This window comes from Sphingopyxis sp. J-6 (assembly GCF_046603995.1).
GTDB lineage: Bacteria > Pseudomonadota > Alphaproteobacteria > Sphingomonadales > Sphingomonadaceae > Sphingopyxis.
In genome coordinates, this window is the sequence record NZ_CP145810.1 from 1,521,921 (window position 1) to 1,579,591 (window position 57,671).

A 57,671-nucleotide genomic window follows, 5' to 3' on the forward strand; every position below is an offset into this window, starting at 1 on the left:
TCGTGCGCGGCCGGACCACGGCCGTGCCGAGCGCGCCATTGGCGTTGCGCGGCAGTCCCGCGACGCCGAGCAGCGCCTGCGTCGAGGTGATCCCGCCGCTGTTCGTCAGGTTATTGGCATAGGCGCTGATCATATAGCGGCCGAAATCGAGCCCGGCGCGCAGGTCGATCACCTCATAGGCATTGATGCGCGGGAAGTGGCCGTAGGTCGCGAGATAGGCGGGGTCGAAGCCGCCGCTCTGGCGCGAGAGCGAGCGGAGCGAGCCGCCGAACGAGGCGGTGACGCCGGAGGCGAGCTCCCACTGATAGTCGGCGTTGAGGTTGACGGCATATTTGGGCGTGAAGGGCAGGCGGTCGCCCTTGACCGCGCCGACCGCGAGCGGATCGGTATCGCCGCTGAGCCTTGCATCGGTGAAGGTGAAGCCGATCGAGGTGGTCAAGCCCCGCGTCGGCCGCAGCGTCGCGGCAATTTCGGCGCCGTCGACCTTGGCGCCCGCGCCGTTCACATTCACCCCGAAGCCGTTGACGACGGCGGCGAGCTGGATGTCGCTCCAGTCGATATGATAGAGCGCCGCTTCGATCGAGGCGCTGCGGTCTGCGGTATCGCCCTTGAAACCGATTTCATAGCTGGTGACGGTGTCGGGCTCGAACGTCGTCGGGGTGCCGGGGGGCGAACCGAGCGGGATGACGTTGGGACCGCCGGGGCGATAGCCCTTGGCGACGCGGGCATAGAGCGACGCCTGGGTGCCGAACTTGATCTTCGGCGCGACCGACCAGGTGAAGACATTGTCGGACGAGCGCACGTCTTCGATGACCCCGGCGCCGAGCAGCACCCCGTCGGTGACCTGATCGGCGCTCTGGCGGTTGTGGCTGTAACGGCCACCGAGGTCGATATCGAACCACGGCGCGAGGTGCAGCGTCGCATTGGCGAAGCCCGCGACCTCCTCATAGCGCGAATCGAGCTGGAACACCGCGAGTTCGAAGGGCAGGTCGATCGGCGTCAGTACGCCCGGGGTGCCGGGGACGGCAGTCTTCAGATTCTGGAAGATCCGCGCCTTTTCGTGGGTGTAATAGCCGCCGACCAGCCATTCGATAAAATCGCCGCCATTCGATGCGAGCCGCAGCTCCTGCGTCCATTTGCGGCTTTCGGTGCGCTGGTCGAAATAGACATAGGCGCCGAGAACCGCGCTGAGATTGGCGGTATAGTCGGCGCGGAACGACTGAAGCTGTTCGCCATAGCTGGTCGCCGAGGTCAGCGTCGCACCGCCGAAATCATATTCGATCGTGCCGTTGTAGAGGCGGTATTTGACGTTGCTGAAGGTCGGCAGATATTCAGATTGGCTGAGCGCGCCATAGAGCGGCTTCAGCGTCGCCGGATCTGCCTCGACGATACCCGGCGCGTCGACATAGAGATTCTGGAACAGCGCGCTCAGCCGGACGGTGAGGTTCGTGTCGGGAGTCCAGAGCAGCGAAGCGCGGCCGCCATAATTTTCGAAATCGTTGATGTTGGCGCGGACGTTCGAGCCGGCGGTGCCGATCGAATCGATATAGCCGCCCTGCTTGCGGTACGAACCCGAGGCGCGAAACGCCAATGTCTCGCCGAGCGGCACGTTGATCATCGCCGCGCCGCGGTATGACGCGTCGCCGCCGTCGGTGAACTCGACCCCGGCGAGCGCCTTGCCCTCGAACCCGGCGGTCGACGGTTCGTTGGTGACGAATTTCAGGAGGCCGCCGAGCGAGCTGGCGCCGTAAAGCGTGCCTTGCGGGCCGCGCAGCACCTCGATCCGCGCGATGTCGAACGAGTCGAAATCGCCCGCGAGTTCCGACGCGTTGGCGAGCGCGGTGCTCGAGCCGAAGGGCGTTTCGTCGACATAGACGGCGACGGTCGAGGCGACGCCGCCGGTGTTGATGCCGCGCAGCACCAGACGTCCCTGACCGGGCGTGCCCTGCACGAGTTGCAGGCTGGGGACATTTTTCAGATAGTCGGCGAAGCCCGTCGCTCCCTGCTGTTCGAGCGTCGCGGCCGAAACGACCGACACCGATTGCGGCACGTCGATCAGCGTCTGCGTCCGCTTCTGCGCCGTCACGACGATCTCGTCGCCGAAGGCTGCGTCGCCGTCCTGCGCCGACGCGATGGCGGGCGCGGCGAGAGCGAGCGCCAGCGCGGTGCCGTTCAGAACCTTGGTGAAATGTCGCATATCTTATCCCCTCGTCAGATTTATGTTCGTTTCAGCGGTCGCGGCCGAGCGCGAAGCGCATGCCGTGCAAAATGGCGGCGGGTGCGGCCGAGACATGATCGTCCTCGGCGAACGCCACATGGCGGAGGTTGGTGACGCCGGCGTCGCTTAGCGCCACGGCGAATTCGCGCGCTGCGTCGACCATCCGCGCCGCGCGAATCTGCGCCTGCGCCTCGTCCAGCGTCACGCCGATGCCGTCGGGCACGCTCGTCGGCAGTTCCTGCTCGCGCGCGCCGACGTCGACGAACACGCGCGGCTGACGGGGCAAGGCGGCAAGCCGTTCTCCGAAGGCAGGCAGCTCGTCGAGGATCGCAAAGTCGCTCCACCACAGCGACGGGCTGCTGGCGATGAACGCCGAGAAGCTGTCGGGGCGGATCAGCAGCGCCCGCGCAGCGAACAGGCCGCCGAGCGAATGGCCGAACAGGATTTGCGGGCCGTCCGTCGTTTGCGGATAGCGTGCCGCGATTTCGGCGCGCAGTGCGCCGGTCAGGAAGGCAAGGAAGGCGTCGGCGCCGCCGCCCTGTGCGCCGCCGATTGCTGTGCCGAGACCGCCGAGACTTGCGAGCGCGTCGGCGCTGATCGGCGGCGCGAGGTCCGCCGTGCGCAATTTCAGGACGTCGGCATAGGCAGCGTCATAGCCGATGCCGACGACATAATGGGCCGGGAACGCCGCGACGCTCGACACGGCGCGGCCGATCTCGGCCGCCATGCCGAAGAGCAGGTCGCCGTCGAGGACATAGAGGACGGGAAGCCCGGCCTCGGGCAGTGGTCCGGCGGGCGCCGCGACGCTGATCGTCAGCCGGCCTTCGCCCGACGGGTGCGGGAGCGTGAATTGCTCGAGGGACGCGCGAACCGAAAATTGCATCGATCATCTCCGACGGGAAGCGGCCGCTTGCACGACTCCCGCTGTCGGCATGGTGCATCTACCCCATTTACAATAAAGTCAACTTGTTTTAATGTGAGCGAACTGAAGCCGCGAACCGGCCGGCGATGGAGAGTGGTTATGGTCAGCGGTGCAAACGGGGCCGGAAGGGTGGGCGAGGCGGTCGCCACGGTGGAAGGCGATATTCCGTCGGGCGGTCTTCATTGGGCGTGGTACGGTCTCGGCGTCCTGCTGATGACGACGCTCTTCGCGTTCGTCGTCCGCCAGATGCTCAGCCTGATCGCGCCGTCGCTGCAGACGTCGCTGGGTTTTACCGACCTGCAACTCGGCATGCTGCAGGGGCTCGGCATGGCGGTCTTCGCCAGCGTCGCCAGCTATCCGATGGGCTGGCTCGCCGACCGCTTCGGGCGCCGCCTCATTCTCGCGCTCGGGGTCGCCTGCTGGTCCCTCGCGACTGCGCTCTTTGCCTTGCAAAGCGGCTTCTGGGGCCTGTTCGCCGCGACGATCGGCATCGCGGTCGGCGAAGCCGGACTCGCGCCGATTGTTTTCGCGCTGATCCCCGACCTTTTTCCCGAGCGGCGGCGCAATACGGCGAATTTCATCTTCTATGGCGGCTCGCTGCTCGGCGCCGGGCTCGGCATGGCGCTTGGCGGCGCGATGTTGCAGTGGATCGGCGGCGCGCAGGCTGGCTTTCCCGACTGGCTGGCAGGCATCGATGCCTGGCGCCTCGCGATGCTGGCGATTGCCATCCCGGGTCCGGTCTTCTTCCTGCTCGTCCTGACCATGCCGCTCGGCAAAAAGGTCGCCGCCGCTGCGGTACCGGCTGTCGGCGAGGAAGCGGACACCCATGATTTCGTGCCCTATGCGCGGACCCATTGGCGCACATTGACGTGCATCTTCGGTTCGATTTTCGCGATGGCGGTCGCGATGCAGTCGGGCGTGATGTGGTTCCCGCTCGCTTTGCCGCGCGCGTTCGGGATCGACCCGACGACGGTCGGCGTCGGGCTGGGCACCGCGATCACGGTGGCGACGCTGGCCGGTGTGGTCCTCGCGCCGCTGATGCTCCGGTTGCGGCGCGCGAATAGCGACATCGATCCCGTCAGGGTCGCGGCTGTCTTCGTTGCGCTGACCCCGCTTCCGGCCGCCTTGCTCCCGTTCACAAGTTCGCCATTTCAGGCCTATTGCATCGCGGGCGTGCAAGGCGCGCTGGGCATTGCTGCCTCGTCGCTGATGCCCGGCGTGTTGCAGAATCTGGCGCTGCCGCACCTGCGCTCGCGCGTGCTGGCGCTGCTCGGCATCGTCAATGCATTGGCGCTCGCGGTGTCGCCGCTGGCGATCGGCGCGATCTCCGGCCTGATCGAGGGACCGCGCGGCATGTTGCAGGCGATCACCATCGTCAGCCTGCCGTCGCTCGTCGCCTCGGCGATACTGATGGCATTCGCACCCGGGCCTTATGCCGCTACGCTGCGCGCGGTCCGGCCCCAGCCCACAAAGGAGTTACCATGAGGACGACGCTTTCAGCCGGTTCCGCCGTCCCCGACATGATGGACATGCGCGACGCGCTCGCGTCGGGGCAGACCACGCCCTCGGCGCTTGTCGATCAAGCGATCGCGCGCGCCGAAGCGGTCAATCCGCGGCTAAACTTCATCGCTTGGCCGACCTTCGAGCGGGCGCGGGAGCAGGCCGCTGGAGCGCGTTCGGGGCCGCTCGCCGGTATCCCGACGCTGATCAAGGACATGCTGCCCGAAAAGGGCGTCCCGGCCAGCTTCGGCTCGGCGGCGCTGCGCGATTTCATTCCGCCCGACGACGCACCCTATGCGCGCGCGATTACTGCGGCTGGGCCTATCTCGATCGCGCGCTCGGCGATGCCCGAGCTCGGACTCAACGCCGTCACCGAATCGCCGCTGCTCGGACCGACGCGCAATCCGTGGAACCTCGACCATACGCCGGGCGGCTCGTCGGGCGGCGGCGCGGCCGCGGTTGCGGCGGGGGTAGTCCCGGTGGCGCATGCGAGCGACGGGCTCGGGTCGATCCGCCACGGCGCGGCGCCATGCGGGCTCGTCGGGCTGAAGCCGTCGCGTGGCCGCAATGCCGGCGAGGAGGCGTTTCGTTCGATCGCCGATCTGACTGTGAACGGCTGTGTCAGCCGCACCGTGCGCGATACCGCCGCGTGGCTCGAAGCGACGCAGACGCGCGACCCGGCCTGCCTGCCGCCGATCCCGCTGGTAACTGCGCCGGTCGATCATCGCCTGCGTATCCACGCCTATAGCCGCGTGATGCGGACCGGCGAACTGCCCGACGCGAGCGTGCAGCGAGTTTTCGGGGAGGCCGTCGCCTTGCTCGGCCGGCTCGGTCACCGGGTCACCGACGCCGCTCTTCCCTTTGCCGGCGGTGCGGCGATGGACCTGCTCGGCACGATCACCGAGGGGATGTTCTGCCGCCGTCTCGGCATGCTGTCGCAAGCGATCGGGATCGAGGTCAAGGTCGACGAACTCGAACACCGTTCGGTGACCCTGATCGCGGCCGGCGAGGCGGTGAGCGACGAGCGGTTCGCGGCGGCGTGGACGGCGATGGAAGGTGTCGTTGCCGCCTATCTCGATCGGTTGGAAGAGATCGATATCTGGATGACCCCGACACTCAGCACCGAAATCCCGCGAATCGGTGTCTTCGGCCCCGACATTGCATGGGGCGACCAGAAGGACCCGCTGATCGATTATGCGGGCTATTGCTGGATCGACAATTTTGCCGGGACGCCTTCGATCAGCCTGCCGATGGGCTTCAGCGACAACGGCCTTCCGGTGGGCATCCAGTTCGCGACGCGTCCGGGCGGCGAGGCGTTGCTGCTCGCGCTCGCCTATCAACTCGAAGCCGCGATCGAATGGCAGCGGCATGTCCCGCCGGTCTGGGTGGGAGACCTGTGATGGCGCCGAGTTTGGGGAGCCTCCTCAAGGCGAAAGCGGCGGGCGCGGCAGGCGATGGCGAAGCGATCCGCTATCCGGAGGGGGCCATAAGCTGGCGCGAGCTTGAGGCGCGGACGGCCGCGCTGGCGCGGCGGCTGATCGACCTTGGCGTGAAGCCGGACGATCTCGTTGCGGTCGCACTTCCCAACGGCCTCGACCATCATATCGCCAGCTATGCGATCTGGCGGGCGGGGGCGACGCCCTGCATCCTTCCCGCCAAGCTGCCGGGGCGCGAATTTGCGCAACTGGTCGAACTGGCGCGGCCGACCGTGCTGATCGGACGCGTCAGTGATGCGCCGGACGGCGTGACGCAGATTGCGCCCGAGACCGGACATGCGGTGGCGGAACCGCCCGACGACCTCGCTGCGGCGCACTGGAAGGCGGTGACCAGCGGCGGGTCGACGGGCCGGCCCAAGCTGATCGTCGATCATGCCGAGGCGCGCTTCGGCGAACGGCTGGCGGGGATTTGCGAACTGGTCGGCATGCCGCGGGACGGGGTGATGCTCAATCCCGGCCCGCTTTATCATAACGCGCCGTTCCTGTTCACCTCGCTGGCGCTGCTTTCGGGCACGAAGGTCGTCGGCATGAGCCGCTTCGATCCGGAAGAAGCGCTGCGGCTGATCGAACGCGAGAGAGTCGAATGGGTGTGCATGGTGCCGACGATGATGCACCGCATCTGGAGCCTGCCGGTCGAGGTCAGGGAAAGATACGACCTGTCGTCGCTGCGGCGGGTGCTCCATCTGGCGGCGCCGTGTCCGGCCTGGCTGAAGCAGGCGTGGATCGACTGGCTGGGCGCCGACCGGATTTTTGAAATCTATGCCGGGACCGAGGGGCCTTCGACGATGATTTCGGGCGAGGAGTGGCTTCGCAAACCGGGATCGGTGGGGAAGGTGCCATCCGATATGATTTCGATCGTCGACGAGGCGGGTCGCGACTGTGCGCCCGGCGAGGTCGGCGAGATTTATTTTGCCGCGGAGGCTACCGACCGGTTCCATTATATCGGCGCCGAACCGCGCACCGACGATGGCGGGCGCATGTCGCTCGGCGACCTCGGCTTTCTCGACGAGGATGGCTATCTCTTCCTCGCTGACCGGCGGACCGACCTTATCATTCGCGGCGGCGCCAATGTCTATCCCGCCGAAGTGGAGGCGGCGCTGATCGAACATCCCGCGGTGCGCGATGCCGTCGTCCTTGGACTGCCGTGCGACGAACTCGGTGCCCGCATTCATGCCATCGTCCGGCTCGCCGAAGCGGTACCGGTCGAGGCGGTCGACGCGCATGTCCGCGCCCGGCTTGCGGGCTATAAATGCCCGAAGAGCTATGAGGTCGTCGAAAGCGATCTCCGCGACGAAGCAGGCAAGGTGCGTCGCTCTGCATTGCGTGCCGAGCGGCTGGCATGGTTGGCGGAGGGCCGGCCGTTCGATGGGCTTTCCGGCACCGGTCCGCCGGCCGAAACGACCGGAAATATACCATAATAAGACAATGTTGCGGGTCTTTGCCGGGGCCCGGTCGGCTGCGCCCAAATGGGCGCGCGCCGGGGTGGGATGAGCTTGACAGCCCTGCGGGAGGGGTTCAGCTTTTGCCTCGGCCATGGGACTTTGCGAGTCGGTAACATCCGGCTGGGCCTAAGAAAACAAGTCGCACTTCAACCACTTTCGAACCGGGCTGCCTTGGCGGCGGCTTTCGGGGTGTCGGTTCGTGCGCCTTGCGTCCGCGAAGCATCGATGCCCCCTTTTGGGAGGACAGGCCGATGCTGCAGTACAAACATCCGGGCGTCTACACACAGGAATTGCCGAGCGGGGTCCGCACGATCACCGGCGCCGCGACGTCGGTCGCGCTGTTCGTCGGACCGACGCGGACGGGCATCGACAACCGCGCGATCCGCATCCAGAATTTCGGCGATTTCGAGCGGCAGTTCGGCGGGCTCGTCCAGACGAGCAGCCTGTCCTATTCGGTGCTGCATTTCTTTGCCAACGGCGGTTCGGAGGCTTTCGTCTGGCGTGTGCCGCCGGCGGGCGCGGCGCCGGCGGCGAGCGCGCTGAAGCGCGACGCGTCGGGGAGCGCCGCGTCGCTGACCTTCACCGCCTTGTCGGCGGGCGCCGCGAGCGGCGAAATCTATGTCGAGATCGACAGCTTCGGGATCGATGCCGATCCCTTCACCAGCGACGCCGCCAGGAAGCGCGGTTTCAATTTGGTCGTCACCGACCGGGTGACCGGGCGCGTCGAGCGATTTACGCGCCTCTCGACCGCATCCTCGAACGCCCGCTTCGCGCCGAATGTCGTCAACGATCCGGGCACGGGATCGAAGCTCGTCAAGCTGGCGGTGAATGGTGTCGACGCCGAGCGGCCGGTCGCGAACGGCACCGCCTATCGGCTTGCGGCGCTGCCAGCGGCGGGCAATTTCAGCGCGAACATCAACGCCAATGTCGTGATTGCGGTGCGCGACACGGCAGGCGCCGTCGACAATGCACAGTCGGTGACGCTGACCGACGTCACGGTGTTCGCGAACGGCGCAACGAAGCCGGTCAGCCTGCTGGAAGTGGCGACCAAGCTGGAAGCCGCGATCAACCTGAAAATCCGCGAGACCGCAGCGGCGAATACCGCGATGCAGGGGGTCAGCGTGTCGGTATCGCTCGCCGAAAATGGCCAGTATCTGTGGCTGAAGACCAGCGCGCCGGTCGCGGGACAGTTCGCGGCGCGGCTGTTCGATGCCACGGTGACCCTCGCCGCGCCGGGCAGCGGTACCTCGTTCCTCAGCCAGTTCGTCACCGGCAGCGCGGCGATCGCCAATGTCTCGCGCTACCGGCTGGGTGCGTCCTACACGCCGGCATCGAGCGAGCAGGTGGTGGGATCGAGCCTGGTCGTCGGGATCGACGGCAATCCGGCGGGACAGCCCGACACCGCGGTGTTCAAGGCGGCGGTGCTGGGGCTCGAGGGGCCCGACGCCTTTTTCAACCTGCTGTGCCTGCCCGATCTGGTGCGGCCGGCGGCGGGCGATCCGCTGGCGCTGCATCACACGAGCGCGATGTCGATCTATGCCGAGGCGGCGCGGATCTGCGCCGAGAAGCACGCCTTCCTGCTGATCGACCCACCACCCAATGTCGTCGATGTCGGGTCGGCCGAGGCCTATAAGACGACCGGCATCCCCTTCGCATCGAGCCATTCGGCCGCTTATTTTCCGAATATCCGCGTCGACGATCCGTTGGAGGCCGGATCGATCCGCAGCCATCCGCCCTCGGGCGCGATGGCGGGGCTGTTTGCGCGCACCGACGGCCAGTTCGGTGTGTGGCAGGCGCCGGCGGGGACCGAGGCGGTGCTGTCGGGCGCCTATGGCCCGTCGGTCGACCTCTCCGACGCCGACCATGGCGTGCTCAATCCGATCGGGCTCAACTGCATCCGCAAATTCCCCGTCTATGGCACGGTGAGCTTCGGATCGCGGACGGTCGACGGCGCGAACGCACTCGGCAGCGAATGGAAATATGTGCCGGTCCGCCGCACCGCATCCTACATCCTGCGCAGCCTGTCCGAAGGCCTGCGCTGGGCGGTGCACAAACCGAACGGCGAACAGCTCTGGTCGCAGCTCCGGCTCAACAGCACGGCCTTCATGCACGGGCTGTTCCGGCAGGGCGCGTTCAAGGGCGTGTCGGCGAAGGAAGCCTATTTTGTCGCCTGCGATGCGTCGACGACGAGCGGCGACGACATCAATCAAGGCGTGGTCAACATCGTGGTCGGCTTTGCGCCGCTGAGGCCGGCGGAATTCGTCGTCATCAGCCTGCGTCAAATCGTCCAGCCGCTGGTTTGAGGGAGGGAGCAGTTCGATGGGACAGTTTTCGGTCAATGCGCAGCGGTTCGACCCCTACAAGAACTTCAAGTTCCGGGTGAAATGGGACGGCCGTTATGTCGCGGGCATTTCCAAGGTCTCGATGCTCAAGCGAACCACGGAGATGATCAAGCACCGCTCGGGCGGCGATCCGTCGTCGAGCTTCAAGTCGCCGGGGCGCACCGAATATGACGCGGTGACGCTCGAACGCGGGGTGACGCACGACGTCGATTTCGAACAATGGGCCAACAAGGTCTGGAATTTCGGGTCGATCGCAGGGGGCGAAGTGTCGCTCGCCGACTTCCGCAAGGACATCATCATCGAACTGCTCAACGAAGCGGGCCAGACGGTGATCGCCTATAATCTCTACCGGTGCTGGGTATCGGAATATCAGGCGCTGCCCGATCTCGATTCCAACGCCAATGCGGTCGCCATCGCCAAACTGAAGCTCGAGATCGAGGGTTGGGAGCGCGACTATGCCGTGGTCGAGCCCAAGGAACCGAGCTTCGTAGAGCCCTGAGCCGGCGATGACGACCGCCAGCCTCTCGATGCTGTTCGACCATTGGCCGATCGGTCCCGGCGCCGCGCACGGCCGCCTGACCGCGCTGCTGCGCGCGTTGGGCGCCGGTGACGCGGCGCTGGCCGCCGACACGCTGGGCGCGCGCAACCGGCGGCTGATCGCGCTGCACGACGATTGGGTCGGCGGAGCGATCGAGGCGCAGGTCGCGTGCACAGCCTGCGCGACGATGAACAGCTTCGCGGTGCCGAAGGATGCGATGCGGGCGCTGCTGCCCGCGCAGGATGCGCTGGTCACGGTGGCGTATGGTAGACGCGAACTGGCGTATTGCGTGCCGACGATGGCCGATATCGAAGCGGTGGGCGATGCGGCCGACGTGCGGCTGGCGATGCTCGATCGTTGCGCGGCGGGGCCGGTGCGCGTCGCGGCGGCCGACCTCGACGCGGCGGCGCTCGATGCGATCGAAGTGGCCTTCGACCGCGCCGATCCGCTCGCCAGCATCGTCGTCGAAAGCGCCTGTTCGGAATGCGGGGTGGCGCTGGCCGCGAGTGTCGATCTCGCGGCGTTCGTCGCGACCGATCTCGACCGGCTCCACGCTGCGCTGCTGCGCGATGTCGATATGATCGCGTCGGCCTATGGCTGGGGCGAAAGCGCGATACTGGCGCTGCCGGCCGACCGGCGCGGGCGCTATATCGCGATGATCGCCGATCGCCGCGCGGCTCCGGCGGCGCGCCAGCGGGTGCGGCCGCTATGAGCGGCTATTGGTCCGCGATCGCGGCGGCAGCGCGCGGCCGGGTCGGCGGGCAGGGCGATGCGGCGCCGGTGCCCTCGGTCCCTATATTTGCGCCCGACACGAGCGCGGGCGAGGAGGATTGGGGGGCACTCGATATCGAGGCGGCCGCGCCGGCAGCGACCGACGCGCGCAAGGATGCGCCTCCCGAAAAGGCGGCGACTGCGGATTTGGCGGTAGAGAAGCCCGGCGCCGCGCCGGCACTCGCTGCTCCTGCCGGACCACCGGCGCCGACGGCACTTCCTCCGGCTGCCGAGGGGTCGGCTGCCCGCAATGACCGCCTGGATGCCGGTGCGCTGCCGACGGCTGATGAACGCATCGGGCCGGTTGCGACGACCACCGCAGAGACGGCGACGGTCGTTCAGCAGGTCATTGTGCCTCCGTCTGCGGACACTCCGCTTTCGATGGCGCCCACCGTGGCCGAGCCGGCCCGACCGGAAGCCGCGCTCCCGGTCGCGAGGGCAGAGAGCGAAACTGGTGAAGGCGAAGCGATCCCGAAGGCGCCTGCCGCCGAGGCGTTACCGGTCCCGGTCATTGTCGAAGCCTTACCCGCCACCATGGCCGTCGGCGCACACATCGCAGCCGCCGATGACGGCCTCGGCGATCCGGCGGCGGACCTACCACCGTCCATTCACATTCATATCGACCGCATCGACATCCGCCTGACCGGGGACGATGCCGTAGCGCCGCGCACCGCACCGCGCCGTGTGGCACCCGTCGTCGCGCTCGACGAATTTCTGCGCCGCCCGTCGGAGCGCAACGGATGAGCGCGCGTTTCGCCATTCCCGCGACGAGCTTCGTGTTGAAGGCGATGATCGATGCCGATCTGGCCGCTGCCTATCAGGGGTTCGCGGCGCCGAAGCTGTCGGTCGCACCGCCGCCGCGTCCCAATGCGACGCCCGCACCCGCCGCGACGGGGGCAAATGCGCCGCCAGAAGCGGCACAGCTTTACCTCTTCCTGCATCATGTCGCGCCGAACGCCGCCTATCGCTCGATGGCGCTCGCCTATATCGAGAGCAGCGGCGAGGCATCGACCAAGATGCCGCTGGTGCTCGATCTCCACTATATGCTCGCCGCGACGGGAGCGGATCTGGAACGCGAGACGCTGCTCGGCATCGGCATGGCGGCGCTGCATCGGCAAGCGATCGTCGAGCGTTCGGCGGTCGCGGCGATCCTCGGCGCGGTATCGATCCCGGCCAATCCGACGAAGCTGATGGAGCGGCTGACGAGCGAACCGCTCGCCAATCCCGCCCATCATCCCGAGCAGATCAAGATCAGCCAGCACCCGCTCGACATCGACATGTCGACAAAGCTCTGGTCGGCGCTGCAATCGCCGATCCGGCCAAGCGCCTATTATCTCGTCACCACCACCTTCCTCGAAACCGACGACAGCGTGCCCGACGGCCCGCGGGTCGACGAACTGGTGATCGCGACGCGGCCGAAGGCGGACCGCAACGGCGATCCGGCGAGCGATACGGTGACGATCGTCGACGAACCGCTGGACGATGGGCCATGAGCGCCAACGATCCCTTGCTGCTCCTGACCGAGCGCGCGACGCTCGCGGCGTTCGCTGGCGAGCCGGGCGATTTCGATGCGCTGTTGACGATGCTGTCGCAAGCGGCGCCGGGGCATCCGCTGCTGCGCCTTGCCGAAGGTTTCGGGCTCGACGCCGGCGAGGCGGGGCTCGTTGCGTTGCTCTATGCCGCCGCGATGTCCGAAACGGTCGCTGCCGCCGTCCAGGACGCAGCGCGAAACGATCGCCGCGGGATGCCGCTGTGGCTGGCGCAACGGTTGCTACCGTTGCTCGACGTCGGCCATGTCGCGGCGGGTGCGGTGCTGATGCGCTTCGGCTTCGTCGCGCGCGAGGCCGACACGCCGCTTATCGATGCGCGCATGTGGCTCGACCCGGCGGTGATCGACCGGCTGGCCGGCGTGGTGCCGCGCGATCCGGCGATCGCATCGCGTTTCCTGCCCATCGCGGCGGGGGCGGATCATGCGCCCGCCGGCTGGATGGCCGCGATCCGCGAGGCGCTGGTGGCGCGGGGCCCCGACGGTCTGTCGCCGTTGCTGCTCGGCGCGCACGATATCGAGGCGATGGCCGGCGGCTTTGCGGCGCTGGGACTTCAGGCCTATCAGCTTCAGGCCTGCGATATTCCGGCCGACCCCGAGGCGCGCGACCGGCTGGCACAGGGGTGGAGCCGCGAGGCCGCACTCGACGGCGCGGCGCTGATCATTTTGGCCGACGAACTGCATGCGGCGAATGCCGCCGCCTTTGCCGGGTTGGTGGCGGGGCATGTCGCGATTGCGGGCACGGTGCCGCTGCCGCCGATGCGGCGCGCGCAGCGCGTGCTGCCGGCAGCATCGTCGCCGCGCGATGCGGCGCTGGCGCGCTGGCAGCGGGCGCTCGGCGAAGCGCGGTCGGCACGGCTGGGCGCCGGGGTCGTGCGGGTCGCGGCGCAGTTCCGCCTGTCGGCGGCCGAGGTCGACGCCGTTGTTGCTGCCTGCCTCGGCCTGATCGATGCTGCGCCCGATGGCGAGGCCGCGTTGCGTATCCTGTGGCATCATGCCGGCCGCGCCGGGTCGGCGACGCCGGTACCCGGGGTAACGATCGTCGAGCCGGTCTATGACTGGGGCGACATCATCCTGCCGGCGCCGACCGAGGCGGCGCTGCGCCGGATCGAGGGGCATGTGCGCCATGCGGCGCTGGTGCTCGACCAATGGGGCTTCGGCCGCGCGATGGGTGCGCGCGGGCGCGGCGTCGTCGCGCTCTTCTCGGGCCCGAGCGGTACCGGCAAGACGATGGCGGCGGAGGTGCTGGCAAGCTCGCTAGACCTCCGGATGATGCTGATCGATCTCAGCCAGATCATCAGCAAATATGTCGGTGAGACGTCGAAGAATATCGCCGCCGCTTTTGACGCCGCCGAACGGTCGGGCGCGGTGATGGTGTGGAACGAGGGCGACGCGATCTGGGGCGCGCGCGGCAGCGTCGGTCACGCGACCGACCGCCACGTGAACGCCGAGGTCGGCGACCTCCTCCAGCGGATCGAGGCGTTCGACGGCTTCACCATCGTCACCACCAACATGCGCCACGCGATCGATACCGCCTTCCTGCGGCGGTTTCGCTTCACGATCGACTTTCCGATGCCCGCCGCCGCCGAGCGCGTACGGTTGTGGCAGCGGGCCTTTCCGGGCGAAGCGCCGGTCGAGGAGATCGACTGGCGCGCGCTTGCCGACCTGCCGCTATCGGGCGGCAGCATCCGCAACATTGCGCTGGGCGCGGCCTTTCTCGCGGCCGAGCGCGGCACGGCGATCGATGCGTCGCTGATCGAGGCCGAACTGGCCGAGGAAATGCGCAAGCAGGACCAGCCGATGCCGACGATCGACTGGATGCCGGCGGGGACGGTGCAGTGAACGGCGATGCACCTCCGATGCCCGAACGGCTGACCGTCGGGCGGCTGACGATCAGCGGCGCGTCGCGGATCGAGGCGCGGCGGATTGCCGACGCGCTGCCCGCCGCGCTGGCGCGCGTCGCGACGTCGGGACGCGCCGGGCCGGTGCCCGTCGATCCGCGGGCGAGCGCCGCCGACCGCGTCGCGGCCGAAATCTGGCGCCAGGTCGCGCCGCGGGTGGAGCAGGGCCGGTGAGGGCGCTCGATCGCCAGACGATGCTCCAGCGCCCGGCCGCGGGTTCGGGCGGCGAAGCGATGCCGCTTGCGGTGCTGGCGCAGGCGAAATCGTCGCTGGGATCCGGGCCGGGCGTGTTGTCCGCGCCGCCGATCGCCGACGCAGGCCGCCCGCTCGACAGCGCGACGCGGGGCAGCATGGAAAGCGGATTCGGACGCGATTTCTCGTCGATCCGCGTTCACGACGATGCGCGCGCGCACGACAATGCCCGCTCGCTCGGCGCGCGCGCCTATGCCGCGGGCGACCATATCGTCTTCGGCGAGGGCCAATACCGGCCCGAAAGCAGTAGCGGGCAGGCGCTGATCGCGCACGAGCTGGCGCACAGCGTCCAGCAGGGCGGGGTGCAGATGAAGGCCGACGGGCCGATGCCCGCCGCCGCCGATGCGGAGCTGGAGGCGCAGGCGGACCGTGCAGCGGCTGCGGTGACGGCGGGACGGGCGGCGCCCACGCTGTCGCGGATCGGCGCCCCGGCGGTGTTTCGCGCCAAGACCGACGACCCCGCACCGTCGGGATCGGCGGCGAGCAGCAAGGGCGGTCCGACGCCGGGCCTGCCGGCGAATTGGACGGTCGTCGAACCCAAGCCGGTCGATCCCGGCACCGACCGCCTCGTCGTCGCCGTGTCGGGGTTCGAACTGCCGCAGGTGAAGGGACGCGGGGCTTGGGTGCAGGAGGTTTACGACCTCCACAAACCCGACCGGCTGATCTTCACGCCGATCTTCAAGGGCAAGGGCGCAACGGTCGATACCTATGACAATGTCGCCGCCTACAAGGAGGGGAGCGAGAAATACAAGACGATCTGGCTCAACAAATATGGTTTCACGACGCTGAAGGCGATGGGCACCGCGTTCAAGACCGCGGCAGCGAGCAACGCCGATCTCAAGACAAAGATCGAGACCAAGGAAGTGGCGACGATCCTGAAGGGCTTTGCGAAGGAGCGGCTGACCGACGCCAAATGCGACATCGACCATATCGTCGAAAAGCAGCTTCAGGGCACCAGTTCGCCGGCCAATCTTCAACTGCTCGGTTCGTCGAAGAACCAGGCGTCGGGACGCGACACCTATCAGGAGCTGGTCGGGCTGGTGAACCAGCTCAAGGGCACCGACTACGGCCATGTCCGCGAGCTGCAGTTCCGCTTCACGACCGGCATTTCGGTCAAGCCCGACACCGATACCAAGGACGGCAGCCAGATCATCGAGGAGGCGCTGCGCAACAAGGTGGTGACCGGATCGGCCGATGTCGCCAACGCCGAGGGTGATCCGGTGACGATGACCGCGGGCGGAGCGCCCGAGACGATGAAGGTGCGCAAGTCCGGTGCCACGCCGATCGATTTCAATTTCAAGCGGATCGTGCCGGGCATGCGGCTCACCAGCTATGGCCGCACGACGAAAAAGGGCGCCGCGGACGATATCGACGGCGTGCTCGACGGCAAGCTGGTCAAGACGACGGGCAGGGCCGACGAATTCGTCAAGCTCGACGCCACGCTCCAGAAGGACCCCGCGCCGACGGCGGCGGAGGCACCGGCGGACGGGGCGGAGGAACCGCAGAAGCCGAGCGAGCGCCGCATGCTGAAGCTGCGCAAGTCGAAGCAGAACGACAAGATCGCCTTCCATTATCCCTATCTCAGCCCCGGCTGGATCAAGCCCGAGATCGACGATGCGGGGAATTTGCGCGGCAGCGGCGCGATCAAGTCGACGATCCCGATGCTGGGCGAGATCGGGATCAATTTCGGCCCGGACCTGCTCGAGGCCAAGGCGCCGATCGATGCGGCAAAACTCAAGTCGCCGATCCCCGGGCTGCGCTTTACCGGCGGGGCGTTTGCGCTCCAGCTATCGCCGAGTTTCGTTCCGAGCGGGTCGGTGCAGTTCGAGATCGGGCCGAAGGGCAAGCCGATCATCCTCGGCGATATCACCGCCAAATTCGCGGGCGGAGCCTTTCTGGCCGAAGGCACGATCAAGCCCGGGGTCGGCATTCCCGGCGTCCAGGAAGCCGAAGGCAAGGTGCGCTTCCATTCCGAAAATGGCTGGTCGGGCGAACTGAAGATCAACAGCACGTCGGTGCCGAACACGGTGATCGACGTCCGCGTCGCGATGGCGCAGAACGGCGACAAGCTCGACATGACGGCCGAGGGCAGCGCGAAGATCACGGTGAAGGACAAGACCTTCGACCTGACCGCGCAATGGGTCGACGGGAGCATCACCTATCGCGGCAAGGGACGGTGGGAGAAGCCGTTCAAGATCGTCGATGCGATCGAGGCCAAGGTCTATTACCGCGACGGCTATCTAAAAGTCAGCGGCGGCGGCTTCTTCACCTTTCGTGAGCAGTGGAAGGGCGACATCACCCTGACCTACGAGCGTTATCCGGGCGGTTCTGTGAAGGTCGAGGGCATCGCGAACGTCGATGTCGAAACGAAGAACAAGAAGGGCAAGGGCAAGCTTTCGGGCGGGATCGACGAACGCGGGAAAATTTATGGCAAGGGCACGATCGCCTATCAGATCACGCCGACGATCCGCCCCGAACTGACCGTCGAACTCGACAAGGAGGACCATCTCCGCATCACCGGCTCGCTGACGCTGGGTCCTTATACGCTGTTCGAAAAATATCCGAAGGAGGGCAAGGGACGCCGCGACCTGTTCAAGATCACGACGCCCGGATTTTCGATCCCGACGCCGATCCCCGCCGTCCGCGCCTATGTCAAATTCTTTGCGGGCGTCAGCTATTCCGTCTTCTTCGGCCCCGGGGTGGTCGAGACGGTCAAGATCAGCGGCTCGTTCGATCCGCTGGAGGAAAATCCCAACATCATCGCGGATATCGGCGCGCGCTTCACCTGCGTCGCCGGTTTCGGCCTTTATGGAAATTTTGGCGCAGAGCTGGGTGTCGACGTGCTGTTCGGGGCAGGCGACGTCCATGGCACGATCACCGTAACGCCGGGCATCCTGGGCACGGCGAAGGCCGACGTCGAAGCGAAGGGGCATTACGAAAAGGGGAGCTTCACCGTCGGAATGCATCCGAAGTTCGAGATGAGCCTCGACGCGACGCTCGGCATTGGGGGCGCAGTGACGATTTCGGCGCTGTGGGGCTTGCTCAGCTATACCTGGGACTTCGACATTGCGAGTTTTTCGACCAACCTTGCCAAAAAGACCGTCGACGTTGGAGAATTCTCGACGAGCTTTGGCGGCGGTGGCGGTAGCGCCCAGGAAATACCCGGCGCGACCGACAAGGCGAAGATGGACGATGTCGATCCGATGGGGGTGATCAAGGACATCATGCGGCGCCGCGAGGAAAAGAGCGCACCCAATCCCAATTACGACCCGAACGCCCGGCCGCCCGGCCGCGACTATATCGGCAACAAGATATGAGGAGCGCGCGATGACCAGTTTTCCGGGATCGCCGCGGACGCTGAAAGGCGGCTTCGTGCTGATGGATGCCGACGGCAAGGCAGTCCTGCGCACCGTCGCCTTCCAGTATAATCCCGACGGCCTGTCGCGGACGCTGACCCCGCGCGGCGCCAAGATCGACGCCGGCGACCGGCTGGAAGGACTGCGGCTCGTCGGTCCGCCGATCGAGACGATCAAGATCGAGATCGAGATCGACGCGACCGACCGGCTGGAAAAGCCCGGATCGAACGCCGACGCGGTCGCGAACGGCATCGCCGCCGACCTCGCCGAACTGGAGGCGATCATCTCGCCGTCGCCCGACGACATCGCCGCCGCCGACGGCCTGGCGCGGAGCGGAACGCTCGAGGTGCTGCCGCTGCCATCGCCGCTGGTGCTGCTGGCGCTCGGCCGCAACCGGCTGGTTCCGGTCCGGATCACCGAATTCAGCATCGTCGAGGAGGCGTTCGACACGCAGCTCAACCCGATCCGCGCGCGCGTGTCGCTGGGGATGCGGGCGCTGTCGATCGACGATCTCGCGTTCGGCAGCAAGGGCGCCGAGCTGTTCATGGTCGCGGCGCGGCGGCGCGACAAGATGGCGAAACGGCGGCCGCCGAACATGCAGGCGCTGGGCTTGACGGGGGTCCCATGACCGACATCTATCCACCGAACAGCCGCTATTACGGGCTGCCGATCCGCACCGTGGAGAAAGCCGACGGAACGAAGACCGAGTTCGTGGGCCGGCGGATCATCCCCGCGCGCTCGCGCTATCGGGCGCTGACCCACCATCGTAGCGCGGGAGACGAGCGCATCGATACGGTTGCCGCCGAGGCGTTCGGCGATCCCGAACTATACTGGCGGATCTGCGACGCCAATGGCGACGCCGACCCCGCCACCGCGACGGCCCCCGCCGGGCGGTTGATCGTCATCCCCCTGCCGCTGGAGATTGCCGACGATGGCGACGCTTAAGGGAGTTCAGTTGACGCTCCTGATGGGGCCGATCGCCGTCGCACCGGTGCCGGTGGCGGTGATCGATGCGCTGGAAAGCGCGCAAGTCACGCAGGCGGTGGGCCAGCGTTCGGGCTTCCAGATCAGCTTCACCTATTCGAAGACTTCGCAGATCGCGAAGACGCTGCTGCCCGCCGGATTTTTCGACCCGATGATCCGCGTTATCCTCGTGGCGACGCTGAACGGGATGCCCAAGGTGCTCGCCGACGGGCCGATCAAACGGCAGGACGTCGTCGCCTCTTCATCGCCGGGGGAGAACCGGCTGACGATCACCGGCGAGGATGTCTCGGGCTATATGGACGTCATCGATTTCACCGGCTTCCCCTTTCCGGGGATGCCGACGGTCGCGCGCGTCGCGGCGCTGATTGCCAAATATGCGATGTTCGGGGTGATCCCGATGCCGATCCCCGAAATCTTCACCTCGATCTCGCTGCCGACCAAGGCCTATCCGCACCAGCAGGGCACCGATTACCAGTATCTGGTCAAGATGGCCGAGGAGGCGGGGCATGAATTCTATGTGACCCCGGGTCCCGCGCCGGGAACCAACACCGCCTATTGGGGGCCGCAGGTGCGGCTGGGCCTGCCGCAGCCGGCGATGACGGTCGACATGGATCATGCGAGCAATATCGAAAGCCTGTCGTTCAGTGCCGACGGATCGGCGGCGGTGCTGCCCTATGGCTTCATCAAGGCTGGGGGCTTTTCGATCCCGGTGCCGGTCCCGAACATCTCGTTGCTCGCGCCGCCGCTTGCGGCGCGGCCGCTGATCCCGACCAAGACGAAGCTGATCGATACCGAGCGGCACGAGATGCCGAAAGTGATGTCGCTGCTGCTCGCGAAACGCGCGGCGACCGACCCGGTAACCGCGAGCGGCAGCTTCGACCTTGCGCGTTACGGCAAGCCGCTCGACGCGCGGAGTATCGTCGGAGTGCGCGGCGCGGGGTTGGCGCATGACGGCCTCTATTATGTCCGGTCGGTGACCCACACGCTGGGGCGCGGAAGCTGGAAACAATCGTTCCAGATGTCGCGCGACGGCCTGATCAGCAATGTCCCGGCGGTGCCGCTATGACCGCCGGGCCCCGCTATTTCGGAAAGTATCGCGCGACGGTGCTCAACAATCTGGACGCCCAGAACCAGGGGCGCATCCAGGTCCAACTCGGCGACCGTTACGGCCTCTTTCCTTCAACCTGGGCGCTGCCTTGTCTGCCGTTCGCCGGCAAGGGCTCGTCGGCGGTGGTCGCGCTGCCGGCGGTCGGTTCGATGGTGTGGATCGAGTTTGAAGCCGGCGACCCGGATTTTCCGATCTGGACCGGCGGCTTCTGGCCCGATCCGGCGGGGTTCCCGATGGCGGCGCTGGTCGGGGCGACGCCGGTCACGCCTAATATCCATTTGCAGACGACGACGGGAACGACGGTGACGCTGTCGGACAATCCGGCGCAGCAGGTGAAAATCCAGACGATCGCCGGCGCGATGATCAGTATCGGCGCCAGCGGCATCGTCATTTCGAACGGACAGGGCGCGTCGATCGCGATGAGCGGCCCATCGGTCGTCATCAACGGCGGCGCGCTGACGATAACCTGAAGGGAAGGGGAGACATGCCGGGACCGGTCCTGCACGCGGGCGCTTCCGCCACCTGCCCCCACGGGGGCACGCTGAACATCGTCGCGGCAAGCCCGCGCGTGCAGGTGTCGGGCATGCCCGCGGCCGTGCTGACCGATCAGGGGCTCATCGCCGGCTGCGCCTTCACCGTGCCCACGAACAAGCCGCAGCCATGCGTCACGACGCGCTGGATCGTCGGTGCGACGCGGGTGACGGCGAACGGTCAGCCGCTGCTGATCAATCCGTGCGTCGCGATCTGCCAGAGCGCCGAGCAGATTTCGGGCGGTCCGCCGATCATCACCGGGTCGCAGACGCGGGTGATCGCGACATGAGCCGGCTGGCCTTTCCCTTCGCGCCAGCGATCGACGGGCGGAGCGCCGCTGTCGTCTATGGCAGCGCGCCGCATGTCCGGCAGATGCTGGAACTGCTGATCCTGACGATGGCGGGCGAGCGCGTGATGCGGCCCGATCTCGGCAGCCCCGTTCGCCAGCTCCTGTTCGGCGCGGGCGAAGGCGTCGCGGCGATGGCACTCGAGGCGGCGTTGCAGGCGACGATCAACCAGTGGTTGGGCGACATGCTCGAGCTGCACGAACTGGCGGTTCATTTCGATGGCGCCGAGGCGGTGCTGGAAATCGAGGTGACCTATGAGGTGCGCTCGACGCGCACGGTCGACCGGCTCGACATCCGCAAGGAGCTGACATGAGCGCCGACCGCTATATCTGCTGCGACGACCGGCGGCGCACCCTGCTGTCGCAGCCGCCCGCGAACGCGAGCTTCACCGGCATCGATTATATCGAGATCCGGGCAGGCGAAACCACGCTGCTCCCGACCTTCATCGACGTGATGCTCGTCAACCCGCTGCCGGGCGCCGCCCCGGCGTTGACGACGGAAAATTTCCGCCTGACGGGCGGCGTGCGCTATCCGGCACCGGCCGATTTCGAACTGCTGCCGCAGGGCGCCGAACCGCGCCTCTACACGCTGGAAGTCGCGGCAGGGCAGCTCACCGATTTCTCTGCCTATCGGCTGGCGATCGTCCGCGGAGACGATGACGGTGCACCGCCGGCCTTTGTCGATGCGCGGCTGGCGGCGGTCGATTTCTCGTTCAAGATCGGATGCGCGAGCGATTATGACTGCGCCCCCGATTGCGAGGAAGAGGCCGAGGCGCTGTCCGCCGATCCGGTCTTCGACTATCGGGTCAGGGACTATCAGGGGTTTCGTCGGTTGATGCTCGACCGCATCGCGGCGCTGGTGCCGGGCTTCGGCGGCGACAATCCGGTCGATCTCACCACCACCCTGGTCGAGGCGCTGGCCTATCGCGCCGATCAACTGAGCTACAAGCTCGACTGGGTCGGGACCGAGGCGTTTCTGTCGACGGCGCGCAGCCGCACCTCGATCGCCCGCCATGCGCGGCTGGTCGATTACCCGGTCGGCGAGGGCGCGAGCGCGCGACTGTTCGCGCGTTTCCGTGTCGAGGATGCCGCCGCCGAGGGCATGTTGCTGCCCGCGGCGACGCCGCTGCTGCTGCGCGAAGAGGGTGCGGCGCCGGTCATCGCCGCGTCCGATTATGCGCGGCGGCTGACAAGGATCGGCACGGTGTTCGAGACCGTCGGGGCGCTTCGCTTGTGGGACTGGCGAGGCAATATTGCCTTTCATAGCTGGGCGGCCGACGAATGCCGCCTGCCGCGGGGTGCGCTGGCCGCGACGTTGGTCGATGCCAGCCCGGCCGGTGGAGCGCTGGCGGCGGGCGATTTCCTGCTGCTGGCCGAGACGCATTCGCCCGAAAACGGCAAGGCCGAGGATGCCGATCTGGCGCACCGCCATGTCGTCCGTCTGACGCGCGTCACCACGGTCACCGACGTGCTGCAGCCCGGACTCAGGCTGGTGACGGTCGAATGGGACGAGGCCGACGCCTTGCCCTTCGATCTTGTCATCCAGGCAAAGGTCGACGGCGACGCCGCGCCTTCGACATTATGCGCCGAAGCGGCGGGAAACATCATGCTGGCCGATCATGGCGCGTCGATGCCGCCCGCCGCGCATCTGGCATTGACCCCGGCCGAGAGCGATGCGGTGCGTCCGCGCCTGTCGCCGTCCGCGCCGGTCGATGAGGGGGCGTGGCGTCCGGTGCTCGACCGCGGCGATGTCGCGCGGGTCCGGCGCGTCGACCTGACCGGCGTCGATGCGAGCGCCTCCGCTGCGGCGCTGGCAATCGCCGATCCCGCCGACTGCCATGCGGCGCTGTGGCTCGACGATGATTTCGCGGGCTGGGCGGCGCGGCCCGATTTGTTGGAAAGCACCCGCTATTCGCGCGATTTTGTCGTCGAGGAAGCGATCGACGGGCGCGTGACGCTGCGCTTCGGCGACGACGTCAACGGGCTGGCACCCACGGTCGGGACGCGCTTCAGCGTCGGGGGCCGGTTCGGATCCGGCCGTCGGGCAAATGTCGGTGCGGGCGCGATCGGCCATGTCGTGCTGAAGGATTCGATCGCGAACCGCCGCATTTCGGTGAGCAATCCGCTGGGGGCGCAGGGCGGCGCCGATCCCGAAAGCGTTGCCGATATCCGCATCCACGCCCCCGTCGCTTTTCGCCGGCAGGAGCGCGCGGTCGTCGCCGAGGATTATGCCGCGCGGGCGCGGACGCATGGCGAGGTCGCCGACGCCGTCGCGGTGCCGATGTGGACCGGCGCGTGGCAGACGATCCTGCTCTATATCGACCGCAAGGGCGGGGCGGCAGTCGATGCCGCATTCACGCGCGATTTGCTGCGTCACATGGAAGATTTCCGGCTGATCGGTTTCGACATCGCAGTGCGCGCGGCCCGGCTGGTGCCGCTCGATATCGAATTGATGGTTTGCGCCGCGCCGCATGTGCTGCGCAGCAGCGTCGCGGCGGGCGTGCGCGCCGCGCTGCGGCCCGGCGGCGCCGACCGGCCGGGCTTCTTCCATCCCGACCATTTCGATTTCGGGGCGCCACTCTATCTCTCGCAGCTTGTTGCCGCTGCGATGGAGGTCGACGGGGTCGAGAGCGTGACGCCGCGCAAGTTCCAGCGCTTCGGCCGGCTTGCCGACGGCGAGCTGGCGGCGGGGGTGGTCCGCCCCGGTGCGCTCGAGGTGCTCCAATTGTCCGACGATGCGAGTTTTCCTGAACAGGGCCGGCTCGGGCTGGTGATGGGAGGCGGCCGATGAGCACTCCCTGCGGTTGCGGCACCTGCGCGAGTTGCGGCGGCGAGGGGAGTGTCCCGCGCGCGCCGGTCGGCGACGCCTTCCATTTCCGCCACGCCGCGATCCGCGACCGGATGCTGCGCAGCATTGCGGGCGCGCGGATCGACGCGGCGCGGCCGCTCGCCGGCTTGACAACGCGCGCGGCGGACGATCCGGCGATCGCGCTGATCGATGCGCAGGCGGCGAGCCTGCATATCCTTTCATGGTATGGCGCGCGGCTCGCCGCCGACGGTTCGATCCTCGCGGGCGCCGACCGCGACGCGCTGGTCCGGCTGGCGGGCTTGATCGGCTATGTCCCGCGGCCGGCGCTGTCGGCGACGACGACGCTGGCCTTTACCGTCGACACGACCCCGGGCGCGCCGGAAGAGGTACGGATCGCGAAAGGCAGCAAGATCGCCTCGGTGCCGGGGCAGGATGAACTGCCGCAGATATTCGAGACCGACGCCGAATTCACGGCGCGGGCCGCCTGGAATGCGCTGCGTCCGCACGGACCGACCGAGCCGGTGGCGACCGACACGCGGGTGCTGTGCGTCGAAGGCGTTGCGACCGCGGCGAAAGTCGGCGACCTGATCGCGGCGCCGCTAACCGAGGATGCCGGCGACCCCCGGCAATGGCGTGTCGGGCGTATCCGCAGCATCGAACGGATATCGGACCCCGCGGTCGATGGCGCGCCCTTTACGCGCTTTCGCCTCGCGCAGCGGCGGACAATCGAAGGCAGCGGCGACGCCGCGCAGGCGGGTGTCGGCCGCGTCATCCTGCTGGCGCAGCCGGCATCGCCCTTCGGTGCTACGGCACCCGACATTCGCGCCATGACGGACGAAATCAAATGCGCGTTCGGGGCGCGGCCGGACAGCGTCGCCGCCGACGAATGGGAGAAACGATGCCAGCCCGATCTGGTTACCGAATGGGCGAATTTTCTGGTCGGCACGGCGGGCGATTTCGCGGCGAAGAAGAGCGAGGAGTGCCGCAAGATCGATCTCGACGCCGTCTATCCGGCCGCGGTCATGGGGCGGGTGTGCCTGCTGACCCCGCCCGAATATGTGATGATCGACGGCGACACGCCGCGCGAGACGATGGCGTTGATCGAGCATGTCGAGGAACGCGCCCGCGCCGATTTCCTGCTGTCGGCGAAGATCAGTCAGATCACGCTCGACAAAGTCGAACTCGATCCCGGCAAGGACTCGGGTCTTGCCCATCTCGTTCGCTCGCTGGCGATCGCGATCGAGACCGAGTCGCTGAAACTCTATCGCCCGCCGGTCGATCGGGAACTGCCCGAGCCGGGCGACACGCTCGAACTGGCCGGGGTCGCGGACTTGCCGCCGGGGCGGCGGGTCGTGCTGACCGGCGAGAAATGGGACGGTGACGGCGAGCGGATCAGCGAGGTGGCGACGGTCGCCGGCGCGGCCGTCGCGAACAAGCGCACGACGCTGCGTTTCGAGCGTCCCGTAACCGGGCGCTTCCGCTCGACGACCCTGCGCGTGCTCGGCAACAGCATCGGCGCGTCGCACGGCGAGACACCCGTACACGGCGCCGAGATCATCGGGTCGGGCGACGCGGCGAAGCGGAACCAGCGCTTTGCGTTGAAGGCGAAGCCGCTAAGCCACGTTCCCGCAGCGACGCCGCGCGGCTATGCGCCGGCGATCGAGACGCGCATCGCGGGGCGGGCATATCGCGACGTGCCGACGCTGGCCGATCGCGGCGAGGACGAGCGTGTCTATACGCTGCGCCTCGACGGCGAAGGGGCGGCGACACTTCAGTTCGCGGGACGGCTGCCGACCGGGCTGCACAATGTCACCGCTCTCTATCGCACCGGGGCGGGCAAGGCGGGCAATCTGGGCGCCGGGCGGCTGACGATGGCGATGGTGCCGGTGCCGGGCATCGGCGCGATCGACAATCCGGTGCGTGCCGAAGGCGGCAGCGAACCCGAGGATATCGACGCCTTGCGCCGTGCGGCGCCGCAATCGGTGCGCACGCTCGACCGGGTCGTCAGCCTGTCCGATCATGAAGCTTTCGCCGCGAGCTATCGCGGTGTCGGCAAGGCACTGGCGACCGAACTCTATCTCGGAATGCGTTCCTTCGTGTGCCTGACCATCGCGACCAGCGACCTGCTGCCGCCGTCGGCGGGGTCGGACATCGTGACCGGACTCGATGCCGAACTGAAACGCGTCGCGGTGCCGGGCCGGCAAGTCCGGATAGAGGGATTCGACCTGCTGCACCCTTCGATCCGCCTCGCGCTGGCGGTCGATCCCGATCTTGTTCGCGCCGACGTCGAGGTGGCGGTGCGTTCCCGTCTCGCCGACCGTTTCGGGGCAGCGCGGCGCCCGTTCGCACGCGGGCTGCATCGCAGCGAGATATTGGCCGCGGCGCAGGCGGTCGAGGGCGTGATCGCGGCGCAGCTCCGCCTGTTTACGCTCGGCAGCGGCCAGCCCGCGGAAAGCGAGGGGCGGCTGCTCTGTCCGGCGCCGTCGGTCGATCAGGCAACGGGAGATGTCCGGCGCGCAGGTCTGCTCGCGGTGCGCGCCGAAGACGTCGCGTTCGAGGAGTTGGCGCCATGAACGCGATCGTCACCAGCGCGCGGGTCGAAGCCGAACGCGACCGGCTGTTCGACCTGCTGCCCGCCCATATCCGCGCCGCCGATGCCGCCGAAGGCTATCCGCTGCTCGCATTGCTGCAGATTCTCGCGGGCGGGTTCGCCGAGGTCGATGCGGAAATCGACACGCTCTACGACGGCATGTTCGCCGAGACCGCGCCCGAGGCGATGCTAGCCGATCTGGCCGCGCTGATCGCCGCCGAACCGCTGCAGCCGTTGCCGGAGGGTACGGGGCAAAGCATGCGCGCCTATATCGCCAACACGCTGCGCTATCGCCGCGGCAAGGGGACGGCGCGGGTTTTGGAGGCACTGGCGAGCGACGCCGGCGGTTTCGGCGCGGCGGCGGTCGAATATTATGCGCGGCTCGCGCGGCTGGCGCATATGGCCGATATCCGCCCCGAGCGGCCTGCTCTGGCGGCGCCGGTCGCGGGCGGAACGGCGGCAGCGACGGCGACCGCGTTCGACCGGCTGGCGCGGCTGGTCGATGTCCGATCGATCGCGCGCGCGGGCGGGCGCCACCATGTGCCGAACGTCGGCGTCCACCTGTTGCGGCCCGTCGCGCCGGAGTTCGCCGGGCCGACCGGACCGGGGCCGTTCAGCGAGGCCGACCTCGCCGGCGTGCCGCCGGCGCGGCCGTGGCGGATCGGCGGGCAGGTGCGCGCGGGATATTATCAGCTGGCCCCGGTCGAGGGTGAAGTGCTCCGCCTGTTCAACCCCGACCGCCGCTCGCAAGACGCCGAGGGACGCGTGGTCGAAAGCGACCTTGCCGACCGGCTGCGGCGGCTGCCGCTGCATCTGGAAACCGAGGAACTGCGCGAAAGCACGCTCGAAGGGCGTCCGGCGCGGCTCGATGAATCGCCATGGTTCGACGGCCTTGCGCAGCCCTTCACCATCTATATTGGCCGGACGGTGTCGGGCGCGATGCGCTATACGCGCGTGCCACCCGAACGGATATTGATCGCGAACCTCGATACCCCGCCTGCCGATCCGACCATCCGCACGGCGGCGACGCGCGCGCATCGCTGGTATACGAACGGCACCGCGGGGCCGGTGCAGCATGACGCGACGAGCCCGATAGACTGCGGCTTCGATCCGGTCACCGGACGGTTGATCGTCGCCGACGGCGTGGCAGTCGAGGCGGTGCGGATCGCCTATGCTGCCGGTATCGGCCGCGAAACCGGAGCGGGACCGCACGACCGCAACACCGCCGACGTCCCCTTCGAACTAATCGATAGCCCGCAGGGCAGCATCCTTGTCTGGCTGGTCGGCGCATCGAACGATCCGCCACCCGCGGGCGTGCAGATCGCGGCGACGCTGGCCGACGCGCTCGCGGCGTGGAACAGCCAGGACCGGAGCGGCAAGCGCGGCTTCATCGTGCTGAGAAGTTGCGGGCGCGAGGGTGGTGCGGGGCTGACCGCGAAGCTGGTCGCGGGCAGCGAACTCCATATCCTCGCGGCGCGCTGGATCAGTCCGCAGGTCCGCCCCGACGTCGCGGTCGATACGGCGCGGCTCGGCTATCTGGTACGGCAGGGGCGACAGTTCGCGATCGATGCGCCGTTGAAGGTCGAGGCACAAGCGGCGGGCGGCGGGCGGCTGGTCCTCGACGGGCTGATCCTGACGGCTGGCCTGACGCTGGAGGACAGCGCGGTCGCCGACCTTGTCGTGCGCCATTGCACGCTGCGCGCACCCGGCGGCATCGCGCTCGGCTCGACCGGGCCGCTCGCGGGCGGACGGGTCGAGATCGCCGACAGCATCGTCGGACCGGTGAGGCTCGACGGCGGCGAGGGCGGGCAGATGATCGTACGCGACAGCATCGTCGCGGCCGACGGAGCGGCGGGAGTCGTCGTCGATGCCGACGGGATCGACGCCGACTGGCGCAACATGACATTGCTCGGGCCGGCTGCGGTCAAATCGATCGAAGCGACCAATTGCCTGTTCATGGGACCGGTCACGGCGCAGCGGACGCAGGCGGGGTGCGTGCGGTACAGCTGGATCGTAGAGGACAGTGTGCTGCCACGCCGCTTCCGCTGCCAGCCCGATCTGGCGCTCGCCGCGGCCGCCGAGCGCAAGGGCGACACACTGAACGATGCCGAAAAGGCGACGGTACGGCTGGGCGTCCAGCCGACCTTGCTCGACACCGCCCTTTCGGAACCGACGCTGGCGATGCTCCACCCGATGACGGGCGACGCGATCGCGCGCGGCGGCGAGGGCGAAAGCGAAATGGGCGCCTTCTCGCGCGCCGCCGCTGCGCTGCGCATGGGCAATGTGCGCAGTCTTTTCGACGACTATCTCCCGTTCGGCAACGAAGCCGGACTGATCGACGACACGCGCTCCAGCGCGGTCAGCATGCGAAGGAACCGGCCATGACGATACGCAGCGACGCAACGAGACTGCGCATCCCGCAGCGCGACGCCCGCGAATTGCGCGCCGTCGTGGCGCGGCAGGGACAGGTATTGCTCGACACCGACGTCAACGGGCAGGCCGAAACCCTGCTCGCGCGGGTCGAGCATGAGACGCGCGACATCATGGGGTCGCCGGGGCGGTTGGTGGTCCCGGCGGGGACGAGCGCGTTCGGGATAACGCTCGCAGGGTCCCCGGCGGCGCCGTTGATCGGCGCGGGCGATGCCTATCTCGACGGCTGGCGTCTCGAAAATGCCACGTCATGCACGCTGGCCGCCCAGCCGCATCCCTTCACCGGGACGCTGCCCGCCTCGGCGGCGCTGGTGCTGAAGGCGCTCGTCCGCCACATCGACCCGGTCGAGGACAGCAATCTGGCCGATGCCGCGCTGGGCGATGCGCGGGCGTCGGGGCGGTCCATCAACGACTGGCGCGTGTTCCCGCTGACTCCCGCCGTGGTCAATGCCACCTGCTCTACGCTGATGTCCGACACCGCGTGGACCGACATGGTCGCGCCCTCCTCGGGCAAGCTGGCCTTCATCAAGAAAACCGGCGGCGGGTCGACCGATCCTTGCTCGCTGACCCCCGGCGGCGGTTATACGCGGCTGGAGAACCTCCTCTATCGCGTCGAGGTGCATGGTGGCACCGCAGTCCAGCAGACCGCCGATGGCCCGCGCTTCGGGATCGCCGGGCTGCGACTCAAACTGTCGCGGCGCAACGCCAGCCTGATGGCAGCGGTGAAGGCGGTGAACGGCGCACGGATCGAGGTGTCGCCGCCGTCGCTCGACCCGCGCAACTGGTTCGCGCCGGGCGCCTGGGCCGAAATCGTGTCGATCCACGACGACCTCGCCGTCGTGCCGACGCCGCTGCCCGAGCGCCTGTTCCAGATCGCGTCGGTCACCGACGACAGCGTGACGTTGGTCGAGCCGACGGCCGGTGACGTCGCGCTGACCGGGATCGTCGCCAATGCCGAAAAGAAATGGTTCCTGCGCCTGTGGGACGCGATTCCGGCCGGCGCGAATGGCGGGATGGTCGGGACCGCGACGGCGGCTTTCGATTCGGGCGGAACCGATTCGGCGGTCATCGAGCTTGGCGACGGGCTGACGATCCAGTTGACCGGCGGCGCCAACGCGAAATTCCGGCGCGGCGATTACTGGACCTGCGCGGTGCGGGCCGACGGGTCGATCGCATGGGACACCGGCGCCCTTGCGACCGTTGCGCAGACTCCGCACGGGCCGCTGACGCGCTACGCGCCGTTGGCGATGGTCGGGCCGGGGACGGTCGAGGATTGCCGCATCCCGCTCGCGACGCTGACCGACCGCGCGCTCCTGTATCGCGGCGGCGACGGGCAGAGCGTATCGCCCGATAATGCGACGGGGCTGGTGCCGCTGCCCGCGAAGCTGCGCGTCGCGGTGATGCGCGGCGAGACGCCGGTGCATGGCGCGCGCGTCAAATGGGAGTTTATGGGGCCAGCGGCGAACCGCGGGGCGCTCGACGACGGAACCGGGCCGCGCTCGATCGATTTCGAACAGCCGACCGTGAACGGCCTCGCCGAACTGAGCTGGTCGATCGATCCCGATGCGCCCGACGATATTCATCAGGTCCGTGCGAGCCTCGTGGGCGGCCCGAATCCCGGCACGCCACCGATCGTCTTTTCGGCGCGTTTCCATGCCGACGGCGATCACGGTGGTTGTTCGACTTTCGTGATCGAGGAGGGGAGCGACTGGGTCGAGACGCTGCGCTTCATCGATTACAGTCAGGATGTCGCGATCTGTTTCCAGCGCGGTACCTTTTCGACCTCGCTGTTCGTCGAACTGAACGGCAAGGGCAATGTCCGCATGTCGGGCGCCGGCGACGGGACGCGGATCGTCGCGCGCAGGGGCGAAGCGGCGCTGACCTTCGACGGTTTCGCCAGCGTGACCCTGCACAATCTGCGCGTCGAGACGCTCGACACGCCGCACGCCCCGACGCCGCCGAAGGGCGACCTCGAGGCGTATGAGGAAATCCGCGACCACAAGCGCCATCGCAAGGGCACGATCACGATCCGCAACAGCGCGGTCGTCGATATCAGCGACATGACGCTGCGCTGCGGCGGCGACGTGGCGACCGGCCGCACCTGCCTGACTGTCGCGGGCAATCCCGAAAACCCCGCCCGGCTGGTGCGCGTGCTGCGCAACCGGCTGCTCACCGGCTATCTGCAGGACGGCATATTGGTCACCGATTGCATCAGCACGGTGATTGCGCAGAACGAGATGGTCGCGGCCGGGCGCGGCAGCAAGCTCAACGACAATCGCCTGATCCACAGCAAGGCATGGGCGAAAGCCGTCGCGCATGCGCTGGTCCGCAACGTGCGGTCGGCCGATCGCGACCTCAGGATCGTCGACGATGATCGACGCATCCTCCTGTTCGGCGATTTTCAGGCCGAGTTCGTGTCGTCGCTGCCGCAGGCCGAATGGGATACGTTGCTGACCAACAATCCGCTGGCCGGCGGCACGACCCCGGCGGCGATCAGTGCGCATGTCGAAAGCCTCGCGCGGCGAGCGGGCGACCATGAATCGAGCGCGACGCCGATGCTGCGCCGCTTCACCGCGCTCAGCCGCAAGCGGTCGGTGTCGCTGTCCGACGCGGCCCGCGAGGATGCGCTGCTCGGCGCGCTACTGCCCGGCGGGGTGTCGGTCGGCGCCAAGGTCGCCGAGAAGCCGAAGCCGGGGCGCCGACCGCGCGGAGCGGCAGGGCCGCTGAAGGTCGAGGGCGACCGGCTGATCTATGGCAATGTCGCGATCAATCTCGACACGCCGGTAGCGCTCGCCGACTGGCAGGCACTGTTTGCCGACGACAGCGTCTACACGCTGAACAGCGATCCCGACGATGTTGCCGATTTCGAGACACGGCTGATGGCGGTCGCTTATGTCATGGCGACCGACAACCGGCTGCGCGCCCGCCATCGTAATATTGCGCGCTGGTATGAGGAGAATGCGATACCGCAGGCGGCGGCAGCACGGCAGGCGATCACTTGCGGCGGCGGCACGCTGGGCGAGGTGATCGTCGACGACAATCGGGCCGAGGGCTTCCTGCAGGGCGTCCATGTCGGGGTCAGTCACGAAGACGACGAGACACGGACCGCGCAGAATGTGCGGGTCAGCGGCAATGCCATTTATCTGCGACCGCCCTCGTCGGTCCACAAGACCTCGTCGGGGCTGTTTGCCGGCAATGTCGAGACGCTGCGCATCGAGCGCAACCTGCTCCGCCGCGCCGAGGATGCGGCCGACGCCACCTATCCGTTCGGCATCCGCGTGCGCGGATATCTGGGTCATTTCCTGATCGTCGCGCAGAACCGGATCGAGGCCGCGCGGATCGGAATCCGTATCCACAGCATCGAGGCGATCCCCGACAAGCTGTTCGACGACTATCTGTGGCTGGTCGCCGAAAACCTCGTCCGCGGGGTCGTGTCCTACAACGCCGTCCATGCCGATCCACCGACGCGTGAGCGCGACAATGTGCCGGGCTAAGCCGGCTCCAACGGTCGCGCAATCGGCTCGATTCGACGCTGCCGGCACGCGATTTTCTTAGGCGCGGCAGGGGTAATATGCTAAGAATGCGGCAGCGGCGCTATTCATGGCCATCCGGCGCGTGCGTTTAGTTCGGGTCCGGATCGGTGGCCGGCTTGGTTCGAGTCATTTAGCGACGTGGGGGTTAGGTTAAGAGCCGCCCCCCACAGTCCCCCTCCAGCCAGATCTAGCCGCCGAGCACCGCTTTCAATTCGACGAATTCGTCGAAGCCGAACTCGCCCCATTCGCGGCCGTTGCCGCTCATCTTGTAACCGCCGAACGGCGCGAGGATGTCGCCGGCCGATCCGTTGATCGAAATCCGTCCGGCACGGATGCGCGCGGCGATGCCGGGCAGGTCGTCGCCGTCGCCGCCCCACAGATAGGCCGCGAGGCCATAATCGGTGTCGTTGGCGATACGCACGGCATCGTCGGCATCGTTATAGCCGATGATCGACAGAACGGGACCGAAGATCTCCTCGCGCGCGATCGTCATGTCGGAGGTGACGTCGGCGAAAACGGTCGGACGGACATAATAGCCGGTCTCCAGACCATCGGGTTTGCCAGGGCCGCCCGCGACCAGCGTTGCGCCCTCGGCGATGCCCTTTTCGATCAACTGCTGGATGCGCTGCCACTGCAACTCCGAGACGACGGGGCCGATGACGGCGTCGCTCGCGGGGCTGCCGACCGTCACCTTCGCGGTCTCTTCGCGCACGAGCGCGACGGCCTCGTCCATGCGGGCGGTGGGGACCAGCATGCGGGTCGGTGCGTTGCACGACTGCCCTGAATTGTTCATCACATGGCGGACCCCCGCAGCGATGGCCTTTGGAAAGTCGGCACCGGGGAAGAGGATGATCGGCGATTTGCCGCCAAGTTCCTGCGCAACCCGCTTGACCGTGGGCGCCGCGGCCATGGCGACCGCCACCCCGCCGCGCGTCGATCCGGTGAAGGACACCATGTCGACATCGCGATGCGAGGCAATCGCCGCGCCGGTGTCGGCGGCGCCGTTGACGAGGTTGAAGACCCCGGGCGGAACCCCCGCGGCATCGAGAATCTCGGCAAAGACGACGGCGGAGAAGGGGGCGACCTCCGACGGCTTGAGGACGATCGTGCAACCCGTGGCGAGCGCCGGCGCGACCTTGCACGCGACCTGGTTCATCGGCCAGTTCCACGGCGTGATCAGCCCGCAGACCCCGATCGCTTCCTTGCGGATGCGGGTCGTACCGCGCTGTTCCTCAAAGACATAATCGGCGAGCACCGTGATCGCGGCCTCGAAATGCGACAGCCCGCTTTTCGTCTGTCCGCCCGCAGCCAGCGCGGCGGGGGCGCCCATTTCGAGGGTGATTGCCGCCGCGATATCGGCCTCGCGCCGCCGGTATTCCTCGACGATCCGGGTCAGCAGCGCCAGCCGTTCTGCGCGGGTCGTGACGCTCCAGGTCGCGAAGGCGCGCCTTGCCGCCGCGACGGCTCGGTCGACATCGGCGCCGCCGGCTTCGGCGACACGGCCCGCCACCTGTTCGGTCGCGGGATCGATGACGTCGATCGACCGCGGTTCAGCGGACGCCACCCAGGCGCCGTCGATATAGAATGTCCCATGGTCGCGCATCGCGGCCCTCCTGTTTCGATTTTGTGAGCTGAGGTTAAGCGGCGTCGGACGCCGCATCGCGGCGCGCCGACCACAGCATGCTGATCGCCGCATAGGTCGCGACGACGATGACCAGCCAGCGCAGCCAGTCGAGCGGCAGCGACTTGACGAGATAGGCGGCGATCAGGACGGCGGGTATGCCGCCGATCGCCAGCCCCAGCGCCGCGCGCAGGCTGTAGCGTCCGCTCGCGACGAAGCGTGCCCCGCCCACCGGCATCAGAAAGGCGCAGGACCCCATCATGATTGGAAAGGCGACAAGCGGATTCATGCCGAGCAGGCTGACGAGGATCAGGCATGGCGCATAAAGACCGACGCCGAGCATCATCAGCGCCCCGAGCACGAAGCTGGCACCGATGGCAAAGGCCAGCCGGCCGCCGTGGAGCCCCTCGGCAACCCCGCCGCCGGGCATGAGGCCGAGCAGGGTGACGAGGAACAGCGCCGAGGCGCAGAGCAGGGCGATCCCCATGCCGATCTGGATCGCGCGCCGCGGCAGGCGTGCGACGAAGCCGACGCCCAGCCAGGCGCCTGCCACCGCGGCGACGATCATGCCGACGAGCGTCGCCGGCTCGACCGAGACGATCGCGATGAAGATCAGCGCCTGTGCGATCGTCGGCAGCGCATGGCCGACGTTGAGCGTGCCGGGAATCTTCTCGTCGGCGACCCGGCCCGTCAGCTTGAAGGCGGCGGTGGTCGAGGCGAAGGAGCCGACCCCCAACGTGTCGAAGAAATTGGCGACGAAACCGATCGCGACATCGACCGGTCCGGGCCGGCGCCCGGCAGGCGGCGCATCGACCACGCGCCGTTCGAGCTGCCACCAGCGGAGGGCGAACCACAGGGCGGCAATGGCCAGCGCGGCAAGGATCAGATGGGTGATCGACAGGCTCATGCGACCGGCTCCTTGCCATGCGCGAGGCGCGCCGCGCGTTTGACCGGCGCGGTTTCGGGAATGCTGTACATCGCGATCAGGCCGACGATCACGCCGCCGATCATATACCAGGCGGGGGTCATCGGGCTACCGGTCAACTGGGTCAGCCAGGCGACGGTGAATTGCGCCGATCCGCCGAAAACCGAAACCGCGAGGGCATAGATCAGGCCGAGCGCGCCCGAGCGCACCCGCTGCGGCAACGACTCCGCGATCACGACGAAGAAGACCGACGAAGCGAAGGTCGAACAGATCGCGAGGATCGCGCAGGCGGCATAGAGCGCAGTTGCCGTCCGTTGCTGTTCGAGAAGCTCGAAACAGGGAAAGACCGCAAGCGCCAGCGCGATCCACGGCACCAGCATCACCGGCTTGCGCCCGATGCGATCCGACAGCGACCCCGCCAGCGGTGCACAGATCGCGCCGCACAGGCCCACGACAACCGTGGCGCCGAAGGCGAACTGCGTCGTCATCCCCAGTGTGGCGCTGGCGTAGGTGGTCATATATTTGAGCAGGTAATTGGTCGTCGTCGCAGCGGCGACAAGGCACACACCTGCAATCGCGATACGGCGATAGCTGACGGCGATTTCCACCGGCTCGGCCGCGGCTTCGGGATGAAGCGTTTCGACGAGGGTGCGGCGCAGGACGAGGCCGATCGGGATGATGACCGCACCGAGCAACAGCGCGATGCGCCAGCCCCATGCGTCGAGCATCGCGTCGCTCATCAGGGTGGAGAGAAGCAGTCCGATCGTGCCCGCGGTCAGGGCCGAGAGATCGGCGCTCATCGCCTGGAGCGAGGTGTAGAGGCCGCGTCGGTTCGCCGGGGCCGCTTCCATCAGAAAGGCGGTCGCGGCGCCGACCTCGCCGCCGACCGCAAAGCCCTGGATCAGGCGGCAGAGCACCACCATCACCGGCGCGGCGACACCGATCGCGGCGTAGGACGGAATGAGCGGCAGCGCGAGCGACGCGAAGCCCATCAGCCCGAAAGAGACGAGCATCGCCGGCTTGCGGCCCACCCGGTCGGCGAAGCGTCCGAGCAGGATGGCGCCGAGCGGCCGGGTCAGAAAGCCGACGCCGAAGGTCGCGAGCGACGCGAGCAGGCTGAGCCCCGGCGTGTCCGACGGGAAAAAGGTCCGCCCGATCTGCGCCGCGAAATAGGCATAGGTGACGAAATCATAGAATTCGATCGCATTGCCGAGGCAGACGCCCGCCACCTGCCGTTTCGAAGCCGCCGCCGGCGCTGTCGCTTCTGCGCCCATCGCCTATTCTCCCCACACCGCTTCATAGACGCGCAGCCAGTTGTCGCCGGTCAGTTTGCGCAGTTCTTCGTCGGTCCAGCCGCGCTGCGCCAGTCCCGCCACGACATTCGGCAGCTCGCCGATATTCTCGAAGCCCTTCACATAATCCCACGGCAATTCCTGCGTATAGGCCTCGGCGGCCATCAGGATCACGTCGGCCGGGGTCAGCGGTCCGACGTCGTTGTTGCGGCCCTCGAGGAAATCGGGGCCGAGGCCGATATGGTCGACGCCGATCAGCCGTTTCAGATAGTCATATTGATCGAGATGCTGGCCGAGGCTTGCTTGCGGCGAGCGGACGATCTTCGCGTCGCTCGCCTTGCGGACGTGGAAATCGCTGAACGCGGTGACACCGACGACGCCGCCTGTTTTGGCGATCGCCTCGAACATCGCGTCGGTCGTGCAGCGCGGATTGTCGTTGAGTGCGCGCACATTGGTGTGGCTGCAGATGACAGGAACCCCCGACGAGATGGCGAGCGCCGCGAAGGAGGTTTTCTCGTTCGTGTGCCCGGCGATGTCGAGGACGAGATTTTCCTTGTGGATCGCCTCGACCAGCCGGTGCCCGGCGCGGCTCAGCCCGGCGTCGGGTTCGAGGCAGCCCCCCCCGAACGGGTCGGCAAGATTGTAGGATATGCCGCAAATGCGCAGACCAACCTCCCGATAGGCGCGCAGGTTGCCGGGTTGAGGTTCGCCGCCCACGACCAACCCGCCGGCCGACTGCCAGCCCGCGATATGCGAGAGGCGCCCTTCGGCCTTGAGGCGCCGGATGTCGCGCACGCTGCGTGCCTGGCCAATCTCGGCCTTGTAATCGTCGAAGAAGCGGAACAGGCTGGCAAAGGACGCGAAATCGTCGCCGACGCTCTGGTGCCAGCAATCGACGCCGCCCTTTCTGAGCATTGCGAGAAATTCGGGCGAGCGCGCCGACGGATCGAGGCCATTGACGACGATCCGCTGTCCCGCCGGCTTTGGCTTGGCGAACGCGCTGCCGGGGAGACCGAGCGCCGCCCCTGCCGCGAGCGCGCCGCTCAGGACGGCGCGGCGGCCGGGATCAGCCGGCGCGCGCAAGGAGCCGCCCTCCGTCCGCGAGGAAGCGGGTCTTGCCATCCCCTCCCGGCTTAACGAAGCGGAGCAGCCCCGGCTTGACCCCCGCAAAGGGCGAGGGTCGTTCGAACAGGTCGTCGCCCAGCGACACCAGTTTGAGCGCCGGCTTTTCCATGTCCGAATTGTCGTAGGTGCCGATCTTGTCATAGGTTCGCAGCGTGAGCGCGCCGGCCTCGGCGGCGATCACATAGCGGTCGGCGTTGTTCTCGTAAGTTCCGGCATAGCGCGCCGGGTCGATGCGCTTGTTGCTGCGTCGGGGCGGGGCAGGGGGCTGAAGGCCTGTCCAGCCGCGCGTGATCGGGTCGAGAAAGGCGACCATCAGCGCGTCGCCGCGGTCGCAATTGGTCAGCAGCGCCGCCACGCGGCCGGTTGCCGGATGCGCGACGAGCATCGACCGCACCCCGGGACCGCCGCCGCCATGACTGACGAGGCCGCCGGGCTGGATGCTCCAGCCGAGGCCATAACCGTGCGATTCGGCGCCCATGGCGACATATTCGCTCGTCTTGGTGGTCATCGCCTGGGCCGATGCCTCCGACAGGATGCGCGTGCCGTTGGTTCCCACCCCGCCGCCGATCAGCGCGCGGGCGAAATCGACGAGGTCGGTCGAGGTGGTCATCTGCGTCGCGCCGGCCGGAGCAAAGCTGGGCGCCAGGAAGGGCCGCTTCGTCTGGAACATCTTGCCGGTCGTGTAATCAGTGAGGTCGCCGATGCTGGTCCGGAAGCGCGGGACATCCAGCGGATCGACCAGCGCATGCGCCATGCCGAGCGGCTCATAGATGCGTTTCCTGACGAGCGTGTACCAGCTCGCGCCGCGCAGCTTCTGCGACAGATAGCCGGCGATCACCGTCGCGACATTGTTGTACGATGTCTCGGTGCCCGGCGTGAAGAGCTGGCCGAGACCGGCGCAGCGGTCGATCGTGTCGACGATGCGTTCCTGGTCGGGGCCATATTCGGGCAGCCATTCGCCGTCGATGCCGCTCGTGTGATTGATCAGCATCTTGCACGTCACGCGGCCGAGCGCCTCCATGTCGCGGGTGCGTAGCTCTGGGATATGTTTCAGCACCGGGTCGTCGAGTTCGATCAGCCCGTCGTCGACGAGTTGCATCACCAGCGTCGCATTGGCGACTTTGGTGATCGACCCGACGTGCATCAGCGTATCGGGCGTCACCGGATCCCCCGCCACGCTGTTGCGGAGTCCCGCGACCGCGCTGTGCAGCGTGCTGCCGTCCCAATAGGCGAAGGAGGCACCGGTGATGCGATGCGCATCGACGGCGGCCCTCAGCGCTTCCGCGAAATCGGGCGCGGGCGTCATATCGGAATGCGCGGGCATCGCAGCCGCCGCGTCGGGAGCCGCCGCGATGCCGCCCGCCGCGACCAGCGCGGCGCCCGTTTTCAGAAATTCCCGCCGAGTCGACATCTGCCTTCTCCCACCCGAGCCGCGCCGCGCGCGCCTTCCTGTTTGACCGGTTTTCCCGGCGCTGCACCGCCAAAAATCCGGCGGAGGAATTTTTTCATTTCAAAATTGGATAAAATGTCCTAAATGCAGATCGACTGTTAGCCATTGGGGGATTGTCATGTCAAGACTGCGCACCACGAACTGCCGCACCGTCCGCATCGGACTGATGGGGAGCGCCGCCGCCGGCGTCCTGTTGTCGGTGCTGGCACCGGCCGAAGCCATGGCGCAGGGCGCCGCCGCCGAAGATACGGACGAGATCGTCGTTACCGCGACGCGGCGCGAGACCACGGTTCAGGATACGCCGATCAACATTGCCGCGGTGACGGGCGACCAGCTCGAGCGCGAGGGGTTGAGCTCGATCTCCGAAGCGACGCGTGCGGTGCCCGGGATCACCATCATCGATCAGGGCTCGCGCGGCGCAAGCCAGATCATCGTGCGTGGGCTCAACGCCGAACCGCTGGGTAATAATGATGTCGCGAACGACGGCGGCGGCACGGTCGCAACCTACCTCGGCGAAACGCCGGTTTTCGTCGAGCTGAAACTCAACGATATGGAGCGGATCGAAGTGCTGCTCGGGCCGCAGGGCACGCTGTACGGTGCCGGTACGCTGGGGGGCGCAATCCGCTATATTCCGCGCCGCCCGCAATTCGACGCCTTCTCCCTCGATGTGCGGGGCGACGTCTATAAATATGACGCCGCAGGTTCGGCGAGCTTCGATGCCGGGGCGACGATCAACATCCCCATCGCGCCGACCTTCGCGATCCGCGCGTCGCTCGACCGGCTCGAGGATTCGGGTTTCATCGACCAGCCTTTCGTCGTGCAGACGCCCGGGGTGTCGCTGCCGAATGCGCTGGCCACGCCGGCCGAACGCGAGGCGAATTTCCGGCGCGTCAAGGATGTGAACTATGAGGACGCCTGGTCGGGCCGCGTCGCGGCGCGCTGGCAGCCGTCGGCCGCCGTCGATCTGAATCTCACCTATTATTTCCAGTTCCAGGACAGCGGCGGCCGCCAGTCGTCGTCGGCGCGCCTCACCAATTTGCCCGTCACCGTCGGCAAATATGAATCGGCGCTGCGGGTCGAGGAACCGTCGAAGCGCGACAACCAGCTGGTGGCGCTGGAGGCGAGTTTCGACCTCGGTTTCGCGACCCTGACCTCGGCGTCGAGCTATTCGGACTATCGTTCGCGGGCGCAGCGCGATCAGACCGACCTCGCGATCCAGCTCGGTTTTGGATACGAAAACTTCGATCCGCTCGTCGATTACACCGACGAACGCGTCAAGGAAGAGCGGATCAATCAGGAGCTTCGCCTCGTTTCGAGCGGCGACGGCCCGTTCAACTGGACGGTCGGCGGCTTCTACAACAAATATAAGCAGCGCATCGACTATGCCGAGTTGATCCCCGGATTCTATGTCGGCGACCTGCGCGACTATATCTCGCTCGACCTGCGCAAGCGCGAGGAATATGCCGTTTTCGGCGAGCTTTCCTATGATGTCACTGATGCGCTCAACGTCACGGTCGGCGGCCGCTATTATAAATATGACCTCGTCACCTCGGCCCAGTTCGCCTTCGGCCCGGTTCCGCCTTCGGGTCCGGTGTTTTTCCCGGCGACCCCGGGCGGGCAGAAGGACGACGGCGTGCTCGGCAAGTTCAACATGTCGTATAAATTCTCGCCCGACGTGCTCGGCTATCTGACGATCAGCCAGGGTTATCGCGGCGGCAATTCCAACGGCATATCGCCATGCCCGACGCCGCTGCCTGTCGACGTCTTCGTATGCGGCCAGCCGAACGAACTCGCCTATACGCCCGATACGACGACCAATTACGAGATCGGGCTCAAAACCGAACTTTTCGACCGGCGCCTGACGCTCAACGGTTCGCTTTTCTATGTCGACTGGAAGGATGTGCAGGTCCGCTCGTCGACGCAGATCGGGCAGGTCGGCATCACCGTCAACGGCAATGGCGCGTCGAGCAAGGGCCTCGAACTCAGCCTCGATGCACGGCTCGCCGAGGGGCTTCGCCTGCGGGGTAGCTATGCCTATACCGATGCGCAGCTCGACGAATTGTCGCCCGACCTGATCGCGACCATCGCACCGCCGGGCTTCGATACCGTCTACATCGACGGCCAGAAGGGCGACCGCCTGCCCGGATCGGCCAAGCACCGCGGCAGCGTGTCGTTGTCCTACACCACGCCGGTCAGCAACGCGCTCGATCTCGACATGGGCTGGAGCACGACCTTCTCGGGGAATGTGCTCTCCACGACCGGCGGCAGGGGCGGGAGCCTGACGCTGCCGTCCTATTCGATCAGCTATGCGCGGATCGGGATTGTCAACAAGGACGACGGCTATTCGGTCACGCTCTATGCCGACAATATCTTCAACGAATATGCAGAGGTCGGCGTCCGCGATTCGGCGCTCTATAACCAGAATGTGGTCAATGCCGGCGGCAATACCGTCTATTTCCGCCGTTTCTCGACCTCCGTCGCGCCGCCGCGGCGCATTGGCCTCCGCTTCACGAAAAGCTTCTGATCCGATAGGCCTCGCCCGCAAGGGCGGGGCCTTTTCTTGCTGGGGGTATGAATGAAGCGTCGCGGTCTCCTGGTGTCGCTTGCGGTGATGGCCCTCGCGGGGGTCGCGGCCGCGCGGTTCGCACCCTATCTCTACGTCGAAAGCTGGCCGCTGCTGAACGACCCGGCGACGGCGATGTCGCCCGAACCTGCCAGGATCGCCAAGGGCCGGATGGTCGGCGACTATTTCGCGGTCGAGGAATTGGGTGAGGGCGTTTATGCGATCGGCGAGCCGCGCTATTATCAGGCGAATTATTCCTATCTGATCGTCGGCGACAAGCGCGCCCTGCTGTTCGACGCGGGCTCGGGTACGCGCGACATGCGCCCGGTCGTCAAGGGCCTGACCGACCGGCCAGTGACCATATTGCCGTCGCACCTGCACTATGATCATCTCGCGGGCATCGGCGCGGGCGACCGTGTTGCGATTGTCGATCTGCCGTCGACCCGCGCCGACATCGCCGGAAACCGTTTCAGCCCCGGCCGTTATCAGTTCCTCGGCATGTTCGACGGTCTGAAGACGCCGACGTTCGAGGTGGCCGAATGGATCAAGCCCGGCGCGACCATCGATCTTGGCGGGCGGACGCTGCGCCTGTTGTCGACGCCGGGGCATACGCCGCAATCGGTGTCGCTTTACGATGCGGCCGGGGGCCGGCTGTTCACCGGCGATTTCATCTATCCGACGATGCTTTACGCCTTCCTGCCCGGGGCGAACCGGGCCGACTACCGGCAAACGGCGCAGCGGCTGTTGAAGGAACTACCACCCGAAACCCGGCTGTGGGCAGCGCATTGCTGCCGCCGGAACGAAGGCTATGCCGCGCCCTGGCTGACCATGAAGGATCTCGCGGACCTCGATCGCGCGCTGGGCCGGATCGATGCCGGGACGCTGGCGGCGACCGGTTTCTTCCCCAGACGCTACCGCGTCAACGACCAGATGGATATCGGGACGACGCTGCCGTGGATCGGCTCCTGACGCGTCAGAAGCGGGCGAGGTCGTAAGGCGCGGGATCGAACGGCGCTTCGCCGGCCATGATGCCGCAGAGCAGCTTTGCCGAAACCGCCGCCTGCGTGATGCCGAGATGCTGGTGCCCGAACGCATATCCGATCCGTGGCATCGCGGCGAGGCGGCAGATGGCGGGGAGCGAGTCGGGCAGCGACGGGCGGCTCCCTATCCAGACTTGGGCATCCGGTGCGGGGTGAAAATCGTCGAAGTAGCGGCCGGCATATGCCGCCAGAGAATGCGCCCGCCGCCAGTCGGGCCGCCCCCCCGCGTCGGCGAACTCGACCGTACCGGCCAGCCGGAGCGTATCGCCCATCGGCGTCGCCACGCAGGATTCGCGCTGGAAGGTAACCGGCCGGTCGAGAAGGCGGCCAAGGCCGGGCAAGGCGAGATGATAGCCGCGTTCGGCCTGCAAGGGGACGGTCGCGCCGAGCGGCCGCAGCAGCGCATCCGATGCGAGGCCCGCCGTGATCATGATCCGGTCGGCGGAGTGCTTTCCCGCTTCGGTAATCAGTTCGGCGGATGTTTCGCCCGACCCGATCGCCATGGCGCGTTGCCGTATCAGCGTCCCGCCTGCGGCGTGAAAATGCGCCAGCAACGTCCGGCTGAGCGCGAGCGGTTCGCCGATGTCGGCGTCGCTCTCGTGGAGCAGGCCGCCGACCGCCGCCTTGCCCAGCGCGGGTTCGAGCGCCAGCAGCTCTTCCCGGCCGAGCAGGCGCGACGGCAGCCCGTGACGTGCGAGGCGTGCCCCGACGTCTTCGAGCTCGGCCCGGTCGCGTGGATCGCGGATCAGCCGGATCATGCCCTTTTCGCGCAACTGGTCGCGTCGGCCGCAATGACCCAGCAGGTCGCGCCATGCGGCGACCGAGCGATTGTTGAGCGCGGCGATCGCCCCCGTGATTCTTTCCTGCCGTTGCGCTGACAGCGTCGTTGCCGCGCGCGCCATCCACGGCAGGAGGTGCGGTAGCGATGATGCGCGGACGACCGCAGGCGCATCGCGGGCCAGCAGCATTCGCGGCAGGCTGGCGATGCGTCCCGGCGTGATCAGCGGAAAGATTTCCGATGCCGCGATGATCCCGGCATTGCCGAAAGAGCAACCCGTGCCCGGATCGGCTTCATCGAACAGCGTCACCCGGTCGCCGCGGCGTTGCGCTTCGATTGCCGTTGCCAGCCCCACGATGCCCGCACCGACGACGATGGTCGAGCTAGCCGTCACGCAATTTTTCCCAGACCAGCTCGGCGGCGGCGAGATCGGCAAGCGCGGTGCCGACCGATTTGAACAGGGTGCGGGTGCCATCGGGCAGCGAAAGCGGGTGCGTGACGAGGGCCCTGATATCGCCGCGTATCGCGTCGAGCCCGATCACCCCTTTGTCGAGGGGGGTGCGAAGATCACCGGCCTCGGTCAGGGCGCCCTCGATCGTATCGACATAGATCGCCGACTGGCGAACGCCTTCGTCGTCGATCTCGCGCATGTCGGGGCGATAGCCGCCGACGAGATCGACATGGGTGCCCGGCCCGACCCATTCGCCGCGGATGAGCGGTTCGGTGGAACGCGTCGCCGCCGAAATGATGTCGGCGCGCCGTGCGGTCGCCGCGAGGTCGTTGGCAATCGTCACTTTGGCTGCCGGCAGCCGTCGTTCGATCTCCGCTGCGGTCCGCGCCGCCTTGTCGGGCGAACGGCCCCAGACCTCGATCGTATCGACCGGCCGGACGGTCGCATGGGCCTCGGCGAGATAGGGCGCGAGATGGCCGGTTCCCAGAAGGAGCAGCCGCCGTGCCTCGGGCTTCGCGAGCGCGCGCGCCGCAAGCGCCGAGACCGCGGCGGTGCGGCGCGCGGTCAGTTCCTCGGCATCCATGATCGCGCGCGTCTCGCCGGTCCGGGCGTCGATGAAGATGAACAGCCCGCCGATGACCGGCAGCCCGTTCGATCCGTTGTCCGCCGTGACCGTCAGCACCTTCACCCCGGCATAACGGTCGGACATTGCCGGCATGACAAGCAGTTCGCGGCCCATGCCGCGCGATACGCCAAGGCGCAGAGGCGCGGCTGCGGGCTGTAGCAACGCTACGGCCAGATGATCGACGAGCGCCTCAAACGGCAGCGCTCCGGCGATCTCGCCGGCGCCGATCATTCGCATCGTCCCATGCCCTAGCGCTTTATCTCCCATAGCAGGGCGATGTTATGATAATTGGATAAAAAATCCAACATCTTTTTATGGCGCGCTTCAGGCGGTTGCGGGAGCGGGCTCGCCCGTCGTTTCCCGGTCGCGGGCATCGAGCATTTCGAGCAGGTCGGCGCCGGTGCGCTCGATATGATCGCGGGTCAGTGCCACCGCCTGATTGATGAGTCCGCGCCGGCACAGGTCCAGCAGGCCGCCATGATCTTCCTGTGCCTTGTCGATCCCGTATCCGACCGTCAGGACGAGCCGCGTATAACGGTCGGCATTGACAAGCAGGCTGCGGACGATGTCGAGCGTCTTCGCCCGGCCGGACGGCGCATAGAGTGCCATATGGAATTGCCGGTTGAGATCACCCCATGTGTCGACGTCGCCAGTCAGTAGGGCGGCGTCATATTCCTCGAGTATCGCCGTCGCCGCTGCCAGATCCTCCTCGGTCATTTTGGGAATGGCGTGGCGGATGAGGTCGGGTTCGAGCATGGTGCGCAAATCGAAAAGTTCTTCGATATCGCTGCGGGACAGGCCGGTGACGACATATCCCTTGTGCGGATAGCTGGCGACGAGACCTTCGCTTTCGAGCCGCGAAAGCGCCTCGCGGACCGGAATCCGGCTGGTCCCCATCTGTTCGGCGAGTGCGTCCTGCCGCAAGGGGGAGCCGTCGGCGATCTCGCCAGAGAGGATGAGTTGGCGGATTTCGTCGGTGACCGAATCCGCGATCTTGACGCGGCTGACGATTTTCGGCTGCCTCTTTTCCGGCTTTTTCACCAATTTTCCCCGCCTGAGCTTGTCCGCTCATGATAAGCGGATGGGTCTTTTGGCGCAATTGGATAAAAAGCGGGCCGCGGGGAAATCGAGCCGATAGTGCGTTCGGGGAGACGGGGTTCCGCCACGAACGGCGCAGACTGATACAGGCGTTAGCTGGACTGGCCGTCGAAATCCGCACAACAAGACACGCAAGAGGCAAGGGCACTTATTCCCTTGGCTGCGGAGTGAATGGATATGCCCCTGCTCGACCTTCCGCTTCGCGAGGAACAGCGATTGCTGCGCGCCAGCGTGCAGCGCTTTCTGGCCGATGAGGAGCGACCGTCATGGCGCGATCTGGTCGATACACTTGGTCTTGCAGGCCTTGCTCTGCCCGAGGCGGCGGGCGGCTTCGGCGGTGGGCCAACCGACGTCGCGCTCGTCATGGCAGAATTGGGGCCGGCGTTGGCGGGTGCCGACTGGCTGTCGCATGTCGCCGCGACGGCGCTGCTCGCGCGCGCGGCACCCGATCACGCTACCCTGCAGGCACTTGCATCGGGCGCGCTTCGCGCCGCGGCCGTCTGTCCGGCGACGACGCTATCGATGCCAGCGGTCGGCGACGACGGGGCGCTTCGCGGCGCCGCCTTGCTGGTGGCAGGTGCGGCCGAGGCCGACCTGTTCCTGTTCGCCGACGGCAACGCGCTGCTGCTCGTCGCGGCCGACCCCGCGAAGGTCGAGCAGCGCCATCGCATCATGCACGACGGCAGCGTGTCCGCCGACCTTTGCTTTGCGCTGAAACCCGGCGATGCCGAACGCCTCGCTACCGGAGCCGATGCCCGCGCGCTCGCCGATTATGGAGACGATCTCATCCTCGCCGGTCGCTGCGCCGAGGCCATTGGTCTCATGCAGCGGATGATTGCGCAAAGCGTCGATTATCTGGGGCAGCGCAAACAGTTCGGGGCCGCGATCGGCTCGTTTCAGGTGCTGCGCCACCGCCTCGTCGATATGCAGTTGGCGGCGATGAAAGCCGCCGCACTCGTCGAAGCCGCGATTGCGGCGGTCGAGGAGGATCGCGCCGATCGCGCGTCGATGGTCCGGTCTGTCTGTGTCGAAATCGCCGATGCGGTACGCGTCGTCGGTGAGGGGGCGGTGCAAATCCACGGCGCCATGGGCCTGACCGAGGAATTGCCGCTCGGCGCCCATTTCAAGCGCGCGCTCGCAATCGCCGCGGCAATGCGCTCGCGTGCCGGTCATCAGGCACGCTTCGCAGAGGCTTAACCGAGCATCAGTCGGGCGATCAGGTCGCGCTGTATCTCGTTCGAGCCGGCATAGATGCTCGCGGCGCGGTCGTTGAGGTAGCGCGGTACCGCAACCGCCAGTTCGGCGGGCGTCTGGCCGTCGGCGTCAGCCCAGGCAGCGAAGCCGGCGATGTCGCACGCCAATATGTCGATACGCTGTGCAGCCTCGGTGCCGAGGATTTTCAGTGCCGACGCATAAAGCGCCGCGCTGCCGCCGACACCACGCATTGCCTTGAGTTCGAGCGCCTGCAGCGCCTGCAGGCTAACGACTTCGCGGTCGAGGCGTGCGCGCAGCAGCGGATCGGCGCTCTGCTGCGCGCGCAGCCGTTCGAGCCGCGCGATCAACGCCGGCGCATATTTGCCGCCGCGTTCGAAGGTCAGCAGATGCTTTGCGACCGACCAGCCTTCATTTTCGCCGCCCAGCCGGTTCGCCTGCGGTACGCGGACGTCGTCGAAAAAGACCTGGTTGAATTCATGGTTGCCGGCCAGCGTGCGGATCGGCTCGACCGTGATCCCCGGCGTCGCCATGTCGAGGAGCAGGAAGCTGATTCCCGCCTGCGGCCTGCCTTCGTTCGAGGTGCGGACGAGCGCGAACATACGGTTGGCGAAATGCGCGTGGGTGGTCCAGATTTTCGATCCGTTCAGCACATAATCGTCGCCGTCGGGTACCGCGCGCAATTGTAGTGCGGCGAGATCGGACCCCGCGCCCGGCTCGGAAAAACCCTGACACCAATAATCCTCGCCCGACAGGATGCGCGGCAGATAATGGGCGCGCTGTTCGGGCGTGCCATAATGCATGATCACCGGGGCGACCATCTTGAGCCCCATCGGTGCGAGCCCCGGTGCACCGGCGCGCGCGCATTCGGCAGCGAAAACATAGCGCTGCATCTCGTCCCAGCCGGGGCCGCCGAACTCGGCCGGCCAGTCGGGCGCCGCCCAGCCGCGGGCGTTCAATATACGCTGCCAGGGCAGGGTGACCGCGGGGTCGATGAAGACGCTCGTCGCGCGCCACGCGGCGTCGCGCAGTTCGTGGGGGAGGCGGGTGTCGAGAAAGGCGCGTACCTCGCCCCGAAAAGTCGCGAGCGCCGGATCGTTCAGCATGTCCATGCGCGGCTTATCGGGGGGCGGGGGAGCAAGGCCAAGCTGGCACCTGCGTCAGGCAGCGCGCGCGCCGACGAAGCCGAGCCCGGCCGCGAGCTGGATCGACTGCGCGCGCCCGGTTGCGCCGAGCTTCGTCGCCGCGTTGCGGAGGTGAAAGCGCACCGTCGACACCGACAGCGACAGGATGATCCCGATTTCGCCGTCGGTCTTGCCCGCCGCCGCCCAGCGCAGGCACTGGACCTCGCGCCGCGTCAGCGTTTGCGGCACCGTCGCGTTGCGCGGGCGCCCGCGCGCTTCGTTATGCGTCGCGACGAGCTTCAGCGCCAGATTGTGCAGGTCGCCTGCATGTTTGCCGAACAGCGCCTCGACGCCCACGGGTTCGCGCGAGCACCAGAAAACCGCGCCGACGAGTCCGCGGGGCAAATGCACCGGGGCGACGATCGCCTCGCCGAAATTGGGCGTGTTCTTCGCCTGCTCGCAATCGACCGCGTCGAGCAGCCCGGTCGAGCGCCAGGTGTGCAGGCGCCCGTCGCTGTAGAAGAAGGGCTCGGCGACGAGCCGCGCCGCGGTCAGGAAGGCGATATGCAGCGCCAGCTTGCGGTCGCGCCAATAGGCATGGTCGGGATCGATCCAGCGAAAGCTCGTTTCGGCATAGGGGCGTCCTTCGGCATCGCCCATCGGTTCGGGGTCGCCCAGATCGGCCTGCGCGGCAATGTAGGGTAGGCCGATCGCATCGCCCGCAGCCTGAACCGCGGCAATCAGCGCCGGCATCGCATTCCAGCTTTGCGTTCGGTAGTCGGTCACGCGATCCAGTCCTCCACCCGATCCTGCCACGGATGCCAGCTTGTCCGTGCGGCCTTATTTTTGTCCTCTTGCATCGTCCGGCCACGCAACGTTCGCACGAAGATGAATGCAGCGGCAAGCCGTTTGAGGGAGGATGTAAGATGAAGGCAATCCGGTTTTTCCTGCTCGCGGGCACCAGCCTCGCGATCGCCGCGCCCGCTTTTGCGGCCGAAGCGGCGGCCGATGGCGCCAATGCCGTATCGGCAGAGGGCGAGATCATCGTCACGGCGCAGCGCCGCGCGGAATCGATCAACGACGTCGGCATGGCGATCCAGGCGGTCGACGGCGACACGCTCGAAGCCTTGCGCGTCACCGATGTGCGCGACCTGACCGCCGTCGCGCCGAGCTTTACCGTGTCGCAAAGCTATCAGGGCGTCCCGACCTATACGTTGCGCGGGATCGGCTTCAACACGATCAACCTCTCGTCGACTTCGACGGTCGGCACTTATGTCGACGAAGTCGCCTACGCCTATCCGATCATGAACACCGGCCCGGTGATGGATCTCGAGCGGGTCGAGGTGCTGAAAGGGCCGCAGGGCACGCTCTATGGCCGCAACACGACCGCCGGCCTGATCAATTTCATTACCGGCAAGCCGACCGACAGCTTCGAGGGCAGCATCAAGGCCGACCTCGGCAATTACCAGACATATAATATCGGCGGCCATATCTCCGGCCCGCTCGGCGAGGGGATCGCGGCGCGGATCGCGTTCCGTAGCGAGAACAGGGACAAGGGCTGGCAGGTCAGCAACAGCCGCGGCGAACGGCAGGGCAAGGTCGACAAGCTCGGCATTCGCGGTTCGCTGGCGATCGATCCCGCCCCGGGCACGCATTTCGACCTGTCGGTGACCTGGTGGCGGAACAAGTCCGACACCGTGGTCGGGCAGGGGATCGGCTTTACCCCCGCCACCAACCCGGCAACGGGGACGAGCAATTCGCGCTTCTTCAACGCGCCGGGACTCGCCGATTATCTGGCGAATAATTTCCCGACCAAGGCGACGCAGGCCGACTGGGCGCCCTCTGCGCAGCGCTCGGCCGATATCGGCACCGGGCTCGGGCTCGACGGGCCGCTCGCCGAAGACAATCGCTTCTGGGGGCTGAAGCTGCGCTGGGATCAGGATCTCGGCGACACGATGAAACTCGTCTCGCTGACCAGCTATAACGACTTCAAGCGCAACGCACTTTCCGACTGGAGCGGCGCGCCGTTCGAAATCCTGCTCCAGAACACCGTCGGCCGGATCAAGAGCTTTGCGCAGGATATTCATATCGAAGGCGAAAGCGGCCCCGCGACCTGGCTCGTCGGCGCCTATTACGCCAACGACCGGATCATCGACTCCAACCGGACGATGCTGGGCCAGAACGCCAATGTCGGGCTGATCCGCGCCGCGGGCGCGCCGTTGCTCGCGAGCCCGATCTTCAACTCGGGGGGCTACACGCTGGCCGAGCTCCAGCAGGCTTTCCGGACCTATGAAGATTTCGGCCGGATCCGGACGAAGACATGGAGCATCTTTGCCAACGCCGACTGGGAGCTTTCAGACCAGTTCAAGCTGACCGCGGGGGTTCGCTATACCGAGGACAAGCAGCACTATAACGGCTGTTCGCGCGACTTTAACGGCAACATGCTGCCCAACGTCAATGTCGTGAACCGCGCGCTCTATCTCCAGACCTATGGCGTGCTGGCGGCGCCGATTGCGGAGGGGCAGTGCAACACCTTCGATCCGGTGACCGGTACCTTCGGCGAAGTGCGTTCGGTGCTCGACGAGAATAATGTCGCGTGGCGCGGCGCGCTCAACTGGTCGCCGAACAGCGATACGCTGGTCTATGCGTCGGTGTCGCGCGGCTATAAATCGGGGACGACGCCGATCAACGCGGCGAACCTCGCGCGCCAGAATGCGCCGGTGACGCAGGAAAAGCTGACGGCTTATGAAATCGGCCTGAAAGCGACGCTCGCCGACCGCGCGGTGCAGGCGAACCTCTCGGCCTTCTACTACGACTACGCCGACAAGCAGATCAGCACCTATTTCGCCGATCCGATCTACACGGCGCTGTCGCGGCTCGACAATGTGCCGAAGTCGAAAGCCTATGGCGTCGAGGGCGAACTCACCGTCCGACCCGCGACCGGCCTGACGCTGTCCGCCAACGCGCTGTGGCTGAAAACGCGGATCGACGATTACAACGGCACCAACGCCGCCGGGCAGCCGGAGAATTTCGACGGCGCCGAATTCATCTACAGCCCCGAATTCCAGGGCAGCCTGACGCTCGCCTATGACACGCCGGTCAGCGATACGCTCAACCTGACCGGCGCGGTCAGCGCACGCTACCAGAGCAAGTCGAACACGATCTTCGAGGATCTCGATCTCTACAAGGTCAAAGCCTATGGCACCGTCAATGCCAGCCTTGGCGTGAAGAGCGAAAGCGGCTGGTCGGTGTCGCTGTGGGCGAAGAATCTGTTCAACAGCTATTACTGGTCGGCGGTCGCCAGCAACGCCAACGTCGTGGTACGCTTCCCGAACCCGCCGCGGACCTATGGTCTGACGCTGGGCTTCGATTTCTGATCCGAACCGGCCAGGGCGCAAGCAGCATGCAGGACAATTATCTGGGCACGATAATCGACTTCGCCTCTCCGGCCGGGGAACCGGCCCTGCTTGCGCCCGACAGCGTCCAGTGGCGCGTCTACAAGAACCCGATCGCGCTGGGCATCGGCGGGATCGCCGCGGTATTGCTCGAGTTCGCCGAACCGCGCATCCGGTCGGGAGTGTGGGATCATTCGACCTACAAGGCCGACCCGATCGGCCGGTCACGCCGCACCGGGCTCGTCGCGATGCTCGCCTGCTATGGTCCGGCGAGCGTTGCGAAGGAGGTGATCGGCAAGGTCAACCGCATGCACGGCAAGGTGAAGGGCGAGACGCCGGCAGGCGAAAAATATCGCGCGCTCGACCCGGTGCTGCTCGACTGGGTGGCGGCGACCGCCTCCTATGGTTTTCTGATGGCCTATGACCGGTTCGTCCACCCGCTCGCCGACGCCGACAAGGACCGCTTCATGCGCGATTCTCAAGTCATCGGCCGCGAGTTCGGCGTGCGGCATACGCCTGCGAATGTCGATGGCTTCATGGCGATGATGGCCGATCTCGAACCGCGCTTCGAACCGCATCCCATCCTCTTCGAATTTCTCGATATCATCCAGTCAGGCCGGGCGGCGCCGGGCGTCCCGCGCTTTTTGCATCGCGCGATTGCACGCGCCTCGGTGTCGCTGCTTCCGGCCCATATCCGGCGCAAGCTCGAACTCGGCCCGCAATATGATCTCACGCGGCTCGATCGCTTGCTGTTGCGAGCCGCGGGTCGCCTTGCCGACCGGCGCGTCGATCGCGCGTCGCCGCCGTGCCGGGCGAGCGTGCGCCTCGGCCTGCCGCATGATTTTCCTTTCAGATCTCAAGCTGCGCAGAAGGAAATATTAGCGCTGCGAGGAAAAAGGCCCGCGGCCGTCGGCGCCCTCGGCAGCATTCTGCCGTAGCGCCAATGTGAAACCGATCGCCGCGCAGATGCCGCAAAGCAAAGAGAATCCATGCGAGCGCCGACGACAGCTCTCCGCCCGTTCCCGCTACGAGCCAGGGCGCCAGCGAGGGAGCGAGGGCAAATCCGAAGGCCATCGTCATCACCCCGCTGATCCCGAACCACAGGCCGCGAATGTCGTTCGGAAGCACGAGGATGCTGATCGCGCTCGCTCCGAGCAATGCCGCGGTCTGACCCGCCACCAGCAATGCGAGCAGCGCAGCCGACACATGCACCGAATCCACCACGGGAAATGCTGCGCCGGGAAGCGCCAGCAGCGATGCTGCCGCAGCGATTAACATCGCGCCGCCGCGGCCGCTGCCCCGGTCGGCAAGGATGCCGGCTGCCAGCGCGCCGAGCAGCGGCGGGACGAGAAGGATTGCCGCCACCAGTTGGCCGCCCTCCGCTTCGCCCAACCCGAAATCGCGCGCCAGAACCGGGACGGCCCACACCGAAGCCATATTGCCCGCCATGATTGTCGCGACCTGCGCGACGAGCAGGGGCCATAGCAGGCGACCGAAAGCGTTGAGCGCCACGAAGCCCTTTGCCAGGCTGGCGGCGCCGGTGCCGGGCATCGTTTCGCGGCGCGGCGGCTCCTGCATCCAGAGCAATGGAAGCGCCAGCAGCAGTCCCGCCAGTCCGAACAGCAATGGCGCCATTCGCCATTCGCCGGCGCCGGTGAAGAGGGGCATGAACGAGGCGACCGGCAGCAGCCACCCGGCAAAGACAAAGCCGAGCGCGTTGCCGAAATATTCGGCAAGGATGATGAGCGCGGTAACGCGGCCGCGGCGTTCCGGCGGGAAAAGATCGGCGGCGAGCGACAGCACCACCGCTTCCTCCATGATCCCGAGGCCGGTCAGGCCCCGATAGACGAAAAGATCGGTGAAGGACGAAGCGAGCGCGGTCGCGACCGACCCGAGCATCGTCGCCGCGGCCAAACCGACGAGCAGCAGCATGCGGTTTCGCGTATCGATCATCCGTCCGACCGGAATCGACAGCAGGGCGGCGGGCAGCGACAGCGCAATGCCCTGCACGAGCCCGACATGCATATCGCTTATCGCGAGGTCGGCCTTGGCAAGGTCGAGCAGGGGATTGAATATCGAACGCGCAGCCCATGCCGAACCGAGGATGGCGCACAGCAGGGCGAGTTTTGCGGACGCGTACGGGGCGCCGCTTCCGCTGCCTGCCGTGCGGAACGAGATCATGCGGTCGGCTACCGATCGAAACGGGCGCGGTATGGCATTGTGACCGACTAGTCGGTTCTTTATACGGACGCAATCGGAGGACGGCCGACGCGGGCGCCTCGAACATTGCGGCCGGGGAAAATATGCCGAAACTCAATCAACAGGCGATGCGACAGCGGCGCGAGCATATCGTCGATGCCGCGATACGGCAGTTCGCCAAACAGGGTTTCGGCGGCTCCTCGGTCGATGCGATTTGCGCCGAAGCAGGTATCAGCAAGGGTGCCTTTTACACGCATTTCGAAAGCAAGGACGCCGTCATGCTCGAATTGCTGGCGCGGCGCGGGGCGATATACGACGCCATCGCGGCATCGACCCTCGCCGAATTCGAAGAGATGTTTTTCGACCTCATGCTGCGCGGCCTCAGCGATGTCGACAGCCGGCTGGAAGTCGAGGCAGTCACCATCGGCGCGTCGAACGATGCGATCAAGCAGGCGCTCATCGCGAATTCGGAGCGGTGCGAGCGCCGCCTCAGCGAAGTCATCGGGGAGCTTCTTGCCGACGGAAAGATCGAGATGGTCGACGCGGTCACGCCGGTCGAGGCGGCATCGATGCTCTATACCTACGCCTCGGGGCGGCTGTCGCTCCATGTCTACGAAACGGCCAACAAGGACAGGGAAGCGCGCCGCGGGCTCGCCATCACGCTCGCGGGGCTTGTCCGGGCGCCGGGGTGACGATCGACCGACCGCTTGCATAAAAATAAAAACCGACTAGTCAGTCTTTATTGTCAATGACAGGGAGGGACGAGTCGTGGGGCAACATGGGTATTGGCTGTATGCAGGCACAGCGCTGCTGGCGATCGGACAGGCGGCTCCGGCCGCCGCGCAGGCAAGCGGCGACACGGATCAACCGGGTGAGATCGTCGTCACCGCGCAGAAGCGCGCCGAGCCGCTGCGCACGATTGCAGCGAGCGTGCAGGCGATCGGCGGCCAGAATCTCGAAGACCGCGGACTGCGCTCGCTCGACGATGTCGCCCGGCTGGTACCGTCGCTGTCGATCGCGCCCGAAACGGGGCTTGGCGACCGCAATATCCTGCTCCGCGGTGTTGCGCCGTCGGGGGGCACGCAGCCGACGGTCGTTACCTATCTCGACGATATCCTGATCCCCAATTCGGTCGATCCGCAGCTATACGATCTCGAACGGGTGGAGGTGCTCAAGGGGCCGCAGGGCGACCTTTACGGCGCCTCGGCCGCAGGCGGGCTGATCCGCTACGTCGAGGTCCGCCCCGATCCGTCGGAAATCCATGCGCGGGCCGAAGCCAGCGTTGCCGATGTCTCGGGCGGATCGGCGAACTATGGCGCCGCGGCCCTGATCAACCTGCCGCTCGGCACCGACGCCGCGGTGCGGATGAGCGCGGTCTACGATCGCCGCGGCGGCTTCGTCGACAATATCGATCCGGTGACCGGCGACCGCCGCAAGAATGTCAACGAGGTCGAACGGTTTACCGGCCGGATCGCTACGGGATGGACGCCGTCGGACGCACTGGAAATCCGCGCCTCGGTCCTGTTCAACAGCCGGACCAACGGCGGCTTCAACGAATCCGACCGGAACGAGCGCTTGCCGGACGGGTCGCCCGATACGTTGCTCACCAGCCGTTTCTTTCCCGAACGCGCGACCGACCGGTCGTGGATCGGCAATCTGACGCTCGACCTCGACGTCGGTGCGGGCACGATTACTTCGGCGACCGGTTATGTCGACCAGAAGATCCGCCGGCGCCTCGACCAGCGCGACATCTACAATCTCGATCCCGCGATCACCGGCTTCGCTTATCCGGGTTTCGATCCCGATGTGAACGGCCCCTTCGTCGACAATCCGAACACGGCGCTGCTGTCGCCGTTCATCAACCGAACGCATCTCCGTCAGTTCAGCCAGGAATTGCGCTTCAGTTCGGACTGGGACTTTCCCGTCCAGCTCCTTGCCGGGGCTTTCTATCTGCGTAGCATAACCGACAGTTTCCAGCGGCTGGGCTTCGACGCGCCGATTCCCGAATATTCGGAGGGCCTATATGGCGGCGATCCCGATTCTCTCGTCGATGCAGGTTACACCGGCAAGGAGCGCGTCACCGAAATCGCGGGCTTCGCCAATCTGCGCTGGCAGTTCGCGGACGAGAAGGGAGAAATCAAGGGCGGCGTCCGGGTATATGACCGCAAGAATCCCCGCCGGATCGTCGATACCCCGGGGGCGCTTTTCCCGGTCGGCGTCGATGCGACGGCGAAGGACAGCGGTACGCTGTTCTCGGCGAGCGCATCGTACAAGCTGACCCCGACCTTTTTTGCCTATGCGCGCTATGCCGGGGGTTTCCGCCCCGGCGTCGGCCGCGCACTGCCGGGCCCGGTATGCGATCCCGATTTCGCCGAACTGGGTATCGACCCGGCGACCATTCCGCCGTTCACCCGGCCCGAAAAGCTCGACAGCTATGAGGCCGGGGTGCGCAAGGCGAGCCGCGATGGCCGCTTCTCCGCCAGCCTGACCGGCTTCGTGATCAAATACCGCGACATCCAGCAGAGCCTCGTCCTGCCGACCTGCGCCAGCATCTTCGACGTCAACGCGGGACGCGCCACGACGCAGGGCTTCGAACTGGAAGCCCGGATGAGCCCGAGCCGCGCCCTGAACTTCACCTTCGGCGTAGGCTACACCGACTCGCGTCTCGACGAGGGGGATCCGTTCAGCGGCGGCGACGCGGGCGAGCAATTGCAGTTCGTCCCCGCGTGGACCTTCTCGATCCAGCAGGATTATCGTGCCCCGACCTTCGGCGACTGGGACCTTGTGGTGCGCAGCGACCTGTCCTTCACCGACAAGCGGCAGACCGAGTTCGGCCTGCCGGGGTCGCCGCCGGACGCCGCCACGCGGCTTCCCGATTATACGCTCGTCAATGCGCAGATCGGCGTTGCGCGCGACGGATGGGAAGTCCTGCTGTTCGGTGACAATCTGACCAACGAGCTCCCCATTTATGGCGCAAACCAGACGCGTTATTTCGGTTCGGACGGCCGGACCTGGTCGGTCGGGAGCCCGCGCACCGTCGGGGTCAGGGTGCGGTCGAGCTTCTAGCCGGCCCGCTGACGATGGCAGATATCGATCCTGGCCGGCCTTTTGGTGTCGGTCGTCGCACCCTGCTTGCGGCGGGCCTTGCGATGACCGGCGCCGGTATCCCCATGCCGGGATGGACGCGCGAGCCGATGTTCGACTTCCCCGACAGCACCGCGCTGCGTCGGTTGATCCAGCCCGCGATCGATGCGCTGGGTACGGCGGCGCAGGTCGAGCATCTGGGGCAGAGTGCGAACGGCAAGCCGATCGAGATGATCAGCATCGGCACGGGCGAGCGATCGGCGCTGATCGTCGGGGCGCCGCATCCGAACGAGCCGATCGGCTGCCTGACGATCGTGGAGCTTGTTTGCCGGCTTGCGCGCGACCCGCAGTTTCGTGAGCGGTCGGGCTATCGCTGGCACTTCATCCCCGCCATCGACCCCGATGGGCTCGACCTCAACGCCGGTTGGCTGCAGGGGCCGGCGACGACCGCCAATTATATGCGGCACTTTTTCCGCCCCGCTTTCGCGCGCCAGCCCGAATATGCCTTTCCACTCGATATGCCCGGCTACCGTTTCGAGGCTGCAACGCCCGAAAATCTCTGCTGGCAGCGCGCGCTCGCAATCGCCCGGCCCGACTTCCAGTCGTCGCTGCACGGCAGCGACACCGGCGGCGCCTTCTATATCCTCAGCGAAAACCGGCCCGGGCTCGCGCGCCAGTTGTCGCGGCAGACGAAACGCTTCGGTATCGCGCTCAACCGGCTGGGCGAACCCGATGCGACGATCAAAAGCTTCGCGCCGGGCGTCTTTTCGGCGTTCGAGGTCGAGCCGTACCTCGCCGAAGCGCGGCGCGCGGGCAAGGATTTGCGGCAATTCTGGGGGGCAGGGCGCTCCAGTACCGAATTTGCGGCACAGACCTACGGCAGTTTCTGCATGATCTGCGAAGTGCCGCTATGGGAAGATAGCCGCCAGTTCAGCAGCCGGCCCTCGCCCTGCAGCGAGGCGGACATCGTACGAATGCAACTGGATCAGCTTCGCAGAAATGCCCGACTGCTCGATCAGGCGGCTCCTTTGCTTGCCCGCGATCTTTCAGACAGCGAAAGTCAGGCGCTGATGC

42 protein-coding genes (2 of these 42 cut by a window edge) are annotated in these 57,671 nt (G+C 66.8%); 29 read left to right on the forward strand and 13 right to left on the reverse strand.

Features of this window, described 5'->3' with window-relative positions; genetic code table 11:
* Positions 1–2,197 carry the 5' portion of a TonB-dependent receptor gene (locus V6U71_RS07345; RefSeq protein WP_411341632.1) on the reverse strand. The gene continues 29 nt to the left of window position 1, outside the view, so only the first 2,197 of its 2,226 coding nucleotides appear in the window; it begins with the start codon at positions 2,195–2,197; its stop codon lies off the left edge, out of view.
* Positions 2,198–2,228: 31 nt separating this feature from the next.
* On the reverse strand, positions 2,229–3,101 hold the full coding sequence (locus V6U71_RS07350; RefSeq protein ID WP_411341633.1) for an alpha/beta hydrolase: 873 nt from the start codon (positions 3,099–3,101) through the stop codon (positions 2,229–2,231).
* Positions 3,102–3,239: 138 nt separating this feature from the next.
* On the opposite strand from V6U71_RS07350, the gene V6U71_RS07355 reads away from it, so the two are divergent.
* The 21 genes from V6U71_RS07355 to V6U71_RS07455 all read left to right on the forward strand — a co-directional run bounded on the left by V6U71_RS07355 (position 3,240) and on the right by V6U71_RS07455 (position 32,576).
* Positions 3,240–4,625, forward strand: a complete 1,386-nt coding sequence (locus V6U71_RS07355) for an MFS transporter (protein WP_411341634.1) — start codon at positions 3,240–3,242, stop codon at positions 4,623–4,625.
* Positions 4,622–6,040: an amidase family protein gene (locus V6U71_RS07360; protein ID WP_411341635.1), complete on the forward strand. Its 1,419-nt coding sequence runs from the start codon at positions 4,622–4,624 to the stop codon at positions 6,038–6,040. Before V6U71_RS07355 ends, V6U71_RS07360 begins: the two co-directional genes overlap by 4 nt.
* The gene (locus V6U71_RS07365) at positions 6,040–7,554 is read left to right on the forward strand and encodes an AMP-binding protein (RefSeq protein WP_411341636.1); all 1,515 of its coding nucleotides are present in this window, start codon (positions 6,040–6,042) and stop codon (positions 7,552–7,554) included. Before V6U71_RS07360 ends, V6U71_RS07365 begins: the two co-directional genes overlap by 1 nt.
* A 275-nt stretch (positions 7,555–7,829) precedes the next feature.
* A complete protein-coding gene (locus tag V6U71_RS07370; protein WP_411341637.1) occupies positions 7,830–9,881 on the forward strand; it encodes a phage tail sheath family protein in 2,052 nt (683 codons plus the stop codon).
* Between the two features lie 16 nt (positions 9,882–9,897).
* The gene (locus V6U71_RS07375) at positions 9,898–10,419 is read left to right on the forward strand and encodes a phage tail protein (protein ID WP_054728182.1); all 522 of its coding nucleotides are present in this window, start codon (positions 9,898–9,900) and stop codon (positions 10,417–10,419) included.
* Positions 10,420–10,426: 7 nt separating this feature from the next.
* Positions 10,427–11,170: a hypothetical protein gene (locus tag V6U71_RS07380; protein WP_411341638.1), complete on the forward strand. Its 744-nt coding sequence runs from the start codon at positions 10,427–10,429 to the stop codon at positions 11,168–11,170.
* Entirely contained in the window at positions 11,167–11,973 is an 807-nt protein-coding gene (locus tag V6U71_RS07385; protein ID WP_411341639.1) for a hypothetical protein, read from the forward strand. The genes V6U71_RS07380 and V6U71_RS07385 overlap by 4 nt, the downstream gene beginning before the upstream one ends.
* Positions 11,970–12,722, forward strand: a complete 753-nt coding sequence (locus V6U71_RS07390) for a DUF4255 domain-containing protein (RefSeq protein ID WP_411341640.1) — start codon at positions 11,970–11,972, stop codon at positions 12,720–12,722. Before V6U71_RS07385 ends, V6U71_RS07390 begins: the two co-directional genes overlap by 4 nt.
* Complete coding sequence (locus V6U71_RS07395; RefSeq protein WP_411341641.1) at positions 12,719–14,617, forward strand: AAA family ATPase; 1,899 nt, start codon at positions 12,719–12,721, stop codon at positions 14,615–14,617. Before V6U71_RS07390 ends, V6U71_RS07395 begins: the two co-directional genes overlap by 4 nt.
* On the forward strand, positions 14,614–14,850 hold the full coding sequence (locus V6U71_RS07400; protein ID WP_411341642.1) for a hypothetical protein: 237 nt from the start codon (positions 14,614–14,616) through the stop codon (positions 14,848–14,850). The genes V6U71_RS07395 and V6U71_RS07400 overlap by 4 nt, the downstream gene beginning before the upstream one ends.
* Positions 14,847–18,245: a DUF4157 domain-containing protein gene (locus V6U71_RS07405; RefSeq protein ID WP_411341643.1), complete on the forward strand. Its 3,399-nt coding sequence runs from the start codon at positions 14,847–14,849 to the stop codon at positions 18,243–18,245. The genes V6U71_RS07400 and V6U71_RS07405 overlap by 4 nt, the downstream gene beginning before the upstream one ends.
* A 10-nt stretch (positions 18,246–18,255) precedes the next feature.
* The gene (locus V6U71_RS07410) at positions 18,256–18,912 is read left to right on the forward strand and encodes a hypothetical protein (RefSeq protein ID WP_411341644.1); all 657 of its coding nucleotides are present in this window, start codon (positions 18,256–18,258) and stop codon (positions 18,910–18,912) included.
* Complete coding sequence (locus V6U71_RS07415) at positions 18,909–19,229, forward strand: hypothetical protein (RefSeq protein WP_411341645.1); 321 nt, start codon at positions 18,909–18,911, stop codon at positions 19,227–19,229. Before V6U71_RS07410 ends, V6U71_RS07415 begins: the two co-directional genes overlap by 4 nt.
* The gene (locus V6U71_RS07420; protein ID WP_411341646.1) at positions 19,216–20,334 is read left to right on the forward strand and encodes a hypothetical protein; all 1,119 of its coding nucleotides are present in this window, start codon (positions 19,216–19,218) and stop codon (positions 20,332–20,334) included. Before V6U71_RS07415 ends, V6U71_RS07420 begins: the two co-directional genes overlap by 14 nt.
* Positions 20,331–20,846, forward strand: a complete 516-nt coding sequence (locus V6U71_RS07425; protein ID WP_411341647.1) for a phage baseplate assembly protein V — start codon at positions 20,331–20,333, stop codon at positions 20,844–20,846. Before V6U71_RS07420 ends, V6U71_RS07425 begins: the two co-directional genes overlap by 4 nt.
* A gap of 14 nt (positions 20,847–20,860) precedes the next feature.
* On the forward strand, positions 20,861–21,196 hold the full coding sequence (locus V6U71_RS07430) for a hypothetical protein (RefSeq protein ID WP_411341648.1): 336 nt from the start codon (positions 20,861–20,863) through the stop codon (positions 21,194–21,196).
* Positions 21,193–21,567, forward strand: coding sequence for a GPW/gp25 family protein (locus V6U71_RS07435; RefSeq protein ID WP_411341649.1), 375 nt, complete (start codon positions 21,193–21,195; stop codon positions 21,565–21,567). The genes V6U71_RS07430 and V6U71_RS07435 overlap by 4 nt, the downstream gene beginning before the upstream one ends.
* A complete protein-coding gene (locus V6U71_RS07440) occupies positions 21,564–24,044 on the forward strand; it encodes a baseplate J/gp47 family protein (protein ID WP_411341650.1) in 2,481 nt (826 codons plus the stop codon). The genes V6U71_RS07435 and V6U71_RS07440 overlap by 4 nt, the downstream gene beginning before the upstream one ends.
* Positions 24,041–26,635, forward strand: a complete 2,595-nt coding sequence (locus tag V6U71_RS07445) for a baseplate J/gp47 family protein (RefSeq protein WP_411341651.1) — start codon at positions 24,041–24,043, stop codon at positions 26,633–26,635. The genes V6U71_RS07440 and V6U71_RS07445 overlap by 4 nt, the downstream gene beginning before the upstream one ends.
* Complete coding sequence (locus V6U71_RS07450) at positions 26,632–29,037, forward strand: hypothetical protein (protein ID WP_411341652.1); 2,406 nt, start codon at positions 26,632–26,634, stop codon at positions 29,035–29,037. Before V6U71_RS07445 ends, V6U71_RS07450 begins: the two co-directional genes overlap by 4 nt.
* Entirely contained in the window at positions 29,034–32,576 is a 3,543-nt protein-coding gene (locus V6U71_RS07455; protein ID WP_411341653.1) for a DUF6519 domain-containing protein, read from the forward strand. The genes V6U71_RS07450 and V6U71_RS07455 overlap by 4 nt, the downstream gene beginning before the upstream one ends.
* Before the next feature lie 226 nt (positions 32,577–32,802).
* Here the strand turns inward: V6U71_RS07455 and V6U71_RS07460 are convergent, their stop codons facing one another.
* The 5 genes from V6U71_RS07460 to V6U71_RS07480 are packed head-to-tail and all read right to left on the reverse strand — an operon-like array spanning position 32,803 to position 38,989.
* Positions 32,803–34,218 (reverse strand): aldehyde dehydrogenase family protein, encoded by a 1,416-nt coding sequence (locus V6U71_RS07460; protein ID WP_411341654.1) that lies wholly within the window; start codon positions 34,216–34,218, stop codon positions 32,803–32,805.
* Positions 34,219–34,252: 34 nt separating this feature from the next.
* On the reverse strand, positions 34,253–35,143 hold the full coding sequence (locus V6U71_RS07465) for a TSUP family transporter (protein WP_411341655.1): 891 nt from the start codon (positions 35,141–35,143) through the stop codon (positions 34,253–34,255).
* Positions 35,140–36,435, reverse strand: coding sequence for an MFS transporter (locus V6U71_RS07470; RefSeq protein ID WP_411341656.1), 1,296 nt, complete (start codon positions 36,433–36,435; stop codon positions 35,140–35,142). The genes V6U71_RS07465 and V6U71_RS07470 overlap by 4 nt, the downstream gene beginning before the upstream one ends.
* Before the next feature lie 3 nt (positions 36,436–36,438).
* Complete coding sequence (locus V6U71_RS07475) at positions 36,439–37,536, reverse strand: dipeptidase (protein ID WP_411341657.1); 1,098 nt, start codon at positions 37,534–37,536, stop codon at positions 36,439–36,441.
* Entirely contained in the window at positions 37,520–38,989 is a 1,470-nt protein-coding gene (locus V6U71_RS07480; protein ID WP_411341658.1) for a serine hydrolase domain-containing protein, read from the reverse strand. The genes V6U71_RS07475 and V6U71_RS07480 overlap by 17 nt, the downstream gene beginning before the upstream one ends.
* Positions 38,990–39,146: 157 nt before the next feature.
* Between V6U71_RS07480 and V6U71_RS07485 the strand changes: the two genes are divergently transcribed.
* Together V6U71_RS07485 and V6U71_RS07490 are read left to right on the forward strand one after the other, a co-directional pair.
* The gene (locus tag V6U71_RS07485; RefSeq protein ID WP_411341659.1) at positions 39,147–41,552 is read left to right on the forward strand and encodes a TonB-dependent receptor; all 2,406 of its coding nucleotides are present in this window, start codon (positions 39,147–39,149) and stop codon (positions 41,550–41,552) included.
* 51 nt (positions 41,553–41,603) lie between these two features.
* A complete protein-coding gene (locus tag V6U71_RS07490) occupies positions 41,604–42,560 on the forward strand; it encodes an MBL fold metallo-hydrolase (RefSeq protein ID WP_411341660.1) in 957 nt (318 codons plus the stop codon).
* Between the two features lie 4 nt (positions 42,561–42,564).
* On the opposite strand, the gene V6U71_RS07495 is transcribed toward V6U71_RS07490, so the two are convergent.
* The 3 genes from V6U71_RS07495 to V6U71_RS07505 form a co-directional block, all read right to left on the reverse strand.
* A complete protein-coding gene (locus V6U71_RS07495) occupies positions 42,565–43,803 on the reverse strand; it encodes an NAD(P)/FAD-dependent oxidoreductase (protein ID WP_411341661.1) in 1,239 nt (412 codons plus the stop codon).
* A complete protein-coding gene (locus tag V6U71_RS07500; protein ID WP_411341662.1) occupies positions 43,793–44,722 on the reverse strand; it encodes an ornithine cyclodeaminase family protein in 930 nt (309 codons plus the stop codon). Before V6U71_RS07500 ends, V6U71_RS07495 begins: the two co-directional genes overlap by 11 nt.
* Positions 44,723–44,809: 87 nt before the next feature.
* Complete coding sequence (locus tag V6U71_RS07505) at positions 44,810–45,526, reverse strand: GntR family transcriptional regulator (RefSeq protein WP_411341663.1); 717 nt, start codon at positions 45,524–45,526, stop codon at positions 44,810–44,812.
* A 228-nt stretch (positions 45,527–45,754) separates the two neighbouring features.
* On the opposite strand from V6U71_RS07505, the gene V6U71_RS07510 reads away from it, so the two are divergent.
* Positions 45,755–46,780 carry an acyl-CoA dehydrogenase family protein gene (locus tag V6U71_RS07510; protein ID WP_411341664.1) on the forward strand — a complete coding sequence of 342 codons (1,026 nt, stop codon included), beginning with the start codon at positions 45,755–45,757 and terminating at the stop codon, positions 46,778–46,780.
* On the opposite strand, the gene V6U71_RS07515 is transcribed toward V6U71_RS07510, so the two are convergent.
* Positions 46,777–47,907 carry an acyl-CoA dehydrogenase family protein gene (locus V6U71_RS07515; RefSeq protein WP_411341665.1) on the reverse strand — a complete coding sequence of 377 codons (1,131 nt, stop codon included), beginning with the start codon at positions 47,905–47,907 and terminating at the stop codon, positions 46,777–46,779. The genes V6U71_RS07510 and V6U71_RS07515 overlap by 4 nt on opposite strands.
* Before the next feature lie 48 nt (positions 47,908–47,955).
* Positions 47,956–48,705, reverse strand: a complete 750-nt coding sequence (locus V6U71_RS07520; RefSeq protein WP_411341666.1) for a helix-turn-helix transcriptional regulator — start codon at positions 48,703–48,705, stop codon at positions 47,956–47,958.
* A gap of 140 nt (positions 48,706–48,845) precedes the next feature.
* Here V6U71_RS07520 and V6U71_RS07525 point away from each other — a divergent pair, with 140 nt between their 5' ends.
* Together V6U71_RS07525 and V6U71_RS07530 are read left to right on the forward strand one after the other, a co-directional pair.
* Positions 48,846–51,296 (forward strand): TonB-dependent receptor, encoded by a 2,451-nt coding sequence (locus tag V6U71_RS07525; RefSeq protein ID WP_411341667.1) that lies wholly within the window; start codon positions 48,846–48,848, stop codon positions 51,294–51,296.
* A gap of 26 nt (positions 51,297–51,322) precedes the next feature.
* Positions 51,323–52,252 (forward strand): oxygenase MpaB family protein, encoded by a 930-nt coding sequence (locus V6U71_RS07530; RefSeq protein WP_411341668.1) that lies wholly within the window; start codon positions 51,323–51,325, stop codon positions 52,250–52,252.
* On the opposite strand, the gene V6U71_RS07535 is transcribed toward V6U71_RS07530, so the two are convergent.
* A complete protein-coding gene (locus tag V6U71_RS07535) occupies positions 52,164–53,495 on the reverse strand; it encodes an MFS transporter (RefSeq protein ID WP_411341669.1) in 1,332 nt (443 codons plus the stop codon). The two genes, V6U71_RS07530 and V6U71_RS07535, sit on opposite strands and share 89 nt — an antisense overlap.
* A 122-nt stretch (positions 53,496–53,617) precedes the next feature.
* On the opposite strand from V6U71_RS07535, the gene V6U71_RS07540 reads away from it, so the two are divergent.
* The 3 genes from V6U71_RS07540 to V6U71_RS07550 form a co-directional block, all read left to right on the forward strand.
* Positions 53,618–54,205: a TetR/AcrR family transcriptional regulator gene (locus tag V6U71_RS07540; RefSeq protein ID WP_411341670.1), complete on the forward strand. Its 588-nt coding sequence runs from the start codon at positions 53,618–53,620 to the stop codon at positions 54,203–54,205.
* 76 nt (positions 54,206–54,281) lie between these two features.
* Entirely contained in the window at positions 54,282–56,579 is a 2,298-nt protein-coding gene (locus tag V6U71_RS07545; RefSeq protein ID WP_411341671.1) for a TonB-dependent receptor, read from the forward strand.
* Positions 56,580–56,683: 104 nt separating this feature from the next.
* Positions 56,684–57,671 carry the 5' portion of a M14 family zinc carboxypeptidase gene (locus V6U71_RS07550; protein WP_411341672.1) on the forward strand. It continues 326 nt past the right edge of the window, so 988 of the gene's 1,314 nt are visible here — the first part of the coding sequence; it begins with the start codon at positions 56,684–56,686; the stop codon falls past the right edge of the window.

Bases quoted from the DNA above. Each gene is read 5' to 3' on its own strand.
- V6U71_RS07350 (WP_411341633.1), bottom strand. From the start codon at position 3,101: ATGCAATTTTCGGTTCGCGCGTCCCTCGAGCAATTCACGCTCCCGCAC.
- V6U71_RS07355 (WP_411341634.1), top strand. From the start codon at position 3,240: ATGGTCAGCGGTGCAAACGGGGCCGGAAGGGTGGGCGAGGCGGTCGCC.
- V6U71_RS07360 (WP_411341635.1), top strand. From the start codon at position 4,622: ATGAGGACGACGCTTTCAGCCGGTTCCGCCGTCCCCGACATGATGGAC.
- V6U71_RS07365 (WP_411341636.1), top strand. From the start codon at position 6,040: ATGGCGCCGAGTTTGGGGAGCCTCCTCAAGGCGAAAGCGGCGGGCGCG.
- V6U71_RS07370 (WP_411341637.1), top strand. From the start codon at position 7,830: ATGCTGCAGTACAAACATCCGGGCGTCTACACACAGGAATTGCCGAGC.
- V6U71_RS07375 (WP_054728182.1), top strand. From the start codon at position 9,898: ATGGGACAGTTTTCGGTCAATGCGCAGCGGTTCGACCCCTACAAGAAC.
- V6U71_RS07380 (WP_411341638.1), top strand. From the start codon at position 10,427: ATGACGACCGCCAGCCTCTCGATGCTGTTCGACCATTGGCCGATCGGT.
- V6U71_RS07385 (WP_411341639.1), top strand. From the start codon at position 11,167: ATGAGCGGCTATTGGTCCGCGATCGCGGCGGCAGCGCGCGGCCGGGTC.
- V6U71_RS07390 (WP_411341640.1), top strand. From the start codon at position 11,970: ATGAGCGCGCGTTTCGCCATTCCCGCGACGAGCTTCGTGTTGAAGGCG.
- V6U71_RS07395 (WP_411341641.1), top strand. From the start codon at position 12,719: ATGAGCGCCAACGATCCCTTGCTGCTCCTGACCGAGCGCGCGACGCTC.
- V6U71_RS07410 (WP_411341644.1), top strand. From the start codon at position 18,256: ATGACCAGTTTTCCGGGATCGCCGCGGACGCTGAAAGGCGGCTTCGTG.
- V6U71_RS07415 (WP_411341645.1), top strand. From the start codon at position 18,909: ATGACCGACATCTATCCACCGAACAGCCGCTATTACGGGCTGCCGATC.
- V6U71_RS07420 (WP_411341646.1), top strand. From the start codon at position 19,216: ATGGCGACGCTTAAGGGAGTTCAGTTGACGCTCCTGATGGGGCCGATC.
- V6U71_RS07425 (WP_411341647.1), top strand. From the start codon at position 20,331: ATGACCGCCGGGCCCCGCTATTTCGGAAAGTATCGCGCGACGGTGCTC.
- V6U71_RS07430 (WP_411341648.1), top strand. From the start codon at position 20,861: ATGCCGGGACCGGTCCTGCACGCGGGCGCTTCCGCCACCTGCCCCCAC.
- V6U71_RS07435 (WP_411341649.1), top strand. From the start codon at position 21,193: ATGAGCCGGCTGGCCTTTCCCTTCGCGCCAGCGATCGACGGGCGGAGC.
- V6U71_RS07440 (WP_411341650.1), top strand. From the start codon at position 21,564: ATGAGCGCCGACCGCTATATCTGCTGCGACGACCGGCGGCGCACCCTG.
- V6U71_RS07445 (WP_411341651.1), top strand. From the start codon at position 24,041: ATGAGCACTCCCTGCGGTTGCGGCACCTGCGCGAGTTGCGGCGGCGAG.
- V6U71_RS07450 (WP_411341652.1), top strand. From the start codon at position 26,632: ATGAACGCGATCGTCACCAGCGCGCGGGTCGAAGCCGAACGCGACCGG.
- V6U71_RS07455 (WP_411341653.1), top strand. From the start codon at position 29,034: ATGACGATACGCAGCGACGCAACGAGACTGCGCATCCCGCAGCGCGAC.
- V6U71_RS07460 (WP_411341654.1), bottom strand. From the start codon at position 34,218: ATGCGCGACCATGGGACATTCTATATCGACGGCGCCTGGGTGGCGTCC.
- V6U71_RS07465 (WP_411341655.1), bottom strand. From the start codon at position 35,143: ATGAGCCTGTCGATCACCCATCTGATCCTTGCCGCGCTGGCCATTGCC.
- V6U71_RS07470 (WP_411341656.1), bottom strand. From the start codon at position 36,435: ATGGGCGCAGAAGCGACAGCGCCGGCGGCGGCTTCGAAACGGCAGGTG.
- V6U71_RS07480 (WP_411341658.1), bottom strand. From the start codon at position 38,989: ATGTCGACTCGGCGGGAATTTCTGAAAACGGGCGCCGCGCTGGTCGCG.
- V6U71_RS07485 (WP_411341659.1), top strand. From the start codon at position 39,147: ATGTCAAGACTGCGCACCACGAACTGCCGCACCGTCCGCATCGGACTG.
- V6U71_RS07490 (WP_411341660.1), top strand. From the start codon at position 41,604: ATGAAGCGTCGCGGTCTCCTGGTGTCGCTTGCGGTGATGGCCCTCGCG.
- V6U71_RS07500 (WP_411341662.1), bottom strand. From the start codon at position 44,722: ATGCGAATGATCGGCGCCGGCGAGATCGCCGGAGCGCTGCCGTTTGAG.
- V6U71_RS07510 (WP_411341664.1), top strand. From the start codon at position 45,755: ATGGATATGCCCCTGCTCGACCTTCCGCTTCGCGAGGAACAGCGATTG.
- V6U71_RS07515 (WP_411341665.1), bottom strand. From the start codon at position 47,907: ATGGACATGCTGAACGATCCGGCGCTCGCGACTTTTCGGGGCGAGGTA.
- V6U71_RS07525 (WP_411341667.1), top strand. From the start codon at position 48,846: ATGAAGGCAATCCGGTTTTTCCTGCTCGCGGGCACCAGCCTCGCGATC.
- V6U71_RS07530 (WP_411341668.1), top strand. From the start codon at position 51,323: ATGCAGGACAATTATCTGGGCACGATAATCGACTTCGCCTCTCCGGCC.
- V6U71_RS07535 (WP_411341669.1), bottom strand. From the start codon at position 53,495: ATGATCTCGTTCCGCACGGCAGGCAGCGGAAGCGGCGCCCCGTACGCG.
- V6U71_RS07540 (WP_411341670.1), top strand. From the start codon at position 53,618: ATGCCGAAACTCAATCAACAGGCGATGCGACAGCGGCGCGAGCATATC.